This window comes from Alteromonas sp. ABH4_456, assembly GCF_056160645.1.
Genome location: NZ_JBSWXO010000005.1, coordinates 288,358 through 346,028, shown reverse-complemented (window position 1 = coordinate 346,028; position 57,671 = coordinate 288,358). Strand labels below are relative to the sequence as shown.

The following is a 57,671-nucleotide window of genomic DNA, read 5'->3' as shown; positions in this document are numbered from 1 at the left end:
TTTCGGGCAAATCGGCTGCAACCTATGCATTTGGATCAGGTGAATGACACTTATAGTCACGCACCAATGTTGGCACATTGGAAAGGCAAATTTTATTTAAATTACTTGCATGCGCCGGTCAATGAGCACGATCCCCACACATCAACCTCATTGATGTCTTCAACAGATGGTCTTCACTGGCAAGGGCCACAGGTTATTTTTCCGGCTTATACGCTTTCCGATGGTACCGACAGCCTGAATCATCAACGCGCTAGTTTTTATATCGCCCCCAACGGCAGACTGTTAACTACCGCTTTTTATGGGTCTTATCCAGACCCTCATATGGGCGAAGGTGTGGGGCGAGCGGTGCGTGAAATCTATGAGGATGGCTCATTAAGCCCTATCTATTACATACGACTTAACAAACACACCCAATGGACAGACGCCGATAAAAATCATTTTCCGGTGTATACCAGTAGCAGTGACAACGGATTTATCGAAGCCTGTGAGAGCCTGCTGACTAACAGAATGGTCACGGCGCAATGGTGGGAAGAAGATAGGTTGGATGAAACTGGATTGTACGGCCCACAAGGGCAAGCGTTATCGTATTTTACACTGCCTTCTGGTGACACTATCGGCGTTGTTAAAGGGGGGAACACTTTTATTACTAAAGATAATGCGCTCACTTGGCAATCGTTGGGTCGTGCCGAGAATTTGCCAGCCAGTGCGGCAAAGTATTGGGGGCAGAAAATGGCAGATGGCCGCTATGCATTGGTATTTAATCCTACCACTCGCTTGCGCCATCCATTAGCAATGGTGATCAGTGACGACGGTCAGCATTTCAGTGATTTATTAGCGGTGCATGGTGAACTCCCGGTGCAGCGTTATCCCGGTAAATACAAAAACATGGGACCACAGTATGTTCGCGGTATTGTTGAAGGAAATGGACAATCGCCAGATGGCAACCTTTGGCTTACCTATAGTGTTAACAAAGAAGATATTTGGGTCAGTATGGTACCAACTGATACAAAAAGTTCCGAAACGTCAGATATTCAGGATGGTTTCAATACACTCGATTCCCTTGGTTTACCTAAAGGTTGGAATATTTACCGCCCGCTTTGGGCACCGGTTTCTGTAGTCGAAACACAAAGTCAACAAGGCGCAGTTTTATCCTTGGTGGATGAAGACCCCTATGACTACGCCAGTGCAACCCGAGTGTTTCCGACGAGTTTATCCGCACTGATCCGATTTAAGCTCCTCGCCGCGCAAATTGACGGACGAATTGAAATTGATGTCGCTAACGCTGAAGGGCAACGGCCAGTTCAAATTGCTTTTACAGAGGATGGCAGGGTGGAGGCAAAACACGAAGGGATTTGGAAGCCCGCTGGAGGTTATCGGGCAAATGAGTGGCTGGATGTTGAGCTGGATGTGAATCCTGAGAGTGATATCGATCGCTATCAACTGCTTATCAATGGTGAAGAAGTGTTATACCGCACCGCTTATTTTAGTGATGTGGTACCGACAGTGGAGCGGCTGATCTTGCGTACTGGTGAATATCGTCGTCGCGGTAGTGGTGGCCATGAATTATCTGATGGTCATTTAAAAAGCCAAAAGAAGCAGTTTTTTATCGATGATGTGAGCATTGTAGTGCGCCGCAAGCCTGAATAGTAATGAATCGACCTGATAACCGATGACGTTGCGTTAACCAATTAACAACAGACGGGATAGAGAGATTTACAATGACAAAAATCGCTAATAAGTGGAATACGTTGATTGGCAATGTAGCGAAAGCATTGATGATAAGTATGGGCTGTATCGGCTTATTGCTAACAACAATGATGGCTCAAGCGGATGAGCTTACGGTGAAGCCTAGAGTGTTTGTGCTGACCGATATTGAAAATGAACCGGATGATGCGCAGTCATTAGTGCGTTTCTTGGTATATTCGAATCAGTGGGATGTAGAAGGTTTGATTGCCACAACCTCTGTTCACCAACAAAACCGAACCGCTGCTCCGCGTATTCGCCGTATTGTAAAAGCCTATGGCAAGGTGCGGGACAATTTATTACTGCACGAAAAAGGTTTTCCCACTGAGCAGCAATTGTTATCGATCGTGGGTGAGGGATTGCCTAAATACGGTATGAACGCAGTTGGTAAAGGCATGGATTCCGCAGGATCCGAAGCCCTAATCAAAGCGGTGGATAAAAACGATCCTCGGCCCTTGTGGGTTACGGTTTGGGGTGGACCTAACGTGCTAGCACAAGCACTTTGGAAAGTACGCGAAACCCGATCTTCGGCTGACCTGGCTAAGTTTGTAGATAAAATTCGGGTCTACACCATTTCAGACCAAGATGACTCCGGCCCGTGGATACGCAAAAATTTCCCAGCTTTGCACTACATTGCCAGTCCCGGTTTCCACTCTGGTGGCGGCTACCACAATGCAACTTGGAGCGGGATTGCTGGGGATAACTTCCATGCGCGTTTTGATGGCGCTAATTTTTCACTGGTTGATAACCCGTGGTTAGACAAGCACATCCGTTCCAAAGGACCGCTTGGAGCGGAACATCCGCATACTGAGTATCTGATGGAAGGGGATACACCGAGCTTTCTTGGGCTGATTAACAATGGTCTGAATAATATGGACCACCCTAACTGGGGCGGCTGGGGTGGCCGTTACGAGCTGTATACACCGCGTATGGAGAAGTGGTTTCTTGAACCGGAAACGCGGCCATTATGGACCAATGTCGCAGATGAAGTATTGGGGCATGACGGCCGCTGGCATACCAGCAACCACGCCACTATCTGGCGCTGGCGAGAAGCCTTTCAGCATGATTTTGCGGCACGCATGGACTGGACAATCAAGCCTTACGAAGATGCCAACCATCCTCCTATCGCTAAATTGGATCATGCTAACCACATTTCCGCTAAGCCCGGTGAACGTGTTGAACTATCGGCGATGGGCTCCAGTGACCCAGATGGTGACTCGCTCTCCTACGAGTGGTTTTACTACGCAGAGCCAGGCTCATTTACCGTTTCAAGTGCACGTTCAGGGCAACCATTAGTGATTAAGGATTTTGATCAGCCCAAAGCCTGGTTCAATGTGCCGACAGCTCGCGTCCTGCGCAATGGAACGATGCACATCATACTGGCCGTGACTGACCACGGCACGCCTCGATTAACCCGCTATCAGCGCGTTATTGTCGATGTACAACCCTAGATAAAATAAAGACCAGGTATTTAAAAAATGTTGAATATGAGTAAGAAGTTTTTGAATCAAAATTTTACTAGGTTAATCCGACATGGACTGGTGGTGACAATGCTCTGTTGCGGTAGTATCAATCAAGCATTTGCAGAAGAAAGCATAAGCATTGGTGAAAAAAAACGTTTGTTTGTGTTAACAGATATTGGTGGTGATCCTGATGACCAAATGTCGTTAGTGCGATTGCTGACGTATGCAAATCACTTTGACATAGAAGGGTTAGTCGCTACGCCTCAAGGAGCGGATCAGGTCGAACCGCATTATATTGAGGATATCGTCGCTGCTTACGGTGAAGTCCGTGATAATCTGGTATTACACGAACCAGGTTATCCAACAGCGTCGGCTTTACAAAAAGTGATCGCTAAAAGCTTACCTATTCACGATATGAATGCAGTAGGTAAGGGTAAGGATTCCAGCGGTTCTGAGTTGCTGATTCGTGCGGTGGATCGCGATGATAACCGCCCTTTGTGGGTAAATGTCTGGGGTGGCCCAAATGTATTGGCTCAGGCTTTATGGAAAGTCAGGGAAACACGAAGCGAAAAAGAGCTTAAAGCATTTATATCAAAATTGCGGGTGTATGCGATTTCTGACCAGGATAACAGTGGCCCCTGGATCCGTAATCAATTTCCGGAATTGTTTTATATTGTCACACCGGGTATTAATGCCGGTGGTGGTTTTCATCATGCTACCTGGATTGCCATCGGTGGGGATAAGTTTCATGGGCGTTTTGGTGGAGCTGATTTTGAGCTGGTGACGAATGAATGGTTAGGTCGCCATGTTCGCAGTAAAGGACCACTTGGAACGAAATACCCATTCTGGCATTTTATGATGGAAGGGGATTCTCCTGCGTTTCTCTACTTAGTCAACAATGGATTAAACAACCCTGAAAATCCTAACTGGGGCGGCTGGGGCGGCCGTTACGAGTTGTATACACCGAAAAAGGAAAAGTGGTTTTTAGAAGAAGAAACCCGCCCCATCTGGACTAATGCGCAGGATGAAGTGCTTGGCAATGATGGTGAATGGCATACCACCAATCACGCGACCATTTGGCGCTGGCGCGAAGCTTACCAGAATGATTTTTCAGCTCGGATGGACTGGACAATTAAATCCTATGCAGAAGCTAACCATCCTCCAGTGCCTAAACTCAATCATCCCGCTTACATTGTTGCCAAACCGGGACAACGTGTAGAGCTGGATGCGTCTAATTCAACAGATCCTGATGGTGATGCTTTATCATATCACTGGTTTGTGTATGAAGAAGCCGGTACGCGTGGAATGTCCAATTCCCGCAGCGGATTAAAACACGATATCCAAAACTTTGATCAGCCGAAAGCCTGGTTTAATGTCAAAACATCTCGGGTGATGCCACCCGGTACCGGCACCATGCATTTCATTCTGGCGGTGACCGACCATGGCACGCCACGATTAACTCGTTATCAACGTGTGATAGTGGATGTAACACCATGATCTTACGACTTAGTCTAATACTAACTATCGTCACTATTTTGCTACTAAACATAGTGGCGTGCACCAAGCCAAGGCAACAAACTGCAGCACCTTGGCAGGCTGATTTAGGCAATGGCTACTACCAAAACCCTATTCTGTACGCTGACTATTCTGATCCAGATGTCGTCGCTGTCGATGGCGATTATTACATGACAGCCTCGAGTTTTAATGCAGCCCCTAGTTTACCTATTTTACATTCAAAAGATTTAGTTAATTGGCAGTTGGTCAATCACGCACTGCCTGTGCAAGTGCCTGAGCCGCATTTTTCGCAGCCGCGCCATGGCGAGGGGTATGGGCACCCAATATCCGTTATCACGACCGACAATTTTGGATTTTCTATCCTGCTCCCGATTTTGGTATTTATGTAGTAACAGCCAAAGATCCTAAGCAGGAATGGAGTAAACCCCGTTTAATTCTAGCCGGCCAGGGATTGATCGATCCCACCCCGCTATGGGATGACGATGGCAAAGCCTATTTATTGCATGGCTGGGCCAGAAGCCGTGCGGGTATTAACAATATATTGACCTTACATGAGATGACGGCTGATGCCAGTGCCGTAGAACCTCAAGGAAAGGTCATTGTCGATGGTCATCAAATCCCCGGCTATAAAACTTTAGAAGGCCCTAAATTTTATAAACGTAATGGCTACTATTATATTTTTGCTCCCGCCGGCGGTGTCCCCGTTGGTTGGCAAACCGTATTTCGTGCCACTAACATTCAAGGCCCCTATGAGCATAAAACTGTTATGGAACAAGGTGATACCTTAATTAATGGACCCCATCAGGGGGCTTGGGTAACAACACCCGCCAAGGAGGATTGGTTTTTACATTTTCAGTCTAAAACAGCCTATGGGCGCATAGTGCATTTGCAACCTATGAGCTGGCAAAATGATTGGCCGGTGATTGGAGTAGATGCTGACCATGATGGCATTGGCAATCCAGTGCGTTATTATGCAAAACCTAAAGGACCAGTGCAAAGCATTAGCAACTTGCCATTTAGCGATGATTTTAGCGCGAGCAAACTTAGCTTGCAGTGGCAGTGGAATGCCAATTATGAGGAGGATTGGTATTCCCTTTCTGCCAATAAAGGTCAGCTGAGGTTGTTTGCTCAGCCTGATATCGCACCTGAAACCCATAACCTATGGTTGAATCCAGCCATCTTATTGCAAAAACTCCCTGCCCCAGAATTTATCGTACAGACCACCATGAACATTGGCCCTAATAGCGACAATATCAGTGCCGGACTCATTATGTTTGGTGAAGACTATCGTTGGATTGGCATCCAAAAAACTGAGGGTAAAACCATGTTAGGTTTTGCCGAATGTAAAAATACCCGCCAAGATTGTACAGAAAATTTTAAAGCCCAAGTTGAATGGTCGAGCGATACAGTGACCATACGTTTTACTGTGTCAGCCGGTGGTGTAGTGACTTCAGGTTATGTAGATAGTCAGGGACGTTTTCAAATCTTTGATGAATTATTTCAGGCGAGGGCCGGTCGTTGGGTCGGAGCTAAAGTAGGATTATTTGCTCGCTTGGAGCAAAGTCAAGCTCGTGCAGAGCAACATTATGCGGACTTTACTGAATTTAATTTTAGCCTGCCCCTCTCTTGTTGCACTCAGTAAGCCAGATTCTAATTAAGTTGTTTTATTTTAAGGTAGAGGACATTTTATGTGTTTAAAAATGCGCTATATTGCCAATGTGTTGATTGCCACTTTGTTAATGATGAGTGGTTGTTCTAGCCTCATTCATACACCCGTTAAAAGCGGCAATGTACTGCAGGAATTACAAGTTTCTACCAATGGTCGTTTTTTACAGTATCAAGACGGACAACCTTTCTTTTGGTTGGGCGATACAGCTTGGTTGTTGTTTCAAAAACTCAGTAGAGAAGAAGCAGAACGTTATTTAGACGACAGAAAAGACAAAGGATTTAACGTTATTCAAGTCATGGTGATCCATGACCTACCGGCAGTTAATTTTTATGGTGACTATGCGTTTAATGGCGAAGGTTTTACTGAGCCTAAAGTCACTAAAGGGTCTTCATTCACCGATGAAGAACAATACGACTACTGGGATCACGTTGACTACATTGCCGATTTAGCCGCAAAAAAAGGCTTATATCTGGCCATGGTCCCCGCTTGGGGAACTATCGCCAAAAAACAGCCAGAAGATGGTGAATGGGCAGCTCAATATGCCGATTGGTTAGGTCAACGATTTGCTCATAGACCCAACATCATCTGGCTTAACGGCGGTGATATTTATGGCAACGAAATTCCCCAAGTGTGGGAGAAAATGGGCACAACCTTAGATAAACATGCCGACCAACAACTCATCACCTTTCATCCCCGTGGCCGCACGCAATCCTCGACATGGTTTCACAATAGTGACTGGTTAGATTTTAATATGTTTCAATCCGGCCATCGCCGATACGACCAAATCGGTGCTGACGATCCCGCTACGTGGAAAGGTGAAGACAACTGGCGGTATGTGGCTGAAGATTACGCTATGCAGCCAGTAAAACCGACGATTGATGGTGAGCCGTCTTATGAAAATATTCCTCGTGGATTACACAATCCTGAAGAAGGTTACTGGACGGCGACCGAGACCCGCCGTTATGCCTATTGGGCGGTTTTTGCCGGTGCCTTTGGCCATACATTCGGGAACAATGCCGTTATGCAGATGCACAAACCAAACAGCGGTAAAGGTTCGTTCGGTGTGCGTAACTACTGGGATCAAGCCATGCACGAACCCGGTGCCGGGCAAATGCAATACTTAAAGCAGCTGATGTTATCTCGCCCTTTCTTTGAACGCGTTCCCGATCAGTCACTGATTGCTGGTAACAACGGTACCGAGTACGATTATGTATTGGCTACCCGTGGTAAACACTATGCGTTTATTTATACCTATACTGGACGAAATTTTGCGGTTGATACCGGTAAATTCGAGGGAGAGATGATAAAAACCAGTTGGTTCAACCCCCGCAATGGCGAATATTCACCGCAGCAAACGTTTGTTAATAATGGTATATTGCATTTTGATCCGCCAGGTGAAATTAAAGAAGGTAATGACTGGGTGTTAGTGCTGGACGCGGTCAATGAACAATAATTCTGTATCTAAGAATGAATAGCCGCTAAGTTCGCGGCTCTGCTTATCAACAATTGCTAATAGACGAATGGGCATACCTTAGGATGTATGCTGCAGTGTTTTAACGACACCTGTATTGTCATCATGATTGCTGTTAAATTTGACTACCTCGAAAGCATTTTACAAAAGTTCGATGATGATTCTGCCAATACAGAGTTATTCTCTAACTCATTAGATTTTTATAACCTCGTTAAAAAAGTTGGTAGTGATTTGCCTTTTGGGCACTTAAACTATTTTGATGCAACAAAACCCGCTGATTTAAAGCTATTTGGAAATTCATTTCTAGCAACATTAGTCAATGGAGAGACTATTACTGTTCGTGACGCTTTAGATGATTTGAAACAAACTAATGCTTCTATACCATCAAAATTTGTAAATTTACTTAATGCAACTTGTAGTGGCATAGTGAATTTGGCCACCCGCGAATTCAACTCCGAAGTGCACCACTCGCGAAATTAGGCAGCCTGGCGTAATTCATTGAATACCGATAGAGGTTTCCCTGACGGCCGTTAGATCAAGAAATTAGCTAAAAGAAAGTCATCTATAAAGAGAAAAACCAGCCGATAAGTCAGTAAATCCGGTATAATCCGGATCGGTACTTTAAGGTGGAGTTTTGTAATGCGTGTATGTGGTGTTGAACTGGCGGGAAATGATGCAAACATTGCCCTGTTGAATCTTGAGAACGATATGTTCCGGCTTCCTGATTGCCGCACTCGTAAATTGAGCCTGCAAAAAGCCGCTACTGCCCATGAGCTTAAGTATTTCCAAAAATCCTTTGCTCAGTTGGTGCAGGATTACAAAATCGAAATAATCGTTATCCGCCAGCGTCCGATGAAAGGCAAGTTTGCCGGTGGGGCCATTGGCTTCAAATTGGAGGCGGCGCTGGAATTACTAAGCGGGGTGCAAGTTATCATAATGCCGCCGACCGAAATTAAAGCAGCATTAAAAGATAGCCAGATGTACGTAGAGTTTAGCGAGACTGGTTTAAAAGGTTTCCAAAAGTCAGCATTTGAAACTGCTCTGGCCTACATGAGTCAACACCTGTAATTTTCCCGCAAGGCCAGTTTGCTGAGTATCTCTCCCTTGTGCCAAACCCAGCCTTGCTGATATACCTGTTTCATTCAATTGCATCCTGCAAATGGCTGGCGAAGGAAACGCTGCTTGTCTGACAACATCTCCTATTATTCGAAGCATGCTGAGCGTTTGACTGCGCAGTACAACAGTGTGTCTTTCGAGCAGGTGCATGAGGACTGGCTGGATGAAATACCGCAACAGGGTTTTGCGCTGGATATTGGCGCAGGTTCCGGTCGTGATGCACGCTATCTGGCGTCCAGAGGGTTAAGTGTTGTTGCAGTTGAGCCAGCCGGCGGCATACGCGAGCGGGCACAACACTATGCCGTAAATCAACCTGTTCACTGGCTTGATGACAGTCTGCCGGAACTCAAAAAAGTGTTTAACCTGTCTGCCCGGTTCGATCTTATCTTACTCAGCGCGGTCTGGATGCACATTGTGCCTTCTGAGCGGGAGCGCTGCCTGCGCAAAGTCAGTGGTCTGCTAAAAGCCAATGGCAAAATTGTTATCTCTCTTCGCCATGGTGGCGCAGTTGATGACGGGCGCACGATGTATCCGGTTTCCGCAGATGAACTGTCAGCGCTGGCAAAGCGGTTTGGATTAAGCTTCAGGCTGCTGAACAAAAAAGCAAAACCTGATGAACTTGGACGTAGTGACGTAACATGGGAAACCGTGGTACTCACGCTACCGGACGACGGCTCCGGTGCATTTCCGTTACTACGAAATATCATCGTAAACGACAGTAAGTCGTCGACATACAAAGTCGCCTTACTCAGAACCCTGCTCAGAATAGCGGAGGGTCACCCAGGAGCGGTTATCGACCGTACCGACGGGTATGTTGTATTACCGGCGGGACTGGTGGCGTTGTACTGGATCCGTTTATTTAAGCCTCTCCTCGATCATTTTAATCTCCCGCAGAACAGCGACCCGACTAAAAAGCCCGGATTCCTGAAAGAAGATGGCTGGGAAAAACTGGCTTCATTTTCCGGCAATGATTTGTATGTCGGGGCGAACTTCTCAGACCCTCTGAGTGCCCGCGCCGTTCATCGCACCATAAAGGATGTGGCCACCGTTATCAGAGATATGCCGGCCAGATACATCACGCTTCCCGGTACAAAAGACAGTGTATTTCATGTCACTCTTAGCCATCCCCGTTTTAAGGACAACCTGTCACTCGACGGGGCTTATTTTGCATCTGTGGGTAAATTCTATGTGCCTGAACGCAACTGGGATTCCCTTTCACGATTCAGCGTCTGGATAGAACCGTCGCTGGTGAATGAATGGGTAGCGCTGATGGAAAGCTACATGACCAGACAAAACCGCACGGTATCTAAAGGGGATTTACTCCGTGCATTGAGCTGGGAAGATCCTGTCAGAACAACAGCCAGAGTCAGGGGCCGTGTAGACAAGTTGCTGACGCAGGAAGAAGTGAAATGCTGCTGGTCCCGCAAGACTATCAGGATAAACAGTTACGCTGTTGATCACGCAATGCCATTTGCACGCTGGCCTAATAACGATCTTTGGAATCTTTTACCGGCACAATCAAAGATAAATGCTGAAAAATCCGATAAGTTACCGACGAGTTTGCGGATGATGAATAGCCGGCATGTCATTACCGGATGGTGGGAGCAGGCTTGGCAGGATCAGGCTGATGAGTTTTTTATTCAGGCTAACCTGTCTCTTCCTAATTTAAGTGCCGCAAACCGCAGTTTTTCAGACGTATTCGAAGCCATGGTGATGCAGCGGGACAGAATTAAAGATTTCCAGCAACTAAAAGAATGGTAGTACGGCGCGGCGTTAACCCCTATAGTGAGCTTACTGAAGCCGCCCGAACCATTCGCCAACGAGGGAACGATGAACGCATTCAAACACCTGTTACTACTGACTACTCTGATGTTTACTACACTTGCTCAGGCTGCTGACAGCGGTAACTTTGAAAAGCTGCCGCCGCTGAAGAATTTTCAGGTAAATACTGAAAATATGGTAAGTTCCGGCCTGCCGTCAAAGCCTCATTTTGATGTGTTCAAAGCGCAGGGCGTGACCACTGTGATTGACCTGATCCCCGGTGACAGAAGTGAGGAACGGGAAATTGTTTTGGATACCGGCCTGGCGTACGAAAATGTGCAGGTGGTGTGGGATAACCCGACGCTGGAAAATTTTCAGGAGTACGTGGGTTATATGCAGCAGGCACAGAGCCGGGAAGGAACAACGCTGACCCATTGTAAACTGAACTGGCGTGGTGCTGTGTTTACCTATTTGTACCGTGTCACCCAACTGGGCGAGTCTGAAGCTGAGGCGAAGGCTGACCTGGATGCCATCTGGCAACCTAATGAAACCTGGCAGGCTTTCATCGACACCGTTAAAGCGCATTATCAAGTAAGCTGAATGCCGCGGCGCATTTCATCAAATGCGCCTTCCATTTCGCCCCTTTTTATTTAGGGCATTCTGAAACCGCCCCTAATCTGCCCGTAAGCCCGGTTTTCTTATCGGGGCCGCGCTGTAGTCTGAGTCTTTTACCTTACCGGACTACCTGAATGACACATCCCGCCCGTGCTTTTTTGCTCATAATTGTCACTGTCTTCTCTGCTGATGCGCTGGCAAATAAGCCTGTTGATGAAGAAAACATGCCTCTTCAACTCGCTTCACAGTACTCAGATTCGATAGATATTCAAAATTACCTGGTAAGTGAAAAACTGGATGGCGTCCGGGCCCGGTGGACGGGTACAGAACTGAAAACGCGAAACGGCAATAAAATATATGCGCCTGAGTGGTTTACTGCAAACTGGCCGGCGCAGACGCTGGACGGGGAGTTGTGGACGAAGCGTAATGATTTTCAGCGTATTGCATCGGTAGTGCTGCGTGATACGCCGGATGAACGGTGGCAGGAAATCAGCATGATGGTGTTCGACTTGCCGGGTTCTGCAAAGTCCTTTGCTGAGCGGGTAAAACTAATCAATAAGCTGGTGGCCAGTACAAACAACATTACGCTTAAAGCTGTACTACAGGAGCAGATTGCCAGTGCAGCAACTTTGGAGCAAAGGCTGGATGAGGTCGTTAATGCGGGTGGTGAAGGGCTTATGCTGCATCACAGGCGGGCCCTGTATAAGGATGGTCGCAGTGAGCTGCTGCTGAAACTGAAACGTCACGAAGATGATGAAGCAAAAGTGATTGGCTATGTGCCCGGGAAAGGCAAATATGCAGGACTGACCGGCTCGCTCATCGTGCAAAGTCGCGATGGCCTGACTTTCAAAATAGGCAGTGGCCTGAGCGATGCAGACCGCGCCAGTCCGCCACCGGTGGGCAGTTGGATCACTTACAAATTTTACGGCAGAACACAAAAAGGTCTGCCCAGGTTTGCCAGTTTTATGCGGGTAAGGCCGGACAAGGATATGTGAAATCATCAGTAAAGAGAGTCACATCTCTGCCGGCCTCTCTTTGCTCACTTTTGCCCGGCTAACCGGTACACTTTCACTGATGAAGAGTCCCGCACTGCATCAAACCGCACCAGTGCAGCATGGGCGTGTTCTTTCATTAAGGCTTCGGCACGCGCTCCCTGACGGTTTAGCAACGCATCAACAATGGCATAGTGCTGTTGGTGTGCGTAAAGCAGGCGCCTATATTCCCTGGCGCTGTCTTTCGGATCAAACACCATGGCGCTGACCGAGGCCATGGGTAAAAATTCGTTGGGCTGTAATGCCGCCGCAATGGCAGGATTGCAACTGGCTTCAAGGATCACCGAATGGAAGGTGTTGTTCATTTCTACATAACGCTGTACATCGTCATCGGTGAGTTCGCCGTCAGCAAAAATCTCATCGCCCTCATGCAGGCATTTTGCTAATTGTGCCTGATGCGCTTCGCTAAGGCCTTTCTCTGCCGCCAGCCGCGCGGCCAGTCCTTCCAGCACTCCACGCACTTCCACAGAACCGTTTATGTCTTCCTGATTAAGATGACGAACCTGATAACCACGTCGCGGGAGTTTGGTAAGCAGTCCTTCCTGCGCCAACTGTCTGAATGCAATACGCACCGGTGTGCGTGATACACCCAGCGCATCCGCGGTGGGGATTTCCGCCAGTCGCTCACCCGGAGCAAAATCACCGGAAAGGATTTTGTTTCTCAGAATACTGATAACAGCGTGTTTACCTGTAACCACAATGAACCTGTTGTTTATGCTGTACAAACTGACACAAGCATACACGCCCCCGCGAAAAACATCATGTACTCCGTGAGACAACGCGCATTTCATCCTTTGGATCCATTCTTGTTTGTGAAACCGGATTATCGCTATTTTTTAGTCCGAATAATGAACTATTGGATCCAATATCAAAGTTAGTGTAGAGTTAATACCGTTACTTTACTTTAACATTGGATCCAATTTCAGGGTGTTCCTATGACGACGTTTATGAAAAATACCTGGTATGTGGCGGCAGCGGCTGACGAGGTCAATACCACTGCGCCACTTGGCAGAACCGTATGCAATATCGACATTGCTTTTTATCGTGATGAAACAGGGGCAATTCAGGCCGTTGAAGATTTCTGTCCTCACCGGGGAGCTCCCTTGTCGCTGGGTTATGTGGAAGATGGCAAGCTGGTATGCGGTTATCACGGTTTGCAAATGGACAAAACCGGTAAAACCCACTCTATGCCTAATCAGAGAACGGAACGTTTTCCCTGCATCCGCGCTATTCCTGTTGAGGAAAAGTATGGCTATATCTGGATATGGCCCGGCGACAAAGAAAAAGCCTGTGTGACTGACATTCCTCATCTCGAGTGGGCAGAAAGTCCTGAGTGGGCGTACGGCGGCGGGCTGTATGAAATCGCCTGTGATTACCGGCTGATGATAGACAATCTTATGGATTTAACGCACGAAACCTATGTGCATGCCACCAGTATCGGACAAAAAGAAATTGATGAAACACCGGTAAAAACCACTATGGAAGGTAAGCAGGTGGTGACCAGCCGGTTTATGGAAAATATTATGCCTCCGCCATTCTGGCAGGCTGCAATGGAGATGAACGGGCTGGATAAGAATGCGCCGGTAGATCGCTGGCAAATTTGCCGTTTCGACTTACCCAGTCACGTGATGATTGAAGTGGGCGTAGCTCTGGCCGGTAAAGGCGGGTATCACGCACCCGATGAGGTGAAAGCCAGCAGTATTGTGGTGGATTTCATCACGCCGGCGACCGACACTTCTATTCTGTACTTCTGGGGCATGGCCAGAAAATTCAAACCGCAGGATCTGGCGCTGACCGATAAAATTCGCGAGGGGCAGGGTAAAATTTTTGCCGAAGATCAGGAAATGCTGGAACGCCAGCAACGGAACCTCAGCCGCTATCCTGAACGCCATCTATTGAAACTGGATATCGACGCAGGTGGTGTGCAGGCAAGACGCATGATCACAAAAGCCATCGAGCTTGAATCGGAGTCTTCTGTTGCGGAGCAGGTGGCATGATTAAAGCGACAGTCGTCTCTAAAATATTACTCAATGATTCGGTATGTGAGTTAAAGCTGGTGGCTGAAAATGGCCTCCGGTTGCCTGAGTGGCAAGCCGGTGCACACATTGATGTGCAGTTGCCGGGTGATTTCACCCGTCAGTATTCTCTGTGCGGTCAGCCGCAAGATAATCATTACACCATCGCCGTACTAAAAGATAAACAAAGCCGTGGCGGCTCTGTGAGCGTGCACGAAACAGTGCAGAAAGGCGACACGCTGATCATCAGTGAGCCCCGTAATCACTTTGCCCTCGATAACAGCGATGCGCCCTGCTACCTGTTTGCTGCGGGTATTGGTATTACGCCCATTGTGACCATGGCTGAAGCCTGTCAGAAAGCAGGGCGGCCGTTCCGTGTTTTCTATGCAGTTGCTAACGACAAACGGGCCGTGTATGCAGACCGGCTCGGACCGGCATCCTGTGTGCACGTTATCAGTAAGGCTGCATTCGCCGGTAAGCGGGTTGATCTGAACAGTTGTTTTTATGGTGCCCCTGATAAAGCACAGGTGTATGTGTGCGGGCCGGGCGCGTTCATACAAGATGTGCTAAGCGCCGCAAAGAACGCCGGATTATCGCCTTCACAACTGCACCGCGAGTTTTTCACCGCAGCAGAAACAGATACCTCATCAGATGAAGCATTTGAGATTGAACTCAAATCCAGTGGTGACATTTTCACCGTGAATAAAGACAGCACAATCCTCTCGGTGCTGGAAGAAAATGACGTGTTTGTGCCGGTTTCCTGTGAAGAAGGGGTGTGCGGCACCTGTGTCACCGGCTTGCTGGATGGCGAAGCTGAGCACCGCGATGTTTTTCTCACCGACGAAGAAAAACAACAGATGAGACTGATCACCCCTTGCTGTTCGCGGGCCAGAAGCGGACGCTTAGTGCTGGATCTGTAGAATGCTGAAAAACTCAATCGTGAATGTGCGTCAGTATATTCACGATTTTAAGCGTTTCTTCTTTAAGTTACCCGACCCACTCCTACGTTCGTCGAATATGGTATCGCAGCCTTTCCATATACTCTGAGCATACAGAGTCTTTCATCGTAATCTGTACAAACACATACACTTGACTGACGCTTCCTTTCAGAAAATATTAATACTGTAAAAAGAAGCGTAAAAATATGAACCGGGCAATGGTCACCGTGTCTTTTTGTTTGCGTTTGATGGTGTTTTCTCTTTTAAACTCTTTTAAACCCATCTTTGTGCTCCGTCACAAAGCAGAACAAAGATATAAAGATTTAAGATATTTTATAAACAGGAGGTTTTCATCACTATGGCTATCACAGCAGTTTTGCCATTATGCATACAGGGAAGTTACGGTGTTGATGATCTGGGCCGCACGGAAATTCTATTTGCCACGTTCAGTGCGTTTAATGCCGCTGAGGTTTTTAGTGAGTTTCTGATAGTCTGTCCTCCGGATGAAGTGGATATTATTCGCCGTCGCACTGCGAAGTGGTCAGAATTTTCTATTCGCGTGATGTCCGAAGAAGCGCTTATTCCGGAATTTGAAAAGCACCGTCATGTCCGCGGCTGGCGTAAGCAGCAAATCGTCAAGCTGGCAGCACCGAGAGTAATTACCACGCCTTATTATCTGACACTGGATGCCGACGCTATCTGCCTGCGTCCGTTGACTGAATCGCTTTTATTACCCGGCGGCAAAGCGCTAATCCAGTACGAGCAGCGGGCGCAGCATCCCAAGTGGTGGAAGTCTTCTGCCCGCATCTTAAAAATGTCCGGCGATGTGGGGAATCCTGAGCTGGGCATGACAGTAACACCGGCGCTGATGGCCAGTGACATCAGCGAAGCTACCGGCGAAGAAATTGCCGCTAACCTGCGAGGCAAGGGGTCGTGGGTGGATAAATTATGCGGTCTGCATAATCCGAAATCGCCGACGAACTGGACCCTCTACCGGCATCGCCGTGGCAGATGGACCGAATATTCTCTGTATTATCTGACGGCGCACAAGCGCAAAATGTTGGAGAAATACCACGTGGATGCCTGCACAGCTGAAAATCCTCAGGCGCTGTTAATTCACGATTCACACCCTTTTGAAGCCTGGCAGGCAGAGCAAAGCTTCGCCCCGAACGGACACGGTTTATTTTGTGTCGTAAACAGCAGTATGCGGTTTGACAATAATCTTGTATGGGACAAAATAGCGCCTTTCATCCCGGGTCCTGAGAGGAAGCTTCATGCCAGCTAAACGGCAGTTATCCTGTTTTGTTATTGCCAAAAATGAAGGCGACAGAATTGAGCGTTGCCTGAAATCACTGCATGGCTGGGTCGATCAACTCATTGTGCTGGACTCAGGAAGTACTGATGATACCGTCGGTATCGCCAAAAAGTATGCAGACGAGGTCATCGAAACAGACTGGCCGGGTTACGGTGTACAACGAAACCGTGCCCTCACTTATTGCAAACATGACTGGGTACTGAACATCGATGCCGATGAAGAAGTCACGCCTGCTCTCAGAGATGAAATTGTGGCTGTGTTGTCTTCAGAGCACCTGTCTGCAAACTTCATAAAATGCCCATGGCATACTGTCTTTTTGGGTTCTGTGCTGAAGCACGGACGTTACAGCACGCCGCAGGGTAAATTGTTCTTAAAGCATGGTGCGAAGTTCAAAGAAGCCAGCGTGCATGAATCGCTGATCCTGGAAAAAGAGCAGGTACTGGTGCTTAAATCACCTTTATTGCATTACAGCTGGCGTAACTATAAACACGCTATCGATAAGCATGTGCAGTACGCGGTATTGTCTGCAAAAGATAAATTTGCCCGTGGTAAAAAGGCGTCGTTGGGTTATGCCTGTCTGCGTTTCTTTACCGATTTTCTGCAACAGTATGTGCTTCGCGGTGGCTTTCTGGATGGCAGAGCCGGATTGATGATGGCCATTATTCTTGCCCAGTATGGGTTTCATAAATACGCCGCACTGTGGGCCATGAACAGAGAAGGAAGTGCCGGTGAGTAACCCGTGTCCTCTGAGTGTTTATCTGATTACCTTCAATGAAGCTGAAAGGCTGGACGAGGTGCTCTCTGCTGTCAGCTTTGCTGCAGAAATTATTGTGGTGGACTCCGGCAGTACCGATGACACTATCATGATTGCAGAGCGTCACGGGGCCAGAGTGATTCACCGGAACTGGCCCGGCTTTGCTAAACAAAAGGCCTTTGCGATGAGTCAGTGTACTCAGCCCTGGTTATTGAACCTTGATGGTGACGAGGTGCTGAGTGAAGAATCCGCAGCACACGTTAAAACAGTAGTTACCGGCGAAAACCCGTCGCACGGTGCGTACCGTCTGCACTTCGAAGATATTTTCTGGGGCAGACCCATGTCGTCTAAAGCATCAAAGCGCCATATTGTGCGGTTGTTCAGACAGGGCACTGCCCGATACCCTGAAGATCGCATGGTGCATGAGAATGTGAACCTGGAAAAGGGGACCACCACCGGCGATATTAAAGGGCTGGTCATGCACTATGGCTATGGCAGTACCGAGCTGCTGATGAATAAACAGAACAGTTATTCATCGTTGAAAGCGCAGCAGAAATTTAACAGCAACAAAAAGCCGTCTTTGCTGAAATTGTTGCTGGTTTTCCCGCTGACATTTTTAAAAACTTACCTGTTCAAACGGCATTTCATGTCCGGCAAGCGGGGACTGGCCCACGCGTACATTGAATCTATGTATGCGTTTTTAAAAGAAGCGAAGCTGTTCGAGCTGACTGAGCGGAATAAATAGTACTCATACGGATAGAAATTCAAAGTAACTAAAATCCGAAGTCCCGGACAATCAGGCAATAAAACCGGACAATTACGTTATCCGTTTCTGGCTGCCTTGTGCTAAAAATAACGTTATAAACAGCGTTTTTTTATCACCCGGGATCAGGAATATGCTTCACTCTGCAGCCATCGATATTATCAGCGATAAACTTGCTGACCGGATTGGCCGGCACACCGCCGGTCAGTCAAATGTGATCACGGACATTGCCGGACTCAGTTTTTATCGCAAAGATGCGCCGACGGAGTGTACAACCTGCTTTGTTGAACCAAGTATCGCGCTGGTGGTGCAGGGTGAAAAACGGATGGCGCTGGGTAATGATATCTTTCATTATAACCGCTACCGCTTTTTAATTACCTCACTGGACTTACCGGCGCAGGCGCAAATTTTAAAAGCAGAGCGTGCTGAACCGTATCTCGGTCTGGCGCTGCGGCTGGATTTCACCACAATGAGCGAACTGCTCATGCAAGCGTCTGCAGATACCAAAACCCTGGCCTCTTCTAACAGTGGTATGTCCGTTGGTAATACTACGCCGGAGTTGCTGGATGCATGCGACCGTCTGGTTAGTCTGCTGGACGATAAGGCATCGCTTTCAGTGCTGGCTCCGCTGATTAAAAAAGAGATTTACTGGCGGGTTCTGAATTCGGAGCAGGGGGACAGGCTCCGTCATATTATTTCAGCAGGGAGTCAGGGCTTAAGGATAGCGAAAGCCATTGACTGGCTGAAAACTCACTTTACGCAATCTTATACCGTGGAAGAGCTGGCGGAACGTGCGCAAATGAGTAAATCCACCTTCCATCATCATTTCAGACAGCTCACCTCTATGAGTCCGCTGCAATATCAGAAAAGCCTTAAACTGATGGAAGCCCGACGTCTTATGATAGGCGAACAAATTGACGCTTCAGACGCCGCATACCGTGTGGGCTATGAAAGTCCTTCCCAGTTTTCCCGTGAATATTCGCGGTATTTTGGTAACTCTCCGAAGCGGGATGTGGAAGCGCAGTGGCGTATCATCGAAGGCGAAAAAAGGACTTTGCAGGCGGGGTGACAGTGAATATCACCGCGCCTTTATTCCTGATATTTCAACCGGTCGATAACCAGTCGCATGGCGGAACTGATCTGCCGGTTGCTGGAAATACACAAATGGTAGCCGTCGAAAGGCGGGCACCAGTCCGCAAGTACACGGCGTAATGCACCGCTTTCTATTTCATTTTCTACTTCCTGTTCAGTGACAAAGGCAATGCCGTGGCCCTCACGTGCCGCATCAATACACATATCGCTTTCACTGAAAATGAACGGGCCTGATACTTTTTTCACGATCTCAATACCGTCCTTTTCAAATTCCCAGTCATAGGCCGGTGCCAGCGCACTAAACCGCAGAGACAGGCAGGCGTGATGGTCAAGTTCGTCGGGATGTTCGGGGACACCATGTTTTCGGAAGTAGTCAGGCGTAGCGACTGCTGCCAGTGATACAGGGGGGCCAATTTTTATCGCAATCATGTCGGGGCTGACAAATTCACGCAGCCTGACACCGGCATCAAAACGTTCCGCAGCAAGGTCATTCAGACGGCTGTCGAGGTTCAGTTCAATATTCACTTCGGGGTAATCCCGGACAATACCCGATATCTTCGGCCACAAAAGAAAACGGGCCGCAGGTTTACTGGCTGAAATCCGCACCGTTCCTTTGGGCGCATCGCCAAGCATCCGCAGCTCTTCTATTCTGGCAGTGATCTGGCTGATACCGGGTTTCAGAGCAGCCAGTAACTTCTCACCGGCATCGGTTACCGACACTTTTCGTGAGGTTCTGTGCAACAGCCGGATCCCCACCGAAGCCTCCAGTCTTCTCACCGCGTGGCTTACTGCCGACTGTGATACGCCCAGTGTTACAGCTGCGCGGGTAAAACTTTTTTCTTCTGCGACCACCATAAAAAGTGACAAATCGCCCAGTTCATCTCTGATCATCACATCATCTCTTTCGCTAATGTGCCTGCCAGTGTACGCAGTGTCAGCATAAAAAACATCTTCTTTGATGAAATAAATTCATGGTTGAGATGACAGTGAGCCAATTGTTCCCTGTAAACAACGAAAATATAATTAACATGTATTTTATTGAGCAGGTTGTAATGAATAGAACTCATCAAAATGATAACAACAACAAAGCCGGTTACTGGAGTGCAGTGTTCTCAATGACACTGTGTGTTGCCATGCTGATTGCCTCTGAGTTTATGCCTGTCAGTTTGCTCACACCTATTGCAGATGGCCTGGATGCGACCAAAGGGCAAGCCGGTCAGGCAATTTCAGTCAGCGGTTTTTTTGCCGTTGTCGCCAGTCTGTTAACCAGTACTGTTGCCGGCAAACTAAACCGGAAATGGGTATTGCTGGCGATGACAGGGTGTATGCTGCTGTCACTGGTATTCATTGCCCTTGCGCCTGACTTCATCATGTTGATGGTAGCGAGAGCGTTACTTGGAATTTGTGTCGGCGGTTTCTGGTCGCTGGCGACTGCTGTGATCATGCGCCTGGTACCGGCAGACAGTGTATCAAAGGCTCTGGCAATCATGTATTCAGGGCAGGCCGTGGCTGCTGCATTCGCTGCTCCGCTTGGCAGCTACCTGGGCGATCTGATTGGCTGGCGCGGCGTGTTTTGGGTACTGGTACCTGTGGTGGCAGTTAATCTGATTTGGCAGATGATTTCACTGCCTTCCATGCCCACAGATAAAAAACAAGGTTTTAGTGAGATGTTCGGATTACTGAAACGGGGCTACTTTGCCCGCGGCATCATTGCCTCTGTTTGTGTTTATGCCGGTGCATTTGCCATGTTTACGTATTTGCGGCCCTACATCGAATCTGAAGTGAAAGGGGACGTTCTTCTGCTTACCTTCCTGTTACTTTTACTCGGCGTAGCCGGATTCGTTGGCACATGGCTTGGCGGCAAATTCGCAAACGATCACGCCGTACGCTTTCTGCAAGGGGTGCCGCTGGTGATGAGTGTGGTAACCGCCGGACTGATCGGATTAAGCGGTTCTGTATTCATGGTAGGTGTGCTGCTGGCTTTATGGGGCATCTGCAACACGGCTATGTCCATCGGCTGGATGACCTGGCTCAGTCAGAATGTGGATGATGCACCAGAAGCGGCGGGCAGTATTATTGTGGCAGCTATTCAGGCGGCGATACTTTTCGGTGCAGCAGTCGGCGGTGTATTACTGGACGGTTTCGGTATCAATGTGACCTTTGCAGGCAGTGTGGTGCTGACGCTGGTATCGTTATGTCTGGTGGGGAGTGGTCGCGGAGTGATTAAGCCTCAGGCGGAGTGATTACTCCGCCATCAGGTTATGTAGTTTAAACGACACAACAAACCCGCCTTCCGGCGTGCTTTCATTATAAATGTCGCTGGCCAGTGTTACTTTTACCAGGTTGTACACCACACTCAGTCCCAGGCCCGCGTTTCCTGCACCCCGTTTAGTGGTGTAGAAAGGCTCAAACACTTTTTTGAGTTCTTCTTCGGTGATCCCCACACCGTCATCGGCAAAAGTAAACTGATATCCATCGCCGCCGGGGGCAATGGTGATGGTAATTTTGCAATGCTCATGACCCGGGCCTGAGGCGTGGATCATCACATTGGATGTGAGTGCCGTCAGGATCTGAATAAGCACGGCCGGGTAGGTGGTGACGATGATTTTGGGTGGAAATCTTGGAATAAAAGTAATGGTTTTATTCTGAGAATGATGCTCATAGGAGGCAATAAATTCTGTGACCAGTTCTGATACGTTTACCTGCTCCAGCTGGCTGGCTTCTTCAGATTTTTTAACCGCAACTTTCTTGAAGCTGGTCAGCAGCTTCGATGCGCGCTGCATGTTCTTCAGCATACTGGAAGTGATGTCCTGAGAAGTCTCCAGGAACTCTGCGAATTTATCGGTATCAAGCTCGCCGTTGTCAAAGTCCTGTTTGAGTTCGTCAAGCAGTTCCATCAACAGCGTACAGTTTGCAATATTAACACCCAGGGGCGTGTTGATTTCGTGGGAAACACCGGCGACCAGTCCGCCCACTGCATCCATTTTTTCAGATTCAAACTGCTTTTCCTGATCTGTTTGAGAGGATGAATTTTCAAATGCTTTGTTCATGTACGTCAATTCAGTTTCAGTGCTCAGAACCAAAAAGCAGAGGAGCATATGTCGCCTGCTGTACCTGATAAAAGCGTAGTGGCTAAAAAGCAGAACTGCAAAAAAAGTGACGGGTCAGTTGTGGAAGAAAGTGGTACATATTTGCACCACTCAGAGGGTAAACGGGTGGCGGATTTACAGGTAGTCTTCACCGGCTGCAGCCGTAAACGCCATTTCTACCAGCCAGTCCGGATCAGCCAGTTCCACTTTCACACAGGCGCGGCTGGGGGCTGTCCCTTCGTCAAACCATTCGTCCCATACCGCATTGAGGCGGTCTACATTGGCAAAGTCGGTGATGTAAATAGTGACAGTAAGAATTCGGGACTTGTCGCTGCCCACCAGTGCCAGCATGGCTTCAGCCTGAGAAAACACGGCTTTTACCTGTGCTTCGATAGTGGTGGCGCTTTCGTCTTCCGGTACTTCAACAAAGTTCGCGATACCGTTAAAAACAGTGACTTCAGACCAGCGTCGGGTGGGATTAATTCGATGTATTTTCATGGCTGTGAGGCTTTCATTGCAAAACGTCTAGTGTGGCATTTTTGCTCCGGTAAATCGACCCGAAGGATCACCGCGCATTAATGAGTTTTACTAATAACGCTGTGTGAGACTTAGTGATTATCGTTTGTGGTGGTCATTGAAGCTGGTAGTACCGGCATATGAAAAGAGAATACTGTGCGAGCAGATTTAGAGCTCACGAATAGTTTTGCATCATGCGCTTTACTAATTTCTGAGGCTATAAACAAACCTAATCCCAAACCTTCACTTTCCCGTCCGGCTTCTTGCCGCCAAAAAGGTTGAAATAATCTGTCAATGGCTTCCGCCGGGATTGTAGGGCCATAATTTGCCACCTCAATACAAAGCATTGATTTTTCAGCTTGAGCGCTAACAGTTACGGGGCGGCCATCTTCACCATGAATCAATGCATTAATCAGAAGGTTGGATAAGAGTTGCGAAAGTCGATCCGGATCGCAGTAGATCACATCATTAATGATAATGTCGCCGGTAATTGTCGCGGCGGGATAATTATTCGATAATTCGTCCACTACATGAGAAAGCTTGTCTCCCAATTCATCCGTCTTTCTTCGTTGCACGATAACGCCCTGGCTAGCCCGGGTATGAGCGAAATCCATTACATCGCTAATTAATCTCTCTATGCGAAAAGTACTCGCTCTCATCATTTTAACTATTTTCGCAGTCTGAGGTTCATTCGTAATATTTTCTATTACATCTAATCCAACGGAAATAGTAGAGAGCGGAGCTCGTAGATCATGACCAAGTATTGCTATGTTCTGTTCGCGCAACTGAACAGCTTCTTTTTGGTGCTGCCACTGAGTTTTGGCGTCCGCAAATGCTGCTGCGTTCTCTATCTGCCTGGTAAGAAGGGTAGAAAAGGAATCTAGCATACTTAATACTTTGTCGCTTTTTAGTGTTAAAGCTTTTTTGTCCAGGCCACAAAGTGTCCCAAAAAATTTTCCATTTCCATCATAAAGAGGAAAAGAAAAATAGCTTTGAAAGTTAAACATCTTTGGAACAGGATGATCTGCATATAACGGATCCTCGTCCGCATGCTCGATAACAATTTCTTTATTCATAGCCCTGACACTATTGCACAAGGTGTAGGTAACATCTAACTTGCCACCCACTGCGAGACCAAAATCGACCTCATCGTGCAGCGCGCATACGGTCCAGCTATCGGGTGTCACATGCGCGATGCACACAAAGCCAACTCCCGTACTTTCAGCTACGAGTTTTAAAATGTGGGGTACAGAATCAATTGATCGAATAATGGAAACTGAAACATCCGGGGAGTGTGGCATTTTTTGTCTCGGGTACAGGTGTGGATCGACTAACTATATCGCAATAGTTTTGTTTATTTAAAATATTAAATGATATGTTTTTCCAGTGTAAGCAACTAGGACATTACCACCATTTTTGCTGCGGCAGCGATTCCAGTGTGAAAGTTTCGCCAATGTGCGGTGTTGCTACATTCAGGTTCTTTTCTTCGGCAGCCCGGGTGAACCGGATCATCGGCTCGTTCCAGTCATGAAAAGCGAGGTCGAACTTACCCCAGTGGATTGGCATCACGTTCTTCGCCTTTACATCCAGCGATGCCTGCACGGACTCTTCCGGCAACATGTGAATTTCCGGCCAGTAGGGGCTGTAAGCACCGTCTTCCATAAATGCCATATCGAAAGGACCAAACCGTTTTCCTATTTCGGCAAAATCAGGGCTGTAACCACCGTCGCCACTGAAATACACCGACACTTCAGGTGCCTGAATAACCCACGAGCCCCACAGTGTGTCGTTGCGTTGTCCGGGTTTGCGTCCGCTGAAATGTTTCGACGGCGTAAATATAAACCGCGTGTCTTTCAGCATGGCATCACTGAACCAGTCCAGCTCAGTAATTTTACTGTCATCGATACCCCATTTCAGTAAATGAGCACGCACAGCAAGGGGTACATAGAAGTGACCCGTTTTACTATCAAGCTCAGCGATGGCTTTCGCATCCAGATGATCATAGTGGTCATGAGAAATCAGCACCGCATCGATATACGGAAGGCCGTCGATAGTGAGCTTTTTATCTGCCGGATATGGTGTGCCAATCAGCCACACAGGTGAAGCGCGGTAAAAAACAGGATCTGTCAGTACAGTCATTGACCCCGTATTGATAAGAATGGTGGAGTGTCCGAACCAGGTAAACGACAGTGTTTGCTGTGCAACAAAATCCGGCAATTTTGCCGGCAACAAGCCGGAAGGGTGCTTACCCGCCGGCGGGAAGATAACCGAATTCAGCCACTTTCCCATGGGAGGCTTCGGGCTGTCGGGATCGTCGGAAACAGGGTGGCGGTTAACAAAAATGTCGTCTTTAAAGTTATCGGAAGCCAGCATCCGCGTCCGGGTCTGATCATCAGGCTTACCACCAAATACCGGCGACAACTTCACAAATAAAAAACCGCTGACAAACAGCAGCGACACAATGGCCAGCGACCAGACCAGTAGTTTCTTCATAACACCCAAAGCAGGTACTCCAGCGACTTTTTCACCGTCATTTAGTGCGTTCAAAAATTATCAGCTAAATCGCGGCAGGGACGCAATCTTTCTGCGTTCAAGTCAGTACTATGCCGGTTTTCCGGCTGGTAAAGCAAGGCTGGGGGGAAGAGAGTGTTGAACCCGGATGACTACTGGTTCGACGAATGCAGGTATCGTGAAATACGGCTTTGAATGACTAAGCAGACTTCCTTTTGATTCTTTTTATAATGTGTAGCAATATGTAGCAAATCATATTTTATTGGTGTAGGCATGGGCATTGTCAAAATCTCCGACCAACTTCATGAAGAAGTGCGTAAAAACAGTGTGGTGATGGAGCGTTCTATCAATTCACAGGCAGAGTTCTGGATGAAAATAGGGCGTTTGGCCGAGCAAAATCCCACGCTTACGTATGAACAAATTCTGGAACAGGAAAAACGTCAGCAAAACGTATCAACAGTGAGACTGGTTCATGAGTAATGTATCGATAAAAAATGCGCAGGAAATCGAACTGATGCGCGAATCCGGCCGGCTCCTGGCGAGCGTATTTCATGCACTGGACAAGGAAATACACGCCGGCATGACCACCATGGAAGTGAACGATTTCGTCGATGCATTCATCACTGATACTTTGCAGGCAAGACCGGCCAGCAAAGGGCAGTATGGCTATGAATATGTGCTTAATTCATCGGTAAACGAAGTGGTCTGTCACGGCGTGCCGTCGGTGGCAAAGAAGCTGCGGGAAGGTGATATCGTGAATGTGGACATCACGCTGGAGAAAAATGGCTTTATTGCCGACAGCAGCAAAATGTATTGCATCGGTAAAGTATCACCCATTGCGAAAAAGCTGGTAGATACGACTTACGAAGCCATGTGGAAAGGCATCGAAACGGTAAAACCAGGCGCGACGCTGGGGGATATTGGTCATGCCATTCAGTCACATGTGGAAAAAGAAGGCTTCAGTGTCGTGCGGGATTACTGCGGGCACGGTATTGGCCGTGAAATGCATGAAGAACCGCAAATTGTGCATTATGGCCGCAAGGGCACAGGCATGCATTTAGTGTCAGGCATGACATTTACCATAGAGCCGATGATTAACCAGGGCACTTACAAAACCAAGCAGAAGAAAGATGGTTGGACAGTGGTGACCCGCGACAAAAAACTCTCAGCACAATGGGAGCACACCATTCTGGTGACTGAAACCGGGTTCGAAGTGCTTACATTGCGGGATGAAGAACACTAAAAACCAAAAGGCAGCGAATGAACGCTGCCTATTTCATTAGCGCTTAAACATCAGGATTAGAACGTCAGTCCCGCGCGGCGCTTGTACAGCGGGTTTTCGCTGTCGTCTGCGTAACCGGGTTTCTGTGCTTCTACAGCTTCATCAGAAGACGGCATTTCCAGTGGCAGGGTGCCGGTGGGTGATACCTTGCCGGTAAGCACATCAATCACGGCATCGTCAGCACTACCGAAGTTAGCCAGAATAGCGCCTGCGGTATTGTTCAATTCACCCATGACCATGGGGCGTTCCAGGAAGACGGATAAAATAGTTGGCACTTGCTGGCTAACGGCCAACATTTGCTGATACTTCTCATCATCTTCGCGGAATGACACGCGGCCTTCATTCTGGCGGCTGCCGAAGAAGTGGTTCGGATGCAGTTTTTCACTTGGCGTTGAGAAACGGAAAATCGCGAAGTCGGCCTGGGCCGGATCGGTCACAACTTCAAAGCCACGAGCGGTAAGTGCCTCTGCATTTAAACCATCAACGAACACTTTCTTCATCGAGTCTGCCAGTGGCAGCAGCTTATCTGCATTTTTCAGCAGCACCTGAGATTTAGCCTGAACTTCCCGTGCCAGTGCCCGCCATTCCGGTTTACCCACATTCGATGCTGCCGTAGCTTCATCCACATAAGGGTTGTCGAATAAGCCGAGCTCAAACTTCAGTGTAAGAATACGGGTGGCCGACTCATCGATACGCGCTTCTGTCAGTTTGCCTTCGTGTACTGCATTAACGATGATTTCAGGCTGGTCTTCACCACCGAACTGGTCAATACCTGCGGTAATACCTTTTACGAAACGTTCAGGAATAGTCAGATCCTCCACACCCCACGGCGTCGCAATTTCCCGCACGCCATGTGGTTTAGTCGGTGCCTTACATTCTTCACTACAGTCCCGGGTTACCGCCCAGTCTGAAACTACAACGCCTTTAAAGCCGGCATCGCCGCGCAGCAGGTTTTGCAGTATTTGTTTGTTGAAGCCCGGGCTTACTGCTTCTACCGGTTCACCGTCTACAGTGATGCCGTGTAAGATAGGATAAGCAGGCATAATGCCGGTGGTTTTTGCTTCGAACGCACCGTCAAATGCACGGATATGATCTTCAAAGCTGGTATCGTCCAGTTGGGCATTGCGGCCGTAATAGTTATGACCATCAAAACCTTCTACCGCAGCACCGTAACCCACCCAGTGTTTGGTAACGGTTGATACGCCTTCCGGCGTGATGCCATCAGAACTGCCCTGGAAACCACGAATGTACGCGCCCACCTGCTTACTCACTTCACCAGCATCGCTGCCAAAGGTGGCAATGATACGGGGCCAGCGGGGCTCGGTGGCTAAATCAGCCTGCGGTGATAACGCCATGGTGAAACCGGTTGCACGATATTCCTGACGGGTAATGTCACCAAATTGTTCGGTCACTTCAGGATCGTTCAGCGCACCAAAACCAAGAGGCTCAGGCCATTGGGTGAAACCATCGGTAGACTCGGCAGCACCTAACACGTACTGGAAGTGGTTGCGTGGATCGGTACTGATAATGGCAGGAATACCCAACCGGGTGGTTTCTGCCAGCGCCTGGACTTTGTTGTTCTCAACGGCCAGATCTGACGGAGACATGTTCAGGCGGCTGATGTAACTGCCGATGTGTTTGTCTTTGAATAATGATGTGGCGACATCGATGTCATATCCATCCTGAGAAAAACCGGCAAAGCCGTTCTTACCCGGAAGGGTGCCATGCACCATTTCACCGGCTTTTTCTTCCAGCGTCATGCGGGCAACCAGGTCGGCCACACGTTCTTCAACCGGCAAACGCCAGTCTTCATACGGGGTAAGTTTGCCATCGGCATTCAAATCGCGGAAGGTTTGGCCGTCCTGTTCGATAACCGCTTTGCTGGTGGTTTTTACCGCCACCTGGCTTACAGGGGCGGAATCTTTCTTCGGTTGCTCAACCCGGGAGGGCGAGGGTTTCTCGCCACAACCAGTAAGCATAGCGGTAGTGATAAGGCAGGCACTACCCAATGTTGCTGTATGCTTTTTCATTAATCGTCTCCTTGACCGGATAATTATTCGTTAACGGCGCCTGTGATTTGGTAAGTACCTGAACCGAGAGAAAAGGTGTTCATTTCATCAGCACGGGAAACGTTAGTTACGAACTTACTGGCTTTCACATTCTCGCCGTCAATCTTCAATGCTTGCTGCGCGCCGGGTAACGATATTGTTGCTGTCGTGTTAGCAGGAATGGTTACCCAGTAGTTAAACTTACCATTTTTTACTTGCCAGTGGCTCGAAATTTTTCCATAAGGTGAATCATATTCTGCTTTTACCCAGTCAATTTCATTCTGCGGATCAAACTCCGGCTTCAACGCGAAGGTTTTAAAACCGGGGCTCAGTCGCTGAATACCGCCTGAGTGACTGATTAACCATTCACCGATAGCACCGAATGAATAGTGATTGAAGGAGTTCATGCTGTTATTGCCACCGAATCCGTCTTCAACCGTGTAACCGTTCAGGCGTTCCCAAATTGTTGTCGCACCCTGGTCGATAGGATACAACCACGACGGATACTGGTCGTTGAGTAATAAGCGGTATGCATCACCGGTATAGCCATTCTCAGACAGCGCTTTGCTGATCCAGGCCGTGCCGATAAAGCCGGTCATCAGGGAGTAAGCGGGGCGGGTTTTCCCTGCATCGTCAACGTTTTGTGATGATACCGAACGGGTCAGCTTCTCTGCCATCGCTGCAGCGTTGTCTTCGTTGAATGCGTTCATTGCCAGACCAACCGCAAAGGAGGTTTGGGTGTCTGCTACTGCCCATTCTGCCGGTGGAGCCACCAGATTAAACATACTTGGGCCGCCTACCAGACCAACGGTTTGCTGTTCATCATTAACGAACTTATCGTTAAAGAAGGCTTTACGTTCATCATACTGTTTGCGGTACTCGCGGGCCTGCGCATCATCGCCCAGTACCGCTGCTACCTGCGCCATAATATCCAGCGCATAAATGTGATAAGCAGTAGCCAGATAATCTGCACCTAACTGATTGTTCTGCGGGCCTAACCAGTCTCCTAAACCTGAGTCAGTGCTTAAGCCGGTTTCGCTGTCGATGGAGTCATGCAGGAATGTCATGTATTCATTCATAGACGCGTAGTGTTCAGCGAGTAAGCCTTTATCACCATATTGATAGTAGGTTTCCCACGCGACGGTAATACCGGCTACGCCCCACAGCACACCACCGAAGCCGCCGCCAACAGGAGCAACGTCTGCATACCGGCCACTGTCAGCCTGAGTATCCCGCATGGCTTGCAAATGGCGACGCATAAACTGTGAGGCATCACTCACATACGTTGCGGTAGGGGCAAACACGTTGATGTCGCCGGACCAGCCCATACGTTCGTTTCGCTGGGGACAGTCAGTCGGTACAGACAGAAAGTTATCTACGTTAGACCATGTCAGGTTTGACCATAGCTGATTAACCTTGTCGTCTGAACATTCGTAACTGGCAGTCAGCGCCTGTACAGAACTCACAACAACGCCGTTAACCGCTTCAAGGGGCAGAGGTTTTTCAATGCCTGTTACTTCAATGTACTGGAAGCCATGAGAAGTGAAATGTGGCGCAAAGGTTTGCTCGCCATCCGCCATGATGTAGATATCCTGACTGAGTGCGGCACGATAATTTTCTGTCATGATCATGCCCACGTTCGGGCCTGATTCCGGTAAGTCCGGATAGAGCATTTCGGCAAAGCGCACGGTAACGGCTTCGCCTGATTTACCGTCTTGGAAATGCAGACGAGGTACGCCAACGATATTTTGTCCAAGGTCATAGACAAACACGCCGGGTCTCACCTCTTCCACACTTTTTGCCTGAACGGTGGTAAATTCACGGGCCGGTTCACCGATTTGGCCGATAAGCTTCATATTGTCGTACGACAGCGTTTGTGCAGGGCGCATCATATTTGGCTGCACATTCTGCGCTTTTGTTTCCTCAAGAGAAATTTCGGCTGCCGGTTCCCATTCGCCTTCGAACGACGGGGTCGCCCAGCCAGCCTGCGCTTCTGCGATTCGGGCATCGTATACTTCACCCATAGACAAACTGCCGTACACTACCGGTGACGTGTCGCTGAAATGCCAGCTGCCCGGTTGGGTAACCACAATACTCTCAGAACCGTCTTCATAGGTAATGACCAGTTGCGCGAGCAATGACTGACGATCGCCGAAGCCGTTCCAGGTGTTGCCGAAGCCCAGCATACCGCTCCACCAACCTTCGCCCAGCCGTGCGCCCATGGCGTTTTCACCTTTTTGAATGGCACTGGTGACATCATAAGACTGATAAAGGTGGGTCAGGTTGTATTGGGTAAGGCCCGGGTTGTAATAATCGTTACTCACCTTTTCACCGTTTACGTAGTATTCGTAAATGCCCCGGGCGGTCACATACAAACGGGCTTTGCTGACGGCCTTTTCTGCCACATCAAACTCAGTACGTAACTGAGGCATACCATTACTTTGGGTATCAACAACAACCAGTTGGCTGTCATCAGAACCGGTGAAAGTAATCCCTGCTTTGGTATCGCTGACCTGCGCAGATTTTTCTGCGAATTCAGCGCCATGCTCAGCACCATTAAACAGCACACTGTGAGGCGTGTGCATGTTGCTGACCGTCAGGTTGCTTACTGTGACGGTTGTACCAGCATCTGCCGCTACACCGATATCGTTAAGCATGCCATAGGTAACATAGTCGTGGTTGTGACCCAGAGGATTCAGCTGTACCGTTGCCCCTTCCACCAGTGGCGGAAACATCATCTGGAATCCTGATTTTTCTTCAGATTCCGCACCCACCCAGAATGCAGGGTTGCCATCTAACTGAACGGTGACATTGCCGAATTCATTGTTGATAAGCAGGTGGTGAGGTTTAAAACGGTTGTAAGCATTGATCAATGATTGCTTAATATCGAAGGATTTAACCGGCGTATCTGCGTTGTCATCCGGCGTGTAACCGGTACGGTAAAAGTTCAGCGTCGCCGGTTCACCGTTTTCAACACCTTCCACGTCCAGCTCAATCTTGAAATAACTCTCGTCTTCGCCGCTTTCTACCTGATAGATGTTCTTATACTTATCCATCATTCTCGGGTCATTAGCCGCATAAACAATACCACCGGCTGTACCACCTTCTGCAATCGTGATGTCTGCGCCGATACGGAAGAGAGGCAGATAATCGCCATACAGGGGGAGGGCGTTGTCATCACCACCAATCCAGGTCGCCCCATTCCAGGCATTCAGAGAGGTATCGAGTAAGCCTGTTTCAAAAGTAGATGTGGCCTCACTCGCATCGCCTTTGCTGTCCCATACTGTGAGCTGCCAGATGTACTGTGTACGGGGGCTTAAAGGCTTGCCTTTATAGGTAATATGCAGTGCTTCTGAGGAGTTTTGTTTGCCAGAGTCCCATACCTGCACGCCGTTTTCATCTGTCACGCGGATCCGGTAGGCCGACTGGCTAAGACCTTTTGCTCCGCCTTTAGCAGACATCTGCCAACTGAATCGGGGCGCGGTGACATCAATGCCTATGGGTCGGGTGCGATACTCAGTTTTCAGTGCTGCAAGATCAAACTGATCAGTAACACTTCCAACGCTGCCAGTTCCTCCGCAAGCTGAAAGTAACGTGGCGGGTGCTGCAACAGCAAGGGTGAGAATAAGTTTGCGCATGCAAATCTCCGGTACATACCTGATGGCAATCTGTTCAGGTGAAACTGAATTCCTCTTCAGTTTTTCTGAAACCTTATGATTGAAAGTGATTGGCATGTTGCCCTAAGCACATAGATGTTGTCAATGTGTTAACGGCGGGTCACCGGAAACGAAAGGTTTTGGAGGCGTGTGAGTGGTACCAACCGGACTGAATAACCCGCGCCGGTGTAGTGCTCTGTAGAGTGATTAGCGCATTTTAGGTCCGCTGCAAAGCGTGTTTTATCAACTTTACATTCAGTTCTGCGTCAATCTGTCAGTCCATAAAAAATTGGTTGTTTTTTATTCACGAATTTTATCAATAGCTGGTATTAATCGTATTTGCTTGTGATTGTTATTGACTGTATATGATTGTCGATGTACTTTGTTGCCTCGATGTTAATTAATATCGAGCAGTTTTAATAAAAATAACACGCTGCCAAAAATTAGATAAATCACTGACACAACCACGCAAGGAGTTGAAAATGGCTTCATTTTCAGGACTGACAACCACACCAGTTTTCCGCCGTTCTGTACTCGCGGCACTTATCACTGCTTCTTTTTCTCAATGTGCAGTTGCACAGGAAGCAGAGTCTGCACAATCTGAACCGGATCCAATGGTAGAAACCATTGAAGTTCGTGGTTCAGCAACCGGTACCCTTATCCGCGGTGCAACACCGGTAGGTACCAACGTTGTAGGGATTTCAGAAGAAGATGTTGCTGAAATTGGTGTGCCTGACAGTAACGAACTTCTTGCACAAATTCCGCAAATGACCAGCACCTTCAACAGCCGTCCTACTATGGCGACTGATATTGGTCAGGGCATGCCAATGCCGAAACTGCGGGATATCGGTACCGGTGGTGGTAGCACGACACTGGTACTGCTGAACGGTTTACGTTTACCGGGTTCCGGTATTATCCAAACCGTACCAAATGCTGCGGCCATTCCTCCATCAGTATTAAGCACGGTAGAAGTGGTAATGGATGGTGGTTCTTCCATTTACGGTTCTGATGCCATTGCCGGGGTGGTTAACTTTATCACCCAGCGTCCGAAAGATGGTGTGACCGTAAACCTCGAAGGTGGATTCGGTGACAGTTATACCGCAGGTTCCCTTAACCTGACTGCCGGCACTTCATGGGATTCCGGTGCGGCGATGTTGTCTTTCTATCATGCGGAAAACGGTGATGTGATGGGCTCTGAGCGTGATTTTATTACTGCTGACAGTACAAGCAACGGCGGCGGTGACTACCGTACCCGTCAGTGCAGCCCGGGCAATATCACGGCAAACGGGACCAGTTACCGCATGGACACGCTGACCGAAGGCAGTAACTTATGTGATCCTAACGATGGTATTTCTTATGTACCGGAGCAAAAGCAGGACACCATTTTCCTGGCTCTGGAGCAGGAATTTTCTGACAACGTTTTCCTTAATCTGAACACGTACTACAGTGACTGGGGCGTGGATATTACCGGCGATGCGACCAACGCGTTAACGGATCTGGGTGCTTCAGGCACAATTACATCAGATAACCCTTATTTTACTGCTATCGGTGATGAAACTTCACAAACTGTCGACTTCAATTTTTCTGACGTAGTTGGCCCGGGCGCGAAAAACAGCAGCGACTTTAAAGCATTCTCTTTCATGCCGGAGCTGACCGTAGAATTACCGAACTACTGGCGTCTGAAAGCCGCATACAGTTACGGCTGGGCGGAAACCCACGGCGAAGAAACCGGCGTAAATGCGACTGCCGTTGCTACTGCGCTGGCCGGAACGGATGTATCTACAGCGCTGAACCCGTACGATGTAGCTTCAACAGATCCTGCGGTACTGAGCAGTATCCTTTCTTACTACGGTACACTGGGCGATGCCAAGCAAACTCACCATCAGATCCGTCTGACACTGGATGGTGCTATTTATTCTTTACCGGCCGGTGATGTGATGCTGGCTGTGGGTACCGAATACTTTAAGCAAAACTACGACGTGTCGTTCGGCGGTGGCGCAGCAGATGCCCTGCAAATGACAGAAACATCCGCATCACGTAACGTGAAGTCTGTTTTCAGTGAAGTGGTTGTGCCGGTGATGGACGACATCGATGCCGGTACTATCGACTTTACTGCATCCATCCGTTACGACAGTTACAACGATGTGGGCAGTACAACTAATCCGAAGATTGGTGTGGATTATTCTCCTACTGACAACTTACGTCTGCGTGCACAATGGGGTACCTCATTCCAGGCGCCAAGTCTGGCAGACTCCGGTGCAGCCGTTGATACCCGCGCTATTACTCTGGGTGTGAGCCCCTGGACGGCACCAGATAGCGAAGCCAGCGATTTCTATCGCGGTACTATTATTCTGGCCGGTGGTAGCGACGGGCTGCAGCCTGAAGAATCTGAGTCATACAGCGTAGGTTTCGACTGGACACCAGAGTTCTCTGAGGGTTTGAAAGTCAGCATGACCTATTTCGATGTGGACTATTCAAGTGCTATCAGCCTTGCGCCGTTCTATACGCCAAGCGTACTGTTCAGCACGGAAGGTTACTCGGATTACTACACAATCAATCCAACACTGGATGAGGTGCTGGCAGCGGCTGACGGCATGCGCATTGACGGTCAGTCAATCGAGAGTCTTTACGCTGACGGCAATTCAGCCTACGTCCTTTTCGATGCCCGCCGTAAAAATATGACGGCCACAAAACTGTCGGGTATCGATTTCGACATCGCTAAAGAATGGCAAACCAGCTTTGGTAGCGTGAATGCCAGCGTTGCCGGCTCTTATACACTGGACAGAACATTCCAGCCTGTACAGGGCGCGGCGTATCAGGATGAAAAAGGTACCGATGAGCGTGGTGACTACAATCTGCTAGCTCAGGTAGGTGCGACTTACGAAAACATGCTGGGTACTGTGCGTATTCTTCACACCGATGGCTGGGAAAACGCGGTTGCTTCAGCAGACTCTCTGACCACAGTAAATCTGTTCGGTAAGTACGATTTAGGCGAATATGAGTTTGTGGAAGAAGCATCTGTTACTGTAAACGTAGACAACCTGTTCGACGAAGATGCAGTTTACTATGATGATGCAAACGGCTTTATCAGTGGTTCAACACTGGGCCGTGTTATTTATCTGGGGCTGAATCTGAAGATGTAATTCAGTGCATGAACTGAAAGCGGAGTCTGCAGACTCCGCCTTTTGTCGTTCAAAGTAAGGCTTAATAATGGCCTGAGTACTGACGAAAGCAACATGACGGAACACAATAAATGCAGGAGAAAAATCATGCTTAAAGCCGTTCTGGATATAGGCAAAACCCACATTAAATTGCTGTTGGTAGATAACGGTAAAGAATGCGCCAGCTTCAGCTGTAAGAATGCGCCCATTGCCGGCATGTATCCTCAGGCAGATGTGGAAGGCATATGGAACTGGCTGGCAGAAACCTTACGCTCATGCACACTTACGCCTGATATCAACGCTTTTGTCGTCACCACTCACGGAGCGACGGCTGCGTTAGTGAATACGAACGCCCCTGAAGGGGATCAACTGGCACTGCCGGTCCTTGATTATGAATTTCAGGGCGTAGAGAGTTGCTCTGATGCTTATGAAAGTGTGCATCCTGACTTTTCAGAAACCTTGTCACCCGCATTGCCAGCAGGTTTGAACCTCGGTAAACAATTGTTCTGGTTACAGCAAAAGTATAAAGAAGCGTTCGACTCAGCCTCAACCATTTTGCTTTACCCGCAGTACTGGGCCTGGCGTCTCGGTGGCTCACCGGCTGCAGAAGTAACATCTTTGGGATGTCATACCGATATGTGGCAACCTCAGAAAAAAGACTACTCTTCGCTGATAGATAAGTGTGGCTGGCGGGAGAAAATGCCGGCACTTAAAAACGCATGGGATTGTCTTGGCACCGTGTCTGCACAGGTTGCAAAGGAAACCGGATTATCAGAACAGTGCGAAATTTTTGCCGGTATCCACGACAGCAATGCCAGCCTGCTGCGCTATTTGTCACTGGCGAAAAGCGGTGAGAGTTTTAACGTGATTTCTACCGGAACCTGGACCATTCTGATGCAGGCAAACGGTAACACCGGCAAACTTGCCAGCTATAAAGATACCCTGGCCAACGTGGATATTTTCTCTAACCCGGTCAGTTGCGCACGTTTCATGGGCGGACGGGAATACGAAAGCATCTGTACTTCTCTGGGCGGCAACATTCGCATGAGTGCTGAAGCCGGGGATATTCAGCAGGCGCTGGATGAAGGCTGGATGGTGACGCCGGATTACAGTCAGGGGAATGGCCCCTTCGGTGGCCTCACTGCAAAACAACTATGTCCGGATGCGCCGCCTGCTCCTCAGGCTATTGCGACGCTGTACTGTGCGCTGATGATTGATCAAAGGTTAACTGATCTGCATTCCACCGGCACAATATATATAGAAGGGGCTTTCCTGAAGAACCCCATGTTATGCCAGCTAGTCGCACAGCTGCGTCCGGACCAGACTGTCATGCTCTCCCGTGATAACACGGGAACAGTAATGGGCGCGGCAAGTTTAATTCACTTTGATAAGCAGGCTGCAGCTGAACTGGACTTAGTGCCCTGTGAACCTTCTGCGTTTGATAAATTGGAAGCGTACCGGGAAAAGTGGTACAAATCGATTGGATGAATCTATCATATTCAATCAAAAACTTGGTGTTTTGATTGATCGTGCTTGAACAGGTGACTATATTATCGCTTACACGAATAACAATTATGCAGGCAACACCATGCTGGAGAAGCAACGTCACCAGCTCATTCTGGATATCCTTGATGAGAGCACCTTTGTCAGTGTGCGCGACTTGTGCGCGCAACTTAACTCGTCTGAAGCGACCATTCGTCGTGACTTAAACAAACTGGCTGATGCGAAGAAAATTAAAAAAATTCGCGGCGGCGCGCAGGTGTTAGACAGTAAGACCGTGTCTAATATTCGTCTTTCCGGTAATGCATTTCTGGTGGACAGAGAGCGCAATACCAGCACCAAGCAACTTATTGCCAAAGCGGCCACTGACATGTGTGAAGACGGCGAATCTATCATCATTAATGGCGGTACATCCACGTTCATGATGTCTGAGTTTCTGGCCGAAAGACGCATGAATATTCTGACGAACTCCTTCGTACTTGCACATGAGTTACTGGAAAACAGTCAGAATCAGGTAACGCTCCCCGGCGGGGAAGTGTACCGTAAGCAAAGTATCATTCTCAGCTCATTCGAAAACGACACCACACAAAACTACCGTGGCAGCAAAATGTTCATGGGTTCACCCGGTGTCAGTGAATTCGGCGTAATGGAAACCGATCCACTGCTGATTCTGGCGGAGCAAAAACTCCGTAAGCGGGCCGATAAACTCATCGTACTGGCCGACAGCAGTAAAATTGGCGTTAAAGGTAATCTGATTTTCTGCGGATTGTCTGAAGTCGATACGGTCATCACCGACAGCAATGCAGCACCCGAAGCACTGGATAAAATCCGCGAATTCGGTGTGAATGTGATTGTGATCGAGGCCTGCGATTAAGATTTACCATTTGTACAAACTGAGCGCGGTATCCTTCCGCGTTCTTTTCAGCTTCTGTCTCTGAATCAGCCCTGCCTTCATTAACAACTGCTAAACATCCGCAAATCGTCACCCCCGAATAAATTTATACAATCCTTAAAATACTTGTAACAATTCTGTTATATTGTGATTGGAAATGATTGACAAAGATTGTATTGGATGTATATTGAATCATTAATGAATTAATGAGTCTCACGAAAAGACCAGTTTCAATTAATTAACTTCACAGGATGCCTATAAATGCCTTATCAGCCAGATGAATACAAACACGTTAAATATCTGTGGGAAGACGAGGTTGCAGATAAACTCGATCCCGTAGAAAACCTGGTATACCGCTCGAATAAGCTGGGCGAAGACCAGCGTATTACTAATACCGGCGGCGGTAATACTTCGGCAAAGTTAATGGAAAAAGATCCGTTAACCGGTGAAGAAACTGAAGTGCTGTGGGTAAAAGGTTCCGGTGGCGACCTGCGTACATCAAAGAAAGAAAACTTCTCTTCTTTATACCAGGACAAACTGAACGCACTTGACGGCGTATATCAGGACTATTCAGATAAAGGCTATAAGTCTGCCGGTGAAGACCGCATGGTCGGCATGTTCAAGCACTGTAACTTCTGTCTGAATCCACGGGCCTCGTCGATTGATACGCCTCTGCATTCAATGATTGACGAAAAGCACGTTGATCACCTGCACCCGAATGCCGTTATCTCCGTTGCATCCTGTAAGGTGCAGAAAGAACTGACTGAAGTGATCTGGGGCGGCAAGCTGGCCTATGTGCCGTGGATGCGTCCCGGTTGGGAAGCGGCGAAACTGTGTGAAGACACTTACGCTGCGAGCCCTGACATCTGGGGTATTCTCTTAGGTCAACACGGTCATACCAACTGGTCATCTGAAAGTAAAAGCTGTTACGAAACCTCTTTATGGGTTATCGAAACAGCGGCACGTTACATTGAAGAGCATGACAAAGGCGAAATGACCTTTGGTGGTCAGAAGTATCAGTCTCTGGACGATGCGGCCCGTACCGGTCTGTTAAAAGACTTTTTACCGGTAGCCCGTGGTCTGCTTTCTAATAAAGTGAAGTTTATCGGTACTGTACAGACTGACGATGCCACACTGCGCTTCGTAAACAGCGTAGATGCGCCCCGTCTGGCTGAGTTAGGTACATCGTGTCCAGACCACTTCCTGCGTACTAAAATTAAGCCGTTGTTTGTCGATTTCGATCCGCAGAATGATGACTTCGATACCCTGATCACTAAGTTTAAAGCTGGTCTGGAAAAGTATCGTGAAGATTACACGGCATATTACGAAGCCTGTAAACGTGAAGATTCTCCGGCTATGCGTGACCCGAGCCCGACGGTTGTACTGATTCCGGGTGTAGGCATGATTGCGTGGGGCAAGAACAAGAGTGAATCCCGCGTCACTGCAGAATTCTATAACTGTGCTATTGAAGTAATGCGTGGTGCAGAAGCGATTTCTGAATATACCGCGCTGCCAGCTCAGGAAGCGTTTGATATTGAATACTGGGCGTTAGAAGAAGCAAAACTTCAGCGTATGCCGGCAGAAGCGCCACTGGCCCGCGATGTGGTTGTAGTGATTGGTGCCGGTGACGGTATCGGTAAAGCGACAGCGCACCGTGTTGCTAAAGAAGGTGCCCACGTAGTGTGTGCAGATCTCAACCTTGAGAATGCACAGCGCACCGCGAAAGAACTTACCGACAAGTATGGTCAGGGAATTGGTGTAGCCGGTACAGGAATTTCTGCCTGTGGCCCGGCTGTAGCACTTCAGGCTGACATCACTAAACGTGAAACCGTGGAAGAGTTGTTCACACAGGTACTGCTGGCGTATGGCGGTCTGGATAAAGTGATTGTGACTGCGGGTGTATTCATCGCAGAAGGCGCAGACATGGCGAAGAACGATCAAATCTTCGACCTGAGCTTTGGCGTGAATGTGAAAGGCGGCTATGTCGTTGGCTCAACGGCTCAGAAAATCTGGGAAGCGCAGGGCCTGAAAGGCGCACTGGTACTGACTACCAGCGTGAATGCAGCCGTATCGAAGAAAGGTTCTCTGGCGTACGACACCAGTAAAGCTGCGGCAAACCATCTGGTTCGCGAACTGGCGGTAACCTTGTCACCGCTGGTCAACGTGAATGCACTGGCACCGGCAACAGTTGTGCAGGGCAGTAACATGTTCCCGAGAGACCGCGTGATTTCATCACTGACCAAGTACGATATTGCTCATGATGAAAGTGAAAGCACGGAAGAATTACGTAACAAGCTGGCGCAATTCTATGCACAGCGCACGTTAACCAAACAACCTATCACACCGGATGATCAAGCCGAGGCGGCCTATCTTCTTGTATCCGGTCAACTGAGCAAAACAACCGGGCAAGTGATCAGTGTAGACGGCGGTCTGCATGAAGCTTTCCTGAGATAAGAGGTGACTTATGTTAAGAAGAATTGATGCATCCATTATCAGCGATGACAACGAAAAGCTGAAAGGGCACTTAGACGCAGATTATGCAGCGCTGGCAGATAAACTGGCACGCCAGGATATCGATATTGAGAAAATCACTGAGCTGGCCGGCGAATTCCAGGTTGCCGTACCTTCATGGGGTACAGGTACCGGTGGCACCCGTTTTGCCCGTTTCCCGGGTGAAGGAGAACCGCGCAATATCTGGGAAAAGCTGGAAGACTGCGCAGTGATCAACGAAATGTCAGGTTGTACTGACAGCGTATCGCCTCACTTCCCCTGGGATGTGGTTGACGATTTCTCTGAGCTGAAGCAAAAAGCAGATGAGTATGGTTTGAAGTGGGTATCGGTGAACTCAAACACGTTCCAGGACCAGCGTGGTCAGGAACACTCTTATAAATATGGCAGTTTGAGTAACACCAAAAAAGAATCCCGTGAGCTGGCGATTCAGCACAACCTTGATGTAATTGGCTACGGTCAGCAACTCGGTGCTAAAAGCCTGACAGTATGGGTTGGCGACGGTTCAAACCATCCCGGCCAGCAACATTTCCAACGTGCATTCGAGCGTTACCTTGCCAGCATGGAAGAAATATATAAAGGCTTGCCGGATGACTGGGAAATGCACATTGAACACAAAATGTTCGAGCCTGCATTTTACTCCACTATTATTCAGGACTGGGGTTCAAACCTGCTGGCCGCTATGCACTTAGGGCCTAAGTGTAAGTCTCTGGTTGATTTGGGTCACCATGCACCGAATACCAACATTGAAATGATTGTGTCGCGTTTAATTCAGTTCAAGAAGCTGGGCGGTTTCCACTTCAATGACAGTAAATATGGCGACGATGACCTGGACAGTGGTTCACTGCATCCGTATCAGCAGTTCCTGATCTTCAACGAACTGGTTGATGCTGAATATCGTCAGCAGGACGAGTTCGGTCCGGCGTACATGCTTGATCAGTCACACAACGTGACCGATCCTGCAGAAAGCCTGATCAATTCAGCCATTGAAGTACAGCGCTCTTACGTAAAAGCACTGCTGGTTAACCGCGAAGCCCTGTATGGTTTCCAGGAAGACAACGATGCACTGATGGCGTCACTTGAGCTGAAAAATGCGTTCAACCTGGATGTATCACCTATTCTGGCGATGGCGCGTTACCGTAAAGGTTCACCAATCAATCCTCTTGGTGTTTACCGAGGTGTTGGTTATCGTGAAACCATGGCAAAAGAGCGTCCACGCGACCCCAATGCCACCGGTTCTGGTATCGTCTGATTAAGACGGACTGTGAATCTGGCCTGAAGATACAGCTCGCGTTTGCGGGCTGTTTTGTATCTGAGGGCTGTGGATCTGTAGCATGAGAACGGAAAACAATAATGCGATTAAGCCAGTGTCATAATTTTCATGATTTTCGTAAGTTGGCGCAGAAGCGTTTGCCCGGGCCAATTTTTAACTACATCGATGGCGGTGCTGACGATGAAACCACGTTACGCCGTAACACGTCGGCTTTCCGTGAGTGTGATCTGATCCCCCGCGTACTCACCGGCGTGAAAGATATTGATTTGAGCGTTGAAGTGATGGGGCAAAAACTGCAGTTGCCGGTTTATTTGTCACCAACCGCACTGCAACGTTTGTTTCATCATCAGGGTGAACGGGCTGTGGCAGCGGTCGCAGAGCAATTCGGTACCATGTTTGGTGTGTCGTCCCTCGGCACAGTCAGCATGGAGGAAATTGCTAAGCAATACGACACGCCTCAGGTATATCAGTTCTATTTCCATAAAGATCGCGGTCTCAACAGGGCCATGATGGAACGGGCGAAAGAGTCCGGTATCGAAGTGATGATGCTCACCGTCGATTCCATTACCGGCGGTAACCGCGAACGGGATTTGCGTACCGGATTCTCCATTCCTTTCCGGTTGAATCTGGCGGGCTTGTGGCAGTTTGCGACTAAGCCGACGTGGGGCATTAACTATGTCACCCATGAAAAATTCTCGCTGCCGCAGCTGGATGCACACATTAATATGGGCGGTTCTACCAGTTCTATCGGTGACTACTTTACAAACATGCTCGACCCGTCGATGAACTGGAAAGACGTGGCAGAGATGGTGAGATTCTGGGACGGCCAGTTCTGTCTCAAAGGCATTATGAGTGCCGACGATGCTAAACGTGCCGTTGATATTGGTTGTACCGGCATTGTGATTTCAAACCACGGTGGCCGTCAGCTTGATGGCTCACGAAGTTCTTTTGATCATCTGGCTGAAATTGTTGATGCCGTCGGTGACCAGATTGACGTTATGTTCGACAGTGGCATTCAGCGCGGTACGCACGTACTCAAGGCGTTAGCGCTGGGTGCGAAGGCGGTCGGGCTAGGGCGTTACTATCTTTATGCACTGGCAGCGGCAGGCCAGAAAGGCGTAGAGCGGGCGATGCAGCAGATGGTGGCAGAAATCGAACGGGACATGCGTTTAATGGGCTGCAGCAAAATCAGCGAGCTGAACCGCGACCACGTGCGATTCAGGTAAAAATAAAAGAGAGTCACTGATGCTGGATCTGCAATTGGAACACACTGCCGGGAATCTGTTTGAAGGACAGAATCTATGTGTTATCAATCACAATTTACGCGACAGCATTGGTGATTTAAAAGCCTGCTTTCAACGTCTTCCCCTACAATGCATTTTGGCCCATTTTCACTATGAGTTTGCTCAGTTCACTCGCTTGAGTATGCAATCAGATGTCCCTGTTCCTTATATCGCGTTATGCTTCATGCGCAGAGGGAGCATGCGATCTAGAATGCATCAGTGGCGAGATGAAGAAGCATTTTTTACCCACCGATTTTGCTTGTCGTTTACTTCTGAGATTGGCGGTTACTCCGAATATGCTGCACACCAACTCACCTCCGGCACGAGTTTGTATATTCCGCTTAACGTTTTCCAGCGTGCGATAGAAAATGATGAGCTCGCAAATACCAGCCAGCTTTTTGTGAACTTAAAGTCAGGACATCCCCGGGTGACACTTCTCACTGGCAAGGTCACTCTTTGCTTGCATACCCTGATTGCGGAGGTTGAAAATGAAGGTGCTGAATCTGAAGGTATACTGATGGCAATTATCGATGAGGTAATTGATATCCTGCTTGAGAATCATTGCCGGACACGAAACCGCATGGCTTTGTCGACAAAAGATATTCTGGCAATTCAATCGGCCCGCTTGCTCGTTGATAAAAGTCTGTACTCGCCGTTACGGTTATCTTCTATAGCCGCGCAAGTTGGAACGAATGAATATAAGTTGAAAAAGGGGTTCAAGCAGCTGTACCAAACACCGTTATACCACTACGTATGCAGACGCCGGTTAGAAGTTGCCGCCGAACTGTTAAAAGCCACGAATAAGTCAATAACGGAAATAGCTAACATTGTGGGCATACACAACCACGGACATTTTTCAGTCGCCTTTAAAAAACACTTCCGTTTCACGCCAAGTGCCTATCGTACTTTTGCCGGAATAAAAAATCCGTATTTGAGTAGCTAAAATTAAACGCCTGAGTAGCATGCTGTTTTACCTTGTTTAACACCGTGATGTTCATGCAAAATCGACCTAATCTTATTCCCTTATTACTTGCGAATATGCTTTGCATTGCCGCGCTTATGTCTTTTGTCGTCATAGTTGGCCCCGTAATACGCGAGCTGGGATTACAGGCCTGGCATGGAGGTTTACTTGTCACTGTGACAGGCATTATTTGGTTGTTCACTGCCAGAATGTGGGGACGCACCAGCGATGCAAAGGGTCGAAAAATCGTACTCGTGTCCGGTATTGCTGGCATTGCCGTCGCTTATCTCTGCATGGCTGTGTTAATTGATTATGCGTTGTCTATGCCGGTTGGGTTGGTGGTGCTGATGATACTTCTTACCCTCGTGCGGGGCGCTATTGGCGGTTTTTACGCCGCCGTCCCCACCGCCAGCGCGGCATTCATCGCTGATCATTTTGATGATAAAACCCGCACAGGAAAAATGGCTTTGCTTGGCGCTTCTAGTGGCATTGGTATGGTACTGGGACCTTTGGTTGCGGGCACGGTCGTCTCTGCCAGTTTGGTTCTGCCCATGTATATCGGAGCATTTTTACCAGCCTGCGCTTTATTGATTGTATGGCGCGGATTACCACCGGACAGAGTCGAACATAAAGTTGTTCCGGCAAATGTTCAATTCAACGATCCCCGTATCCGCCTGCCAGTCTGCACTGCGTTCATTGCAATGAGCTGCGTTATCACTTGTCAGATAATCATCGGCTTTTTTGCTTTGGATGTGCTTCATTTAAGCAAACAAGGCGCAGCAGCGACCGCAGGATATATCATGGCCTGTGTTGGGCTCACGCTGATCGTGGTTCAGGTTACTGCCTCAAAATTTAAGGACATTGCGCCTGTAACCTGGTTAAAAGCAGGGGGTATTATTGCAAGCTCCGGATTATTGCTTGTTGCCGTAGTTTCATCCCCTTTATATCTGGCTTTAGTTTATTCAGTAATAGCTATGGGACTAGGGCTCATCTTCCCTGCGATGCAAGCATTAGCTGCAAATTCAGTAAAAGGCAATGAGCAAGGCATCGCAGCAGGTACTGTTGCCGCTTCACAAGCGCTGGCAAGTATAGCTGCGCCGATGATTTCAACCGTTATATATGCAGTCAGTCCGACAGCGCCATACATTTTCTGGGGTGTAGTCATGGCTGTGTTTTCCATTTTTGTTATGTTGCGAAAATAGCAGCGTGCTCCTCTATCTTATCCTCCACTAATCTTTGGGAAATAGAAAATCATGACAATACGGTAGGAATATTTTCCTGTCATATTTTGAGTGCTTTAGCTTTTTTTATCGGTATTGAATATTTGTGATTGTATTTGATTAAAATTGTGTGATTTACATGAAATTATTGTGTATACTGGCAATTGTATTATTTAAATGATGTAAATCCGTTACTTAAAAATTACATGCGGGTGGTGTACCGGGAGTAAAGGCATGACACCAAATCCATTACTAGGGGTATTGTTTCACTGGCTGGGCGGTTTGTTCTCTGCCAGTTTCTATGTTCCGTACAAACGCATTCAAAAGTGGTCATGGGAAATCTTCTGGCTGACCGGTGGTATTTTCAGCTGGTTCCTGTGCCCGTGGTTTTTCGCGATGGTCCAGACCGAAGATCTATTTGGCGTACTGGGCAGTACGCCGGCAAGCACATTGCAGCAATGTTTCCTTTGGGGGCTGGGCTGGGGCTTTGGCGGTTTAACCTTTGGTCTGGCTGTACGCTACATGGGTATCTCTTCCGGCATGGCTATCGTGCTGGGTCTTACCACAGTATTAGGGACGTTAGGCCCACCTATATTTGATGGCACTATCGGTGCCGTACTGGCAACCACTAGTGGCCAGTTTGCCGTTGGCGGTACGTTGATGACCCTGGTCGGGGTTATTGTTGTTGCCAGGGCGACAGCTGAAAAGAACCGCAGTCTCGGCACCACAGAAGAAGCCGAAACCATTGATATGAAAAAAGGCTTAACCATCGCCGCGTTTTCCGGCGTCATGTCTGCCTGTTTTGCTTTCGGTATTGCGGCGGGTAAACCCATCCGTGAACTGACTCTTGAAGCCGGCACCGATCATCTCTGGCAGGGTTTGCCTGTATTGTGTGTTGTATTGCTGGGTGGTTTAACGACTAACGCCGTCTGGTGTATTTATCTGATTGCGAAAAATGGTTCTGCCAAAGAATTTTTTGGTCAGGTCGCCAAAGGCACTGAGCGTCTGCAGGACAACACGATGGTGAAAAACTATCTGCTGGCTGCATTAGGCGGTGCATTCTGGTACTTCCAGTTCTTCTTTTACACCATGGGCGAAAGCAACATGGGTAAGTACGAGTTCTCCAGCTGGACCATTCATATGGCCAGTATCATCATTTTCTCCACGCTGTGGGGATTAGCGTTGATGGAATGGAAAGGCAGTAATAAAAAGAGTCGTATGCTGCTGCTGACCGGTATCTCTTTACTTGTTCTTGCCACGCTGGTGATCGGCGTAGGTAACTCTCTGCAATAACGTAACAGTCCCTGGCGCCGGCCTTGGTATGGTTTCCAGTAGGTTGGAGCGCTTAATCCCTCTCCGGTACGCTGAGCTGTATTGTCAGCCGGTTAAGTGACAAAACTTAATCTCCTTTTGTGCGTTCAAATTATAAAGGCTTCCGGGCCTTGTCTTGCATTATTGACATGAGGTAGCTGTATGAATATCAATAAATTGCTGGGTCAGGTTTTAAATTCTTCTGCGGTAAAACAACACAAAGATAAATTAAGCGGTCTGACTGGATCATCAGGGTCCTCCGGTGCAAGTTTATTGAAAAAGGCTGGCCTTGGCGCAGCAGGCGGTTCGTTGCTGACATCTATGTTGAAAAAAGGCAAAGGCTCAACCTTGCTGAAGGTTGGCGGTGCAGCGGCGATAGGTGCACTGGCGTACAAAATCTACAACAATTATCAGATAGAGCAATCTGCTGCGCGGAAGCGGGAAACGTTTGAAGACAACGACCCTCAACATCCGGTAATTATTCTTAAAGCTATGATAGCGGCAGCCAAAGCGGATAGTCATATTGATGAGGCGGAAATGTCCCGTATTCACGATGCTCTGGCTAAGTCTGACGCAGGATCTGATGAGAAGGTCTTCCTTGAGGGAGAAATTAATAAACCGCTGGATCCGGCTGACGTGGCAGCAATGGCAACTTCACCTGCAATGGCAGCAGAAATATACCTGCATCATTGTAGGTGATCGATGAACAGAACCATATGGAGAAGGTCTACCTCAGAGAATTAGCGGCTTTGCTGCGGTTGGATGATGAAATGGTACGTCGTCTTAACGAGAGTGGCAGAACGTAAACGAATAAAATTTCATACCTGAAAGTTTTCAAATCCCATCCAAAGGTATCTTTTTCCAGAACCAAAAAAACGATACTGTTGTGCTACATTTTTAATCAGTCGATGCAGATACCCATTCAGGACAGATTATGAAAAAGTTATGTAGTGCAGCAGTATTGGCGTTCGCCGCCGTGTCTTCACCCGTCAGCGCCATCAGCGAGGGTGAGTATTATTATCTTCCAAGTGATCTTTGTGAAACCGCCAGTTCCGAAAATGTGAGCCAGAACAAGCTGCTTACCGTTATCGGCAATAACTCTCAGTCGCAGGTGCAACTGAATCTGGAATTACTGGCAGACTATCCTGAAACAGGACTGAGTTATCTTGAACAGGCGCAAAACGCTGCACAAATTGCGATTGTAGAAAAAGCTTCAAAAAACTGGGTACACTTCACGCAGGACAATATGTACATCTTAGGGAAAGAAAAAATCCCTTTGTCTGAAGCCGCTAAAATTCCGGCTATCCTTGCTAACTCACCGGAAAAAGCCGAAGCGTATCTGAGTAAAATCGAGTCTCTGGCGAAACGCTACAACTTAAAAGACGATGACATTATTATCGTGCAGACCGGTGCCCGGGTGCTGGTGCAGGACGATACCAACGAAGTATTCCTGAAATCATTCTTTACAGCATTTGATGCCAGACGGGTAGAAAAACATCTGCTGACTATCGACCATCATGCTCCGATGATGCAGTCACTGGAAGTGGCCTTCCATGAAAAACGCAGTCATGGTGCATGCGGTCTAAAAACCCAGGATGTCGCTAAGCTTTAATACAGTCCAGTAATCGTTGCTCCCGGCAGTCATCTGTCTGCGGAGCAATGATTTCAATACGACTCTCAGTGCAGTCATCAAGAAACATTTCCGTCATTTCATCGCCTTCAATGTTGAGCCCCAAAACACCCTCATCTGTGATTACCACAGCTTTAATCCGGCTACTTTTAAACGTCACAGCCCAATCTCTGAATGCTTTACGCCTGAAGGTATAGCGGACGTCAAATTGCCAGCCCACAGACCGGTATCCTTCGCCGCTATTTTCAGATTTGAGGATCCCGTTTTCAGGAAGAGGGACGTCCGGAGCACCCTGAGTGTCCGGCAGCGGAAATTTAGTTTGGCCCGTAATATGCCCCCACCTTTGTGATATCTGTGTTTTTCCTTCGAGGGTATTCACAGCTATTTCGCCAAAATCAGTAAACAGCGTAGTGAACGTATCTCCTTTTCGCTGTTTTATATATCCTCTGAGTGCATTCCTGTCGGCATCAGAGTAAAGCGCCTGCTTGTTAGCGAGAATAAGGTCCGCAATATCAATTTGCTGGATAAACGTGTCATGTTCTGTATACCGCTTGTCACACAGTTTTCTGGCATCAACCAGCGTAATTGTTTTTTGCAGTGAAATGACATCGAGATAGTGAGGTTCGCTGAGAATTTCAATCACCTCTTTCGGGTGCCCGAGCCCGGTAGGTTCAATAATCAACCTGTGAGGATTGGCTTTCGCCAGCAGCTGATTTAAAGCAATTTGCATTGGCAGATTTGCTGAACAGCACATGCACCCGCCGGGCACTTCTTTAACATACACGCCTTTCTCTTCAGAATATTGCCCACGCACTAAACTGCCATCAATACCTACCTCGCCGAATTCGTTAACCAGTACCGCCCAGCGCTCATGTCCGGGTTTTTGTTTGAGTAAATTCAGAATAGCGGACGTTTTTCCCACGCCCAGAAAACCGGTAATGATGTTGGTAGGTACCGCCGCCGATATCCGGTTAATACGCATTATTTCCTGCCTGAGTAATAGTGTTGCTCTTTGCCTTCGTTTATCTGCTTGATGTCAGCACAATATTCTGAAACCGGCCTGATCAATAAACGGGGTATACCAATGGGATCACCACTTTCGAGGCAGTAACCGTAACTTTTGTCTTCAATTTGCTTTAATGATTTGGCTATCTTGACCAGAAGCAGGCGTTCTCTGTCCAGAATTCTAAGGGCGAGTCTGGATTCCTCTTCATACTGCGCGCGGTCTACATCATCACTGAATTCGGGAGGAGAGCTTAATGACTTTTTTACTTCTTCAATGTGAAGCATAGTTTTATCTTTAAGTTCGAGCAGTAACGATTTAAAAAAGGCGAGCTGCGCATCGTTCATATACTCATCTTCGGACGCGGACAGTATCTGCTCTTTTGTGAGTTCCCTCATTTTTCCTCCTGACCAGCTTGCCGGAACCAACCTAACACCCGGGTGTGATGACTTTTCCCATACAACTGTATGAATTGTCGTGTGTGTTCAGATTTTTCATTGCTCAGAGCCGCGATGCGGACAGCTATAAATTGACGGTCGAGTTGCAGACCACATTCAACAGTAATGCAGTGCACCCATTCCTGATAGCTTTGTGGTATGAGTGGTGAGGTCACGGCGTATCATCCTTTTCCAGTTGTAATTGCAATTGTTACATTATAACATTCTATTAATTGTTATAGTATAACATTTCCTTGGAGAGTGGATGTTTAAGCTAAGTTATGTCGCTGCCGCCATCGCGACAGTCATTCCCTTTGTCGTGAATGCGCAAGGGGTACAGGGTTCAGTTAAAAATGCGTCAGGGCAGACGCTGGCTAAGGCAACCATTGAGATTGAAGCATTAGGGCTTGAGGTTGTCGCTGATGCGAACGGAAGCTTTGTGTTTCCGGAAATCGAACCGGGTGAGTATGTCATCCATGCTTCTGCACCCGGATATGCTCATTTGCACAAAACCATATCGGTAGGAGAGCAGTCACCAGCAAATATTCAACTGGCGCTGACAAGAAGTGCCATCGAAGTTATTGATGTGACTGCAACGCCCATGCATCTTTCATCCATGGAGTCGGCGGCGCCGGTCAGTGTTCTTTCCGGAGAGTCATTGCGACGTCAACAGGCAGCTACTTTGGGCGATACACTGGAGAATCTGCCGGGCGTACAGTCGAATTTTCATGGCAATGTAGCCAGTACACCCATCATCCGCGGATTAAGCGGGCCACGGGTTTTGATTGCTCAAAATGGTCTGGATGTCAGTGATGTATCCCGCGTGGGGCCTGATCATTCCGTTGCCTCTGAAGCGTCTACTTCTCAGCATATAGAAGTGTTACGGGGGCCGGCAACATTATTTTATGGCAGCGGTGCAATCGGCGGTGTAGTGAATGTGGTAGACGGCCGGATCCCGACAGACAATGATACCCGGGGCGAATGGTTGCTCGAAACTGACTCGGTGAATAACCAGAAACTGGGCTCTTTTAATGTTACCACCGGCGTGGATAAATTTGCCGTTTATGCAGATGGCTACTGGCGGGAGTCTGACGACTACGACACGCCCGTTGCGCCGGACATGGATGAAGACGGCCAGGATGCTGAACATGTTGTTAAAAACAGTGCTGAAAAGTCTGACGGGCTGACCCTCGGCGGCAGCTATCTGATGGATAACGGCTACGTGGGTGTGGCGGTAGAACGATTTAACCGTGAATACGGTATTCCCGGACATTCTCATGGTGGCGAAGAAGCCGAAGAAAATGTGTTTGCTGATCTTGAGCAAACAAAGGTACAGGTTCTTGGTGAGTACCGGCTAAAAGGAGAATGGATTGACCGCGTTCAGTTTCGCGCGGGCCATACCGATTACGAACATGCCGAAATTGAAAACGGCGCTGCCGGTACAATTTTTGAAAACACTACCGACGAAATCCGTTTCGATATTACGCACTCGCCATTTTCTGAATGGCAGGGTGGCTTAAGTCTTCACTATAAAAACAGTGAAGTGGCCGCGCAGGGGGAGGAAGCATTTACTCCTCCGTCTGAAGCGGAAATGATTGCTCTGGGCCTGATGGAAGAAAGGCACTCTGGCGACTTCCTGTTACAACTCGGTGCGCGGATTGAACGGGTTACTCTCGACGCTGCTCAGGTGCAGTTGCCTCAGCTTTCTGCTCATGCTCATGATGAAGAAGAAGCTGAAGACGAACATGACCATGATCACGAGAGTGAAACAACGGTTACCCGTGTGTTTAGTGTGGATCAGAAATTTACGCCAGTCTCACTTTCAGCGGGTTTAGTGTGGGATTTTACACCCGGCTATAACATTGGTATTTCGGTATCCCGCTCTCAGCGTGCACCTTCTGCATCAGAGTTATTGTCATTTGGTCCTCATATCGGTACCCGTACTTATGAGATCGGTGCGTTGTTTGAATTGACCGGTGATGAAGAAAGTGCGTTAGGTCTGGCTTCAAAAGCCATCGATTTAGAAACGGCAAACAACATCGATGTGACGTTCAGAAAAACTGATGGTGACATTGGTTTCATTTTTAATGCTTTCTATAACCAGATAGATAATTACTACTATCAAATCGATACGGGGCTGTTTGCCGAAAGTGGTCACAGTCATGATCATGGTGAAGAAGAGGCAGAGGAGGCTCACGATCATAGCAGTGAGTTGCCGGTTTACCTGTTTGAATCAGATGATGCGATTTTGCATGGTTTTGAGGCGCAGGTTGCCTGGCAGGTGACTGACGAGTTCAAGGCGCAGGTATTTTCGGATTATGTACGCGCCCGCCTGAAAGATGGCGGTGATTTACCCCGAACGCCACCGTTGAGATTCGGAGCACAATTCAGCTATCAGTCGGAAGTGATTACCGCAAACCTCGATATTACCCGTTACGCTGAGCAAGACCGCATTGCAGACTATGAAACCGTGACTGACGGTTACACCCTTGTGGACGCCTTTGTGTCTTACGACATGCAAGTCTTGTCTCAGGACGTGTCTTTGTACCTGAAAGGCAGCAACCTTACCGATACGGAAGCAAGAGTCCACTCATCATTTCTTAAAGATCTTGCTCCCCGTCCAGGCCGCAGCTTTGGTGTTGGTCTGAGAGGTTACTTCTAATGTTAAACCTGAATTCATCAATGGAATCGAAAATGAATACAACGAAAAAGCTCAGCTTTCTTGCATGCGTGATCAGTGCCTTACTTCTTACCGGTTGCGGTGACGCAGAAACCACCATCATTGAGCAAGATCCTATAGTGGATGAGTCCGGTGACGATCACGATCATGATGACGGGTATACAATTGTAAGTGCCGGCCGGTTATCCGTTCTTGATGCAGAATCAAACACGCTGGCAATATTTGATCTCGACGACAACAGCCTTCTTGACACCTTTTCAACAACCTACAGCGACAGTGCGCTGGCTACGTCAGCAGGAGGCCGGTTTGCTGTTATCACCAGCCGCACCAATGACCTCGTTGAATTCGTGGATGGCGGCCTCTGGCGGGAAGATCATGTTGAGCACCTGCATGACTATGAAGAAGCACCGGCGATGACGACTTTTGCGCTGACAGGCAGTCGTCCTACTCATGTAGTGGGTCACGACGGCCAGCTTGCAGTGTTTTTTGACGGTGATGCTGACAGCAGTTCACCTGCATCCGTTCAGGTGGTAACAGATACCAACATTGCAGCCGAAGCAAGTTCCGTTAATACCCTGACTTACGACGTTAATATGCACGGTGTTGCTGAGCCAACAGGTGACATGCTGATAAGTACGGTTCGACGGGATGATAGCGAAACCACTTCAGCGAACCCGGTGCTGCCAGACAGTGTTGGCGTTTATCACTTGCATGACGGTGTTTATGAGCAGGAGCAGCTGTTTGCCGGTGAATGTCCGGATCTGCATGGTGCAGCAATGAATGACAGTTTTGCTGTTTTCGGATGCAGTGATGGTGTACTTGTTCTTTCGGCGACTGACGAAGTGTATTCATCATCGAAAATTGACAACATTGAGGCCGTGGGTGACATGCGCATCGGGTCTGTCTACACCCACCATGACGCCGCGTCTTTTGTTGGGATTGCTTCCGGTCACGGTGGCGGTGACGCCGTTATTACGGCCATTCATGCTGATGACGGTGAGATGGAAGAGATTGACTGGGAGCCGGAAACGGACGCCACCCCGGTTTCTTACGGCTTTTCCTATGACGGTGTGCATTTTCTTATCTTAGATAGTCAGGGTTATTTGTCGGTAATGGCAGCCCACGCCCATGATGACCATATGCACTGGGAGCTTGAGGCGCGGGTGGATATCAGTGACGCGGATATTTCCACCATGCCTGACGGCCTTAACTTCTCGATGACAGTTTCTCAGAGCGCGGGGACTGTTTATGTCGCTGACCCGATTGCTTCTCATATTGTGATTGTAGATATCGAATCTGCTGCTGTAACCGGAGAAATTGAACCCGGGTTCGTTCCTGCTTCTCTAAGCTGGCTCGGGATTGCCGCTGAGCACGAGTAACATGTTATAACCCCCGGGCGTCGCATTACCGGTAAAACCAAATGGAATGCGATGTATTCCTTCAAACTAACTCTCAGGAGCAAAATTATGTTTTCTTTGTGTCACACATCAAGGCTTGCAGCTACATCCGCAGCCGTTCTTTTATGTTTAGCTCCTTTTTCTGCAGCCTATGCCCTGGCAGGCAAGCATGTTCACGGACACGGGCAGTTACTCGTTGCTCAGGATGAGAGTAACTGGCAGCTTCAATTTTCAATTCCTGCAGCGGATTTACTGGGTTTCGAGCATGCACCGGAAAGTGATGAACAGATGCAGCAGGTACATCAAATCGAAAAACAAATCAGTGAGTACAGCAACGTTTTCTCTGTAGACGGAAATTGCCAGCTGGTCAGTCAGGAGATTGATTTTCCCCACCACGACTCTCCTGAATACGACGTTGGCCATGGAACTCATGGCCTGCAGCATGAAGATGAGCAACACCATGACGGGGAGCATCATGATGCGCACCATCACGAAGATGTCACGTTAGCCTATCAATTATCTTGTGGTGACGACATTTCTGAAATGACGGTAACCCTTTTTCGTCTGGCGCCATCATTGTCAGCCCTGGAAGTTCAGTGGGTAAACGACAAAGGTCAGGGGATGGCTGACGCTACACCTCAGAGCGCAACAGTAAGCTGGTAAATATCACATGCAAAATACTCCTCTCTACAACGGAAATACTATGCCGCGGATTCAGGAAGTGGGCGATAAAATCGCTATCGCACTTTCATCTTTATGCGTTGTTCACTGCGTACTCACACCATTATTAATCATCGCCTTACCCACTTTCGGCGGGCTGGCAATCCTCGACCACGAAGTCTTCCATCAGGTCCTGCTGTTTTTTGTTATACCGGTAGGTCTTGTGGCGTTACTTGCCGGTTACCGGCACCACAAGAATGGCAAAGTACTTTCCTGCGGACTGGCAGGTTTGTTACTGCTTACCCTCGCCGGCACGGTTGCTCATGACACTGTCGGGGAGGCGGGGGAGACGGTGTTAACCATAATCGCCTCATTATTTATCGTCATCGCACATATTCAGAACTTTCGAAAGCGAAACCTCACCCGCTGTGAGCACTCCTGAAATACCAATTGTTAAACTCTCAGAACAGGCACCACCACCATGCACCACAATAAGTTACCCGTTACTGTACTGTCGGGTTTCCTGGGAGCAGGAAAAACGACTCTTTTAACTCATATTCTTAATAACCGCGACGGTTTGCGCGTGGCGGTGATTGTGAATGATATGAGTGAAATCAACATCGACGCCTCGCTGCTTAAAAGTGACGTATCACTGAATCACAGCGAAGAAAAGCTGGTTGAAATGAGCAATGGCTGTATTTGCTGCACGCTACGTGAAGACTTGCTGATTGAGGTAAGAAAGCTCTCGCAAAGCGGCAAGTACGATTACCTTGTGATTGAGTCCACGGGGATTTCAGAGCCATTGCCGGTAGCTGAAACCTTTACATTTGCCGACGAAGACGGCGTGTCTTTATCTGATGTCGCGACCCTGGACACCATGGTGACAGTGGTGGATGCGGTGAATTTTGTACGTGACTTCGATGAAGCGAAGTACTTGCAGGAGGCAGGGGAGTCACTGGGCGATGATGATGATCGAAGCGTATCAGATTTGCTTATCGATCAGGTGGAGTTCGCTGATGTCATTTTGATCAGTAAGACCGACCTGGTTGAGCCGCAGGCAACAGAGAAGCTCACTGCTATCCTCAGAACGCTGAATACATCGGCAAAGATTTTGCCCATTGCAAATGGTCAGATTGATATTCGTGAGGTGTTGGGGACAGGTTTATTTGATTTCGCCAAAGCGCAACAGGCGCCGGGCTGGCTCAAAGAACTACGCGGAGAGCACGTACCTGAAACCGAAGAATATGGCATAAGCAGCTTTACCTATAAAGCGCGCCGGCCTTTCTACCCGGACAAGTTCTATCAATTTTTACATGGCAGTGAAAATTACGGGAAGTTATTGCGCTCGAAAGGATTTTTTTGGCTTGCCAGCCGCCCGGAGTTTGCCGGGCAGTGGAGTCAGGCAGGAGGCATTGCCCGTTATGGTTTCGGCGGCATGTTCTGGAAAGCCATTGATAAAAGCCAGTGGCCGGATGATGAAGATTACCGGAAAAGTATTGCTGAACAATGGGAAGAGCCTTTCGGCGATATGAGACAAGAGCTGGTTTTTATCGGGCAGGATCTTGATGAGCAGGCGATTACCAGTGCACTGAATGACTGTTTGCTGGAAGATGAAATGATGGTGCAGGGAAAAGCCGTGTGGCAAATGCTCGATGATCCGTTTCCAAAATGGGAGGCAGCATCATGAGTGCAGCATTGCAATTTGACGACATCCGCCAGTGTGTTACCGGCGAGGTGCCGGAGGTACTGGCGGAAATATACCGCGATCACAATAACCTTGTAATTTGGGAGCGCAGCCTTAATGCGCAATTGCTTCAGTTTTTAGAAGCGCGGCTGGCACAGGGTGAAAAGCTCAACGTAACCGAAGAAATTATAACCAGCAAGATACCGGAGCAGCTTGATGAAATTGACCAGCTGAAAGCCTGGGGGAGTGCCTTATCAGACGATATCGCCCGGATGACAGAGATGTTTGCCTATCTCTTTGACATTGAACGGGTTGGCCTGCGGATCCGGACACTGGACAGTGCCATGTGTCCCCGGTTTCATATCGACCGTGTGCCCTGCCGTTTTATCACGACCTACGCTGGCAAAGGCACACAATGGTTAGCGAATCATGCGGTTAACCGCGCCATGCTGGGGCATGCCAGTAAAGGGTTGCCGGACGATCAGTCAGGGCTAATGAAATCTGCGCTGGATGTTCAAACCATGCAGGCAGGCGACATCGCGCTGTTGAAAGGTTCCGCATGGGAAAGTAATGAGCACGGAGCCATTGTGCACCGATCACCGTTGCTGGAAAGCGGTGAAAAACGCCTGATCATGACACTGGATTTTATGTAAGTGTACAGTTTGAGGTTCATCATGGAGCACAGCGTTTGAAATCTGTAGCCATATTTTTGCAAAAAGTCGTAACAGCTCTGTTTGGCGGGGTAATACTTGGGATACCTCAGGCCTTATCAGAGCCTCTCCCTGCAGATTCATCAGAGCGCGCGATAAAAATTGCCACATGGAATATGGAGCATTTTTCAGCTTCGGCTACCACAGGTTGCCGCATTCGCACCAGTGCTGAAATTGAGGCTATGAAAGCTTATGCTGCGATAGTCGATGCTGATATTTTTGCTCTGCAAGAGGTCGCCTCAGAACCCGCTCTCCGTCGCGTTTTTCCGGTTTCGGATTGGAATATTTATATGTCTGCCAGACCAGACAGCTCATCCTATGAGTGTCGGGAGAATGGCAGATCTTCAACTCAGCAAAAGGTCGCAATTGTTACTAAAAAGCCTGCTTCAGCCAGAGCAATCAAGCAGCATACAGATATAGGTCTGAGTGAGTCAGGGTTGCGCTATGGTGTTGAAGCTGAAATAAACGTTAAAGGCGGTGTTCTGTCTGTGTTAGCTTTGCACTTAAAAAGTGGCTGTTTTGTTGACGATTATCAACGTGATGTTGGCAAATCCTGTAAGATGCTGGGTGCGCAGATCCCCCGTGTTTTACAGTGGATAGATGAGCATGAAAAATCCCGTGAGCCTTATGTCTTGCTGGGCGATTTTAACCACCGTCTTTCCGCTCCTTATAACCGTTTTACACGGGACATCAATGAACGTCTGCCCGTTGAATCTCAACTGGTACTCGCAACAAGAGACCTCATCGGGTGTCATCCCTGGTATCCTGCGCCTATTGATCATATCTGGGTGGGAGGAATGGATACCAAAGATATCGAATCGCAAGCAAGAGTGTGGCGCTACAACAACATGGAACCGGATGCCATGCTGAGTGATCACTGTGCGGTAAGTATCACACTGCCTGAATATTTATCTCAATAAGTCTGAAACTCGTGATCCCTTACGTCGTCGGGTTTACCTGAAAAAGGTTGAATACTT

General features: G+C 48.4%; 49 protein-coding genes (2 of these 49 only partly in view). 38 read left to right on the top strand and 11 right to left on the bottom strand.

Annotated elements, in window-relative coordinates; translation table 11 throughout:
* The 11 genes from ACXAG2_RS10810 to ACXAG2_RS10760 form a co-directional block, all read left to right on the top strand.
* Window positions 1–1,647, top strand: the 3' portion of a protein-coding gene (locus ACXAG2_RS10810) for a hypothetical protein (RefSeq protein WP_474866838.1). It extends 231 nt beyond the left edge of the window; 1,647 of the gene's 1,878 nt are visible here — the last part of the coding sequence; its start codon lies off the left edge, out of view; its stop codon occupies window positions 1,645–1,647.
* Window positions 1,648–1,718: 71 nt separating this feature from the next.
* Window positions 1,719–3,194: a nucleoside hydrolase-like domain-containing protein gene (locus ACXAG2_RS10805; protein ID WP_474866835.1), complete on the top strand. Its 1,476-nt coding sequence runs from the start codon at window positions 1,719–1,721 to the stop codon at window positions 3,192–3,194.
* A 27-nt stretch (window positions 3,195–3,221) separates the two neighbouring features.
* Window positions 3,222–4,703, top strand: coding sequence for a nucleoside hydrolase-like domain-containing protein (locus ACXAG2_RS10800; protein ID WP_474866832.1), 1,482 nt, complete (start codon window positions 3,222–3,224; stop codon window positions 4,701–4,703).
* A complete protein-coding gene (locus tag ACXAG2_RS10795; protein ID WP_474866829.1) occupies window positions 4,700–5,110 on the top strand; it encodes a family 43 glycosylhydrolase in 411 nt (136 codons plus the stop codon). Before ACXAG2_RS10800 ends, ACXAG2_RS10795 begins: the two co-directional genes overlap by 4 nt.
* On the top strand, window positions 5,047–6,363 hold the full coding sequence (locus ACXAG2_RS10790) for a glycoside hydrolase family 43 protein (RefSeq protein ID WP_474866891.1): 1,317 nt from the start codon (window positions 5,047–5,049) through the stop codon (window positions 6,361–6,363). Before ACXAG2_RS10795 ends, ACXAG2_RS10790 begins: the two co-directional genes overlap by 64 nt.
* A gap of 46 nt (window positions 6,364–6,409) precedes the next feature.
* Window positions 6,410–7,843 carry a glycoside hydrolase family 140 protein gene (locus ACXAG2_RS10785; RefSeq protein ID WP_474866827.1) on the top strand — a complete coding sequence of 478 codons (1,434 nt, stop codon included), beginning with the start codon at window positions 6,410–6,412 and terminating at the stop codon, window positions 7,841–7,843.
* Between the two features lie 123 nt (window positions 7,844–7,966).
* Window positions 7,967–8,341, top strand: a complete 375-nt coding sequence (locus ACXAG2_RS10780; protein ID WP_474866824.1) for a hypothetical protein — start codon at window positions 7,967–7,969, stop codon at window positions 8,339–8,341.
* Window positions 8,342–8,500: 159 nt separating this feature from the next.
* The gene (locus ACXAG2_RS10775) at window positions 8,501–8,929 is read left to right on the top strand and encodes a DUF3010 family protein (protein WP_119503238.1); all 429 of its coding nucleotides are present in this window, start codon (window positions 8,501–8,503) and stop codon (window positions 8,927–8,929) included.
* Window positions 8,930–9,043: 114 nt separating this feature from the next.
* The gene (locus ACXAG2_RS10770) at window positions 9,044–10,738 is read left to right on the top strand and encodes a class I SAM-dependent methyltransferase (RefSeq protein ID WP_474866821.1); all 1,695 of its coding nucleotides are present in this window, start codon (window positions 9,044–9,046) and stop codon (window positions 10,736–10,738) included.
* Window positions 10,739–10,762: 24 nt separating this feature from the next.
* Window positions 10,763–11,338: a protein tyrosine phosphatase family protein gene (locus ACXAG2_RS10765; RefSeq protein ID WP_474866819.1), complete on the top strand. Its 576-nt coding sequence runs from the start codon at window positions 10,763–10,765 to the stop codon at window positions 11,336–11,338.
* A 149-nt stretch (window positions 11,339–11,487) separates the two neighbouring features.
* Entirely contained in the window at window positions 11,488–12,348 is an 861-nt protein-coding gene (locus ACXAG2_RS10760) for a DNA ligase (RefSeq protein ID WP_474866816.1), read from the top strand.
* A gap of 44 nt (window positions 12,349–12,392) precedes the next feature.
* Here the strand turns inward: ACXAG2_RS10760 and ACXAG2_RS10755 are convergent, their stop codons facing one another.
* Window positions 12,393–13,103, bottom strand: coding sequence for a GntR family transcriptional regulator (locus ACXAG2_RS10755; RefSeq protein WP_474866813.1), 711 nt, complete (start codon window positions 13,101–13,103; stop codon window positions 12,393–12,395).
* Between the two features lie 237 nt (window positions 13,104–13,340).
* Between ACXAG2_RS10755 and ACXAG2_RS10750 the strand changes: the two genes are divergently transcribed.
* The 6 genes from ACXAG2_RS10750 (at window position 13,341) to ACXAG2_RS10725 (ending at window position 19,259) form a co-directional block, all read left to right on the top strand.
* Window positions 13,341–14,402: an aromatic ring-hydroxylating dioxygenase subunit alpha gene (locus ACXAG2_RS10750; RefSeq protein ID WP_474866810.1), complete on the top strand. Its 1,062-nt coding sequence runs from the start codon at window positions 13,341–13,343 to the stop codon at window positions 14,400–14,402.
* The gene (locus tag ACXAG2_RS10745; RefSeq protein WP_474866808.1) at window positions 14,399–15,340 is read left to right on the top strand and encodes a PDR/VanB family oxidoreductase; all 942 of its coding nucleotides are present in this window, start codon (window positions 14,399–14,401) and stop codon (window positions 15,338–15,340) included. The genes ACXAG2_RS10750 and ACXAG2_RS10745 overlap by 4 nt, the downstream gene beginning before the upstream one ends.
* 376 nt (window positions 15,341–15,716) lie before the next feature.
* Window positions 15,717–16,643, top strand: a complete 927-nt coding sequence (locus ACXAG2_RS10740) for a DUF6492 family protein (RefSeq protein WP_474866805.1) — start codon at window positions 15,717–15,719, stop codon at window positions 16,641–16,643.
* Window positions 16,633–17,409 (top strand): glycosyltransferase family 2 protein, encoded by a 777-nt coding sequence (locus tag ACXAG2_RS10735; RefSeq protein ID WP_474849363.1) that lies wholly within the window; start codon window positions 16,633–16,635, stop codon window positions 17,407–17,409. Before ACXAG2_RS10740 ends, ACXAG2_RS10735 begins: the two co-directional genes overlap by 11 nt.
* A complete protein-coding gene (locus ACXAG2_RS10730) occupies window positions 17,402–18,172 on the top strand; it encodes a glycosyltransferase family 2 protein (RefSeq protein WP_474866803.1) in 771 nt (256 codons plus the stop codon). The genes ACXAG2_RS10735 and ACXAG2_RS10730 overlap by 8 nt, the downstream gene beginning before the upstream one ends.
* Before the next feature lie 151 nt (window positions 18,173–18,323).
* Entirely contained in the window at window positions 18,324–19,259 is a 936-nt protein-coding gene (locus ACXAG2_RS10725) for an AraC family transcriptional regulator (RefSeq protein ID WP_474866800.1), read from the top strand.
* Between the two features lie 20 nt (window positions 19,260–19,279).
* Here ACXAG2_RS10725 and ACXAG2_RS10720 read toward each other — a convergent pair whose 3' ends face one another.
* Window positions 19,280–20,173 (bottom strand): LysR family transcriptional regulator, encoded by an 894-nt coding sequence (locus ACXAG2_RS10720; RefSeq protein ID WP_474866888.1) that lies wholly within the window; start codon window positions 20,171–20,173, stop codon window positions 19,280–19,282.
* A gap of 161 nt (window positions 20,174–20,334) precedes the next feature.
* Here ACXAG2_RS10720 and ACXAG2_RS10715 point away from each other — a divergent pair, with 161 nt between their 5' ends.
* Window positions 20,335–21,525, top strand: coding sequence for an MFS transporter (locus tag ACXAG2_RS10715; protein WP_474866798.1), 1,191 nt, complete (start codon window positions 20,335–20,337; stop codon window positions 21,523–21,525).
* On the opposite strand, the gene ACXAG2_RS10710 is transcribed toward ACXAG2_RS10715, so the two are convergent.
* The 4 genes from ACXAG2_RS10710 to ACXAG2_RS10695 form a co-directional block, all read right to left on the bottom strand.
* On the bottom strand, window positions 21,526–22,332 hold the full coding sequence (locus ACXAG2_RS10710) for a sensor histidine kinase (protein WP_474866796.1): 807 nt from the start codon (window positions 22,330–22,332) through the stop codon (window positions 21,526–21,528).
* Between the two features lie 174 nt (window positions 22,333–22,506).
* Entirely contained in the window at window positions 22,507–22,869 is a 363-nt protein-coding gene (locus ACXAG2_RS10705) for a RidA family protein (RefSeq protein ID WP_303573281.1), read from the bottom strand.
* 110 nt (window positions 22,870–22,979) lie between these two features.
* A complete protein-coding gene (locus ACXAG2_RS10700; RefSeq protein WP_474866794.1) occupies window positions 22,980–24,188 on the bottom strand; it encodes a sensor histidine kinase in 1,209 nt (402 codons plus the stop codon).
* Between the two features lie 103 nt (window positions 24,189–24,291).
* A complete protein-coding gene (locus tag ACXAG2_RS10695) occupies window positions 24,292–25,434 on the bottom strand; it encodes an MBL fold metallo-hydrolase (protein WP_474866792.1) in 1,143 nt (380 codons plus the stop codon).
* A gap of 237 nt (window positions 25,435–25,671) precedes the next feature.
* Here ACXAG2_RS10695 and ACXAG2_RS10690 point away from each other — a divergent pair, with 237 nt between their 5' ends.
* Together ACXAG2_RS10690 and map are read left to right on the top strand one after the other, a co-directional pair.
* The gene (locus ACXAG2_RS10690) at window positions 25,672–25,878 is read left to right on the top strand and encodes a ParD-like family protein (protein ID WP_303573285.1); all 207 of its coding nucleotides are present in this window, start codon (window positions 25,672–25,674) and stop codon (window positions 25,876–25,878) included.
* Entirely contained in the window at window positions 25,871–26,641 is a 771-nt protein-coding gene (gene map / locus ACXAG2_RS10685) for a type I methionyl aminopeptidase (RefSeq protein WP_474866790.1), read from the top strand. Before ACXAG2_RS10690 ends, map begins: the two co-directional genes overlap by 8 nt.
* A gap of 56 nt (window positions 26,642–26,697) precedes the next feature.
* On the opposite strand, the gene ACXAG2_RS10680 is transcribed toward map, so the two are convergent.
* Both ACXAG2_RS10680 and ACXAG2_RS10675 read right to left on the bottom strand, forming a co-directional pair.
* The gene (locus ACXAG2_RS10680) at window positions 26,698–28,710 is read right to left on the bottom strand and encodes a glycoside hydrolase family 3 protein (RefSeq protein WP_474866788.1); all 2,013 of its coding nucleotides are present in this window, start codon (window positions 28,708–28,710) and stop codon (window positions 26,698–26,700) included.
* Between the two features lie 23 nt (window positions 28,711–28,733).
* Window positions 28,734–32,366 carry a family 78 glycoside hydrolase catalytic domain gene (locus tag ACXAG2_RS10675; RefSeq protein WP_474866786.1) on the bottom strand — a complete coding sequence of 1,211 codons (3,633 nt, stop codon included), beginning with the start codon at window positions 32,364–32,366 and terminating at the stop codon, window positions 28,734–28,736.
* Between the two features lie 500 nt (window positions 32,367–32,866).
* Between ACXAG2_RS10675 and ACXAG2_RS10670 the strand changes: the two genes are divergently transcribed.
* The 11 genes from ACXAG2_RS10670 to ACXAG2_RS10620 all read left to right on the top strand — a co-directional run bounded on the left by ACXAG2_RS10670 (window position 32,867) and on the right by ACXAG2_RS10620 (window position 48,105).
* Window positions 32,867–35,527: a TonB-dependent receptor plug domain-containing protein gene (locus ACXAG2_RS10670; RefSeq protein ID WP_474866784.1), complete on the top strand. Its 2,661-nt coding sequence runs from the start codon at window positions 32,867–32,869 to the stop codon at window positions 35,525–35,527.
* A gap of 126 nt (window positions 35,528–35,653) precedes the next feature.
* On the top strand, window positions 35,654–37,033 hold the full coding sequence (locus tag ACXAG2_RS10665; protein WP_474866782.1) for an FGGY-family carbohydrate kinase: 1,380 nt from the start codon (window positions 35,654–35,656) through the stop codon (window positions 37,031–37,033).
* A gap of 100 nt (window positions 37,034–37,133) precedes the next feature.
* The gene (locus ACXAG2_RS10660; protein WP_474866779.1) at window positions 37,134–37,919 is read left to right on the top strand and encodes a DeoR/GlpR family DNA-binding transcription regulator; all 786 of its coding nucleotides are present in this window, start codon (window positions 37,134–37,136) and stop codon (window positions 37,917–37,919) included.
* Between the two features lie 279 nt (window positions 37,920–38,198).
* A complete protein-coding gene (locus ACXAG2_RS10655; RefSeq protein ID WP_474866776.1) occupies window positions 38,199–40,391 on the top strand; it encodes a bifunctional rhamnulose-1-phosphate aldolase/short-chain dehydrogenase in 2,193 nt (730 codons plus the stop codon).
* A 10-nt stretch (window positions 40,392–40,401) separates the two neighbouring features.
* On the top strand, window positions 40,402–41,697 hold the full coding sequence (locus ACXAG2_RS10650) for a sugar isomerase (RefSeq protein WP_474866775.1): 1,296 nt from the start codon (window positions 40,402–40,404) through the stop codon (window positions 41,695–41,697).
* A 101-nt stretch (window positions 41,698–41,798) separates the two neighbouring features.
* Complete coding sequence (locus ACXAG2_RS10645) at window positions 41,799–42,944, top strand: alpha-hydroxy acid oxidase (protein WP_474866773.1); 1,146 nt, start codon at window positions 41,799–41,801, stop codon at window positions 42,942–42,944.
* 19 nt (window positions 42,945–42,963) lie between these two features.
* Window positions 42,964–43,944, top strand: a complete 981-nt coding sequence (locus ACXAG2_RS10640; protein ID WP_474866770.1) for a helix-turn-helix transcriptional regulator — start codon at window positions 42,964–42,966, stop codon at window positions 43,942–43,944.
* Window positions 43,945–43,997: 53 nt separating this feature from the next.
* Window positions 43,998–45,164, top strand: a complete 1,167-nt coding sequence (locus tag ACXAG2_RS10635) for an MFS transporter (RefSeq protein WP_474866767.1) — start codon at window positions 43,998–44,000, stop codon at window positions 45,162–45,164.
* A gap of 252 nt (window positions 45,165–45,416) precedes the next feature.
* Complete coding sequence (rhaT, locus tag ACXAG2_RS10630; RefSeq protein ID WP_474866765.1) at window positions 45,417–46,475, top strand: L-rhamnose/proton symporter RhaT; 1,059 nt, start codon at window positions 45,417–45,419, stop codon at window positions 46,473–46,475.
* A 180-nt stretch (window positions 46,476–46,655) separates the two neighbouring features.
* A complete protein-coding gene (locus tag ACXAG2_RS10625) occupies window positions 46,656–47,192 on the top strand; it encodes a tellurite resistance TerB family protein (protein WP_474866762.1) in 537 nt (178 codons plus the stop codon).
* Between the two features lie 235 nt (window positions 47,193–47,427).
* Complete coding sequence (locus ACXAG2_RS10620; protein ID WP_474866760.1) at window positions 47,428–48,105, top strand: hypothetical protein; 678 nt, start codon at window positions 47,428–47,430, stop codon at window positions 48,103–48,105.
* Here the strand turns inward: ACXAG2_RS10620 and ACXAG2_RS10615 are convergent.
* Complete coding sequence (locus ACXAG2_RS10615; protein WP_474866757.1) at window positions 48,095–49,105, bottom strand: CobW family GTP-binding protein; 1,011 nt, start codon at window positions 49,103–49,105, stop codon at window positions 48,095–48,097. The genes ACXAG2_RS10620 and ACXAG2_RS10615 overlap by 11 nt on opposite strands.
* Entirely contained in the window at window positions 49,105–49,524 is a 420-nt protein-coding gene (locus ACXAG2_RS10610; protein ID WP_474866754.1) for a TraR/DksA C4-type zinc finger protein, read from the bottom strand. The genes ACXAG2_RS10615 and ACXAG2_RS10610 overlap by 1 nt, the downstream gene beginning before the upstream one ends.
* A 304-nt stretch (window positions 49,525–49,828) precedes the next feature.
* Between ACXAG2_RS10610 and ACXAG2_RS10605 the strand changes: the two genes are divergently transcribed.
* From ACXAG2_RS10605 to ACXAG2_RS10575, 7 genes are all read left to right on the top strand, one after another.
* On the top strand, window positions 49,829–52,225 hold the full coding sequence (locus ACXAG2_RS10605; protein ID WP_474866752.1) for a TonB-dependent receptor: 2,397 nt from the start codon (window positions 49,829–49,831) through the stop codon (window positions 52,223–52,225).
* 32 nt (window positions 52,226–52,257) lie between these two features.
* A complete protein-coding gene (locus ACXAG2_RS10600; protein WP_474866749.1) occupies window positions 52,258–53,622 on the top strand; it encodes a 5-methyltetrahydrofolate--homocysteine methyltransferase in 1,365 nt (454 codons plus the stop codon).
* A gap of 87 nt (window positions 53,623–53,709) precedes the next feature.
* Window positions 53,710–54,303, top strand: coding sequence for a ZrgA family zinc uptake protein (locus ACXAG2_RS10595; RefSeq protein WP_474866746.1), 594 nt, complete (start codon window positions 53,710–53,712; stop codon window positions 54,301–54,303).
* Between the two features lie 7 nt (window positions 54,304–54,310).
* Entirely contained in the window at window positions 54,311–54,742 is a 432-nt protein-coding gene (locus tag ACXAG2_RS10590; RefSeq protein ID WP_474849301.1) for a MerC domain-containing protein, read from the top strand.
* Window positions 54,743–54,781: 39 nt separating this feature from the next.
* Window positions 54,782–55,987 carry a zinc metallochaperone GTPase ZigA gene (gene zigA / locus ACXAG2_RS10585; protein WP_474866743.1) on the top strand — a complete coding sequence of 402 codons (1,206 nt, stop codon included), beginning with the start codon at window positions 54,782–54,784 and terminating at the stop codon, window positions 55,985–55,987.
* A complete protein-coding gene (locus ACXAG2_RS10580; RefSeq protein ID WP_474866740.1) occupies window positions 55,984–56,637 on the top strand; it encodes a DUF1826 domain-containing protein in 654 nt (217 codons plus the stop codon). Before zigA ends, ACXAG2_RS10580 begins: the two co-directional genes overlap by 4 nt.
* Window positions 56,638–56,672: 35 nt before the next feature.
* The gene (locus ACXAG2_RS10575) at window positions 56,673–57,614 is read left to right on the top strand and encodes an endonuclease/exonuclease/phosphatase family protein (protein ID WP_474866737.1); all 942 of its coding nucleotides are present in this window, start codon (window positions 56,673–56,675) and stop codon (window positions 57,612–57,614) included.
* On the opposite strand, the gene ACXAG2_RS10570 is transcribed toward ACXAG2_RS10575, so the two are convergent.
* A protein-coding gene (locus tag ACXAG2_RS10570) for a DUF3299 domain-containing protein (protein ID WP_474866735.1) crosses the window boundary here: on the bottom strand, window positions 57,608–57,671 show its final stretch. It continues 608 nt past the right edge of the window; only the last 64 of its 672 coding nucleotides appear in the window; the start codon falls outside the window, past its right edge; the stop codon is at window positions 57,608–57,610. The two genes, ACXAG2_RS10575 and ACXAG2_RS10570, sit on opposite strands and share 7 nt — an antisense overlap.

Coding starts and splice junctions, on each gene's coding strand:
- ACXAG2_RS10675 (WP_474866786.1), bottom strand. CDS start 32,366: ATGCGCAAACTTATTCTCACCCTTGCTGTTGCAGCACCCGCCACGTTA.
- ACXAG2_RS10595 (WP_474866746.1), top strand. CDS start 53,710: ATGTTTTCTTTGTGTCACACATCAAGGCTTGCAGCTACATCCGCAGCC.
- ACXAG2_RS10665 (WP_474866782.1), top strand. CDS start 35,654: ATGCTTAAAGCCGTTCTGGATATAGGCAAAACCCACATTAAATTGCTG.
- ACXAG2_RS10775 (WP_119503238.1), top strand. CDS start 8,501: ATGCGTGTATGTGGTGTTGAACTGGCGGGAAATGATGCAAACATTGCC.
- ACXAG2_RS10660 (WP_474866779.1), top strand. CDS start 37,134: ATGCTGGAGAAGCAACGTCACCAGCTCATTCTGGATATCCTTGATGAG.
- ACXAG2_RS10625 (WP_474866762.1), top strand. CDS start 46,656: ATGAATATCAATAAATTGCTGGGTCAGGTTTTAAATTCTTCTGCGGTA.
- ACXAG2_RS10795 (WP_474866829.1), top strand. CDS start 4,700: ATGATCTTACGACTTAGTCTAATACTAACTATCGTCACTATTTTGCTA.
- map (WP_474866790.1), top strand. CDS start 25,871: ATGAGTAATGTATCGATAAAAAATGCGCAGGAAATCGAACTGATGCGC.
- ACXAG2_RS10615 (WP_474866757.1), bottom strand. CDS start 49,105: ATGCGTATTAACCGGATATCGGCGGCGGTACCTACCAACATCATTACC.
- ACXAG2_RS10760 (WP_474866816.1), top strand. CDS start 11,488: ATGACACATCCCGCCCGTGCTTTTTTGCTCATAATTGTCACTGTCTTC.
- ACXAG2_RS10705 (WP_303573281.1), bottom strand. CDS start 22,869: ATGAAAATACATCGAATTAATCCCACCCGACGCTGGTCTGAAGTCACT.
- ACXAG2_RS10800 (WP_474866832.1), top strand. CDS start 3,222: ATGTTGAATATGAGTAAGAAGTTTTTGAATCAAAATTTTACTAGGTTA.
- ACXAG2_RS10650 (WP_474866775.1), top strand. CDS start 40,402: ATGTTAAGAAGAATTGATGCATCCATTATCAGCGATGACAACGAAAAG.
- ACXAG2_RS10740 (WP_474866805.1), top strand. CDS start 15,717: ATGGCTATCACAGCAGTTTTGCCATTATGCATACAGGGAAGTTACGGT.
- ACXAG2_RS10670 (WP_474866784.1), top strand. CDS start 32,867: ATGGCTTCATTTTCAGGACTGACAACCACACCAGTTTTCCGCCGTTCT.
- ACXAG2_RS10690 (WP_303573285.1), top strand. CDS start 25,672: ATGGGCATTGTCAAAATCTCCGACCAACTTCATGAAGAAGTGCGTAAA.
- ACXAG2_RS10600 (WP_474866749.1), top strand. CDS start 52,258: ATGAATACAACGAAAAAGCTCAGCTTTCTTGCATGCGTGATCAGTGCC.
- ACXAG2_RS10725 (WP_474866800.1), top strand. CDS start 18,324: ATGCTTCACTCTGCAGCCATCGATATTATCAGCGATAAACTTGCTGAC.
- ACXAG2_RS10590 (WP_474849301.1), top strand. CDS start 54,311: ATGCAAAATACTCCTCTCTACAACGGAAATACTATGCCGCGGATTCAG.
- ACXAG2_RS10785 (WP_474866827.1), top strand. CDS start 6,410: ATGTGTTTAAAAATGCGCTATATTGCCAATGTGTTGATTGCCACTTTG.
- ACXAG2_RS10700 (WP_474866794.1), bottom strand. CDS start 24,188: ATGCCACACTCCCCGGATGTTTCAGTTTCCATTATTCGATCAATTGAT.
- zigA (WP_474866743.1), top strand. CDS start 54,782: ATGCACCACAATAAGTTACCCGTTACTGTACTGTCGGGTTTCCTGGGA.
- ACXAG2_RS10735 (WP_474849363.1), top strand. CDS start 16,633: ATGCCAGCTAAACGGCAGTTATCCTGTTTTGTTATTGCCAAAAATGAA.
- ACXAG2_RS10610 (WP_474866754.1), bottom strand. CDS start 49,524: ATGAGGGAACTCACAAAAGAGCAGATACTGTCCGCGTCCGAAGATGAG.
- ACXAG2_RS10645 (WP_474866773.1), top strand. CDS start 41,799: ATGCGATTAAGCCAGTGTCATAATTTTCATGATTTTCGTAAGTTGGCG.
- ACXAG2_RS10750 (WP_474866810.1), top strand. CDS start 13,341: ATGACGACGTTTATGAAAAATACCTGGTATGTGGCGGCAGCGGCTGAC.
- ACXAG2_RS10745 (WP_474866808.1), top strand. CDS start 14,399: ATGATTAAAGCGACAGTCGTCTCTAAAATATTACTCAATGATTCGGTA.
- ACXAG2_RS10605 (WP_474866752.1), top strand. CDS start 49,829: ATGTTTAAGCTAAGTTATGTCGCTGCCGCCATCGCGACAGTCATTCCC.
- ACXAG2_RS10715 (WP_474866798.1), top strand. CDS start 20,335: ATGAATAGAACTCATCAAAATGATAACAACAACAAAGCCGGTTACTGG.
- ACXAG2_RS10710 (WP_474866796.1), bottom strand. CDS start 22,332: ATGAACAAAGCATTTGAAAATTCATCCTCTCAAACAGATCAGGAAAAG.
- ACXAG2_RS10655 (WP_474866776.1), top strand. CDS start 38,199: ATGCCTTATCAGCCAGATGAATACAAACACGTTAAATATCTGTGGGAA.
- ACXAG2_RS10580 (WP_474866740.1), top strand. CDS start 55,984: ATGAGTGCAGCATTGCAATTTGACGACATCCGCCAGTGTGTTACCGGC.
- ACXAG2_RS10720 (WP_474866888.1), bottom strand. CDS start 20,173: ATGATCAGAGATGAACTGGGCGATTTGTCACTTTTTATGGTGGTCGCA.
- ACXAG2_RS10635 (WP_474866767.1), top strand. CDS start 43,998: ATGCAAAATCGACCTAATCTTATTCCCTTATTACTTGCGAATATGCTT.
- ACXAG2_RS10805 (WP_474866835.1), top strand. CDS start 1,719: ATGACAAAAATCGCTAATAAGTGGAATACGTTGATTGGCAATGTAGCG.
- rhaT (WP_474866765.1), top strand. CDS start 45,417: ATGACACCAAATCCATTACTAGGGGTATTGTTTCACTGGCTGGGCGGT.
- ACXAG2_RS10620 (WP_474866760.1), top strand. CDS start 47,428: ATGAAAAAGTTATGTAGTGCAGCAGTATTGGCGTTCGCCGCCGTGTCT.
- ACXAG2_RS10780 (WP_474866824.1), top strand. CDS start 7,967: ATGATTGCTGTTAAATTTGACTACCTCGAAAGCATTTTACAAAAGTTC.
- ACXAG2_RS10680 (WP_474866788.1), bottom strand. CDS start 28,710: ATGAAAAAGCATACAGCAACATTGGGTAGTGCCTGCCTTATCACTACC.
- ACXAG2_RS10640 (WP_474866770.1), top strand. CDS start 42,964: ATGCTGGATCTGCAATTGGAACACACTGCCGGGAATCTGTTTGAAGGA.